This is a genomic window from Lentilactobacillus kefiri (assembly GCF_007989105.1).
In the GTDB taxonomy this organism is placed as follows: Bacteria; Bacillota; Bacilli; order Lactobacillales; family Lactobacillaceae; genus Lentilactobacillus; species Lentilactobacillus kefiri.
This window is the reverse complement of the sequence record NZ_BJVK01000016.1, coordinates 1-40,852: the sequence shown is the minus strand read 5'-3', so window position 1 is coordinate 40,852 and position 40,852 is coordinate 1. Positions and strand designations below refer to the sequence as shown.

44 protein-coding genes, 1 tRNA gene and 1 riboswitch are annotated in these 40,852 nt (G+C 41.5%); of the genes, 10 read left to right on the top strand and 35 right to left on the bottom strand.

Annotation, left to right across the window (positions count from 1 at the left end; all coding sequences use genetic code 11):
- Both LKE01_RS07095 and metK read right to left on the bottom strand, forming a co-directional pair.
- Positions 1-842: MFS transporter (locus LKE01_RS07095; RefSeq protein ID WP_146979218.1), on the bottom strand; the 842-nt coding region annotated here is incomplete at its 3' end.
- Positions 843-918: 76 nt separating this feature from the next.
- Positions 919-2,109, bottom strand: coding sequence for a methionine adenosyltransferase (gene metK / locus LKE01_RS07090; RefSeq protein ID WP_056981773.1), 1,191 nt, complete (start codon positions 2,107-2,109; stop codon positions 919-921).
- Positions 2,107-2,190, bottom strand: a riboswitch (SMK box riboswitch). (Overlaps the previous gene by 3 nt.)
- Positions 2,191-2,310: 120 nt before the next feature.
- Here metK and LKE01_RS07085 point away from each other — a divergent pair.
- Together LKE01_RS07085 and LKE01_RS07080 are read left to right on the top strand one after the other, a co-directional pair.
- Positions 2,311-3,015, top strand: coding sequence for a hypothetical protein (locus LKE01_RS07085; protein WP_056981771.1), 705 nt, complete (start codon positions 2,311-2,313; stop codon positions 3,013-3,015).
- Between the two features lie 127 nt (positions 3,016-3,142).
- Positions 3,143-3,496 carry a hypothetical protein gene (locus tag LKE01_RS07080; protein WP_054769745.1) on the top strand — a complete coding sequence of 118 codons (354 nt, stop codon included), beginning with the start codon at positions 3,143-3,145 and terminating at the stop codon, positions 3,494-3,496.
- A gap of 66 nt (positions 3,497-3,562) precedes the next feature.
- Here the strand turns inward: LKE01_RS07080 and LKE01_RS07075 are convergent, their stop codons facing one another.
- Both LKE01_RS07075 and LKE01_RS07070 read right to left on the bottom strand, forming a co-directional pair.
- A complete protein-coding gene (locus LKE01_RS07075; RefSeq protein WP_225426941.1) occupies positions 3,563-4,477 on the bottom strand; it encodes a magnesium transporter CorA family protein in 915 nt (304 codons plus the stop codon).
- Positions 4,478-4,548: 71 nt separating this feature from the next.
- The gene (locus LKE01_RS07070; protein ID WP_056981768.1) at positions 4,549-5,910 is read right to left on the bottom strand and encodes an amino acid permease; all 1,362 of its coding nucleotides are present in this window, start codon (positions 5,908-5,910) and stop codon (positions 4,549-4,551) included.
- Between the two features lie 371 nt (positions 5,911-6,281).
- Here LKE01_RS07070 and LKE01_RS07065 point away from each other — a divergent pair, with 371 nt between their 5' ends.
- The 3 genes from LKE01_RS07065 to LKE01_RS07055 all read left to right on the top strand — a co-directional run bounded on the left by LKE01_RS07065 (position 6,282) and on the right by LKE01_RS07055 (position 7,553).
- Positions 6,282-6,839, top strand: a complete 558-nt coding sequence (locus LKE01_RS07065) for a cysteine hydrolase family protein (protein ID WP_054769746.1) — start codon at positions 6,282-6,284, stop codon at positions 6,837-6,839.
- A 148-nt stretch (positions 6,840-6,987) separates the two neighbouring features.
- The gene (locus LKE01_RS07060) at positions 6,988-7,350 is read left to right on the top strand and encodes a hypothetical protein (protein ID WP_054769747.1); all 363 of its coding nucleotides are present in this window, start codon (positions 6,988-6,990) and stop codon (positions 7,348-7,350) included.
- A 17-nt stretch (positions 7,351-7,367) separates the two neighbouring features.
- Positions 7,368-7,553 carry a hypothetical protein gene (locus LKE01_RS07055; RefSeq protein WP_054769748.1) on the top strand — a complete coding sequence of 62 codons (186 nt, stop codon included), beginning with the start codon at positions 7,368-7,370 and terminating at the stop codon, positions 7,551-7,553.
- A gap of 119 nt (positions 7,554-7,672) precedes the next feature.
- Here LKE01_RS07055 and LKE01_RS07050 read toward each other — a convergent pair whose 3' ends face one another.
- From LKE01_RS07050 to LKE01_RS07020, 7 genes are all read right to left on the bottom strand, one after another.
- Complete coding sequence (locus LKE01_RS07050) at positions 7,673-8,083, bottom strand: Asp23/Gls24 family envelope stress response protein (RefSeq protein WP_054769749.1); 411 nt, start codon at positions 8,081-8,083, stop codon at positions 7,673-7,675.
- 18 nt (positions 8,084-8,101) lie between these two features.
- Positions 8,102-8,542 carry an Asp23/Gls24 family envelope stress response protein gene (locus LKE01_RS07045; protein WP_082619721.1) on the bottom strand — a complete coding sequence of 147 codons (441 nt, stop codon included), beginning with the start codon at positions 8,540-8,542 and terminating at the stop codon, positions 8,102-8,104.
- A 23-nt stretch (positions 8,543-8,565) separates the two neighbouring features.
- A complete protein-coding gene (locus LKE01_RS07040; RefSeq protein ID WP_054769750.1) occupies positions 8,566-8,748 on the bottom strand; it encodes a hypothetical protein in 183 nt (60 codons plus the stop codon).
- Positions 8,749-8,761: 13 nt separating this feature from the next.
- Positions 8,762-9,328, bottom strand: coding sequence for an alkaline shock response membrane anchor protein AmaP (gene amaP / locus LKE01_RS07035; RefSeq protein WP_056981765.1), 567 nt, complete (start codon positions 9,326-9,328; stop codon positions 8,762-8,764).
- A 30-nt stretch (positions 9,329-9,358) separates the two neighbouring features.
- Positions 9,359-9,610, bottom strand: a complete 252-nt coding sequence (locus tag LKE01_RS07030; protein WP_054769751.1) for a GlsB/YeaQ/YmgE family stress response membrane protein — start codon at positions 9,608-9,610, stop codon at positions 9,359-9,361.
- A 231-nt stretch (positions 9,611-9,841) separates the two neighbouring features.
- Complete coding sequence (locus LKE01_RS07025) at positions 9,842-10,897, bottom strand: YdcF family protein (RefSeq protein WP_054769752.1); 1,056 nt, start codon at positions 10,895-10,897, stop codon at positions 9,842-9,844.
- A gap of 99 nt (positions 10,898-10,996) precedes the next feature.
- Entirely contained in the window at positions 10,997-11,467 is a 471-nt protein-coding gene (locus tag LKE01_RS07020; protein WP_169790308.1) for a MarR family winged helix-turn-helix transcriptional regulator, read from the bottom strand.
- A 136-nt stretch (positions 11,468-11,603) separates the two neighbouring features.
- Here LKE01_RS07020 and LKE01_RS07015 point away from each other — a divergent pair, with 136 nt between their 5' ends.
- Both LKE01_RS07015 and LKE01_RS07010 read left to right on the top strand, forming a co-directional pair.
- Complete coding sequence (locus tag LKE01_RS07015) at positions 11,604-12,428, top strand: LicD family protein (protein WP_056981761.1); 825 nt, start codon at positions 11,604-11,606, stop codon at positions 12,426-12,428.
- 74 nt (positions 12,429-12,502) lie between these two features.
- Entirely contained in the window at positions 12,503-12,811 is a 309-nt protein-coding gene (locus LKE01_RS07010; RefSeq protein WP_054769753.1) for a DUF960 domain-containing protein, read from the top strand.
- 210 nt (positions 12,812-13,021) lie between these two features.
- On the opposite strand, the gene LKE01_RS07005 is transcribed toward LKE01_RS07010, so the two are convergent.
- The 10 genes from LKE01_RS07005 to cdaA form a co-directional block, all read right to left on the bottom strand.
- A complete protein-coding gene (locus LKE01_RS07005; RefSeq protein WP_225364677.1) occupies positions 13,022-14,296 on the bottom strand; it encodes a peptidoglycan recognition protein family protein in 1,275 nt (424 codons plus the stop codon).
- 164 nt (positions 14,297-14,460) lie between these two features.
- Positions 14,461-14,532, bottom strand: a tRNA-Asn gene (locus tag LKE01_RS07000).
- Between the two features lie 90 nt (positions 14,533-14,622).
- The gene (locus LKE01_RS06995; RefSeq protein WP_056981760.1) at positions 14,623-14,931 is read right to left on the bottom strand and encodes a hypothetical protein; all 309 of its coding nucleotides are present in this window, start codon (positions 14,929-14,931) and stop codon (positions 14,623-14,625) included.
- Positions 14,932-15,153: 222 nt separating this feature from the next.
- A complete protein-coding gene (locus LKE01_RS06990; protein ID WP_056981758.1) occupies positions 15,154-16,227 on the bottom strand; it encodes an ABC transporter ATP-binding protein in 1,074 nt (357 codons plus the stop codon).
- A gap of 105 nt (positions 16,228-16,332) precedes the next feature.
- Entirely contained in the window at positions 16,333-17,109 is a 777-nt protein-coding gene (locus LKE01_RS06985) for a glucosaminidase domain-containing protein (protein WP_056981779.1), read from the bottom strand.
- Positions 17,110-17,198: 89 nt separating this feature from the next.
- Positions 17,199-18,677: a glycoside hydrolase family 73 protein gene (locus LKE01_RS06980; protein ID WP_056981755.1), complete on the bottom strand. Its 1,479-nt coding sequence runs from the start codon at positions 18,675-18,677 to the stop codon at positions 17,199-17,201.
- Between the two features lie 267 nt (positions 18,678-18,944).
- Positions 18,945-20,762: a glutamine--fructose-6-phosphate transaminase (isomerizing) gene (gene glmS, locus LKE01_RS06975; protein WP_054769525.1), complete on the bottom strand. Its 1,818-nt coding sequence runs from the start codon at positions 20,760-20,762 to the stop codon at positions 18,945-18,947.
- A 252-nt stretch (positions 20,763-21,014) separates the two neighbouring features.
- Complete coding sequence (glmM, locus tag LKE01_RS06970) at positions 21,015-22,364, bottom strand: phosphoglucosamine mutase (protein ID WP_054769526.1); 1,350 nt, start codon at positions 22,362-22,364, stop codon at positions 21,015-21,017.
- Between the two features lie 50 nt (positions 22,365-22,414).
- Positions 22,415-23,380 (bottom strand): CdaR family protein, encoded by a 966-nt coding sequence (locus LKE01_RS06965; protein WP_056981753.1) that lies wholly within the window; start codon positions 23,378-23,380, stop codon positions 22,415-22,417.
- Positions 23,381-23,382: 2 nt separating this feature from the next.
- A complete protein-coding gene (cdaA, locus tag LKE01_RS06960) occupies positions 23,383-24,225 on the bottom strand; it encodes a diadenylate cyclase CdaA (RefSeq protein ID WP_056981750.1) in 843 nt (280 codons plus the stop codon).
- 177 nt (positions 24,226-24,402) lie between these two features.
- Here cdaA and LKE01_RS06955 point away from each other — a divergent pair, with 177 nt between their 5' ends.
- Positions 24,403-25,053 (top strand): DUF1361 domain-containing protein, encoded by a 651-nt coding sequence (locus tag LKE01_RS06955; protein WP_179286802.1) that lies wholly within the window; start codon positions 24,403-24,405, stop codon positions 25,051-25,053.
- A 57-nt stretch (positions 25,054-25,110) separates the two neighbouring features.
- On the opposite strand, the gene LKE01_RS06950 is transcribed toward LKE01_RS06955, so the two are convergent.
- From LKE01_RS06950 to murB, 3 genes are read right to left on the bottom strand one after another with little or no spacing between them, the layout of a single operon-like run.
- A complete protein-coding gene (locus tag LKE01_RS06950; RefSeq protein ID WP_056981748.1) occupies positions 25,111-25,863 on the bottom strand; it encodes a tyrosine-protein phosphatase in 753 nt (250 codons plus the stop codon).
- A gap of 11 nt (positions 25,864-25,874) precedes the next feature.
- A complete protein-coding gene (locus LKE01_RS06945) occupies positions 25,875-28,016 on the bottom strand; it encodes a cation:proton antiporter (RefSeq protein ID WP_056981746.1) in 2,142 nt (713 codons plus the stop codon).
- A gap of 13 nt (positions 28,017-28,029) precedes the next feature.
- The gene (murB, locus tag LKE01_RS06940; protein WP_280542790.1) at positions 28,030-28,941 is read right to left on the bottom strand and encodes a UDP-N-acetylmuramate dehydrogenase; all 912 of its coding nucleotides are present in this window, start codon (positions 28,939-28,941) and stop codon (positions 28,030-28,032) included.
- A 141-nt stretch (positions 28,942-29,082) separates the two neighbouring features.
- Here murB and LKE01_RS06935 point away from each other — a divergent pair, with 141 nt between their 5' ends.
- Positions 29,083-29,616, top strand: coding sequence for a 3'-5' exonuclease (locus LKE01_RS06935; RefSeq protein WP_056981742.1), 534 nt, complete (start codon positions 29,083-29,085; stop codon positions 29,614-29,616).
- 31 nt (positions 29,617-29,647) lie between these two features.
- Here LKE01_RS06935 and LKE01_RS06930 read toward each other — a convergent pair whose 3' ends face one another.
- From LKE01_RS06930 to LKE01_RS06915, 4 genes are all read right to left on the bottom strand, one after another.
- Positions 29,648-30,151 carry a GNAT family N-acetyltransferase gene (locus LKE01_RS06930; RefSeq protein WP_056981740.1) on the bottom strand — a complete coding sequence of 168 codons (504 nt, stop codon included), beginning with the start codon at positions 30,149-30,151 and terminating at the stop codon, positions 29,648-29,650.
- A 21-nt stretch (positions 30,152-30,172) separates the two neighbouring features.
- A complete protein-coding gene (tsaE, locus tag LKE01_RS06925) occupies positions 30,173-30,643 on the bottom strand; it encodes a tRNA (adenosine(37)-N6)-threonylcarbamoyltransferase complex ATPase subunit type 1 TsaE (protein ID WP_082619720.1) in 471 nt (156 codons plus the stop codon).
- Positions 30,644-30,725: 82 nt separating this feature from the next.
- Entirely contained in the window at positions 30,726-31,700 is a 975-nt protein-coding gene (pta, locus tag LKE01_RS06920) for a phosphate acetyltransferase (RefSeq protein ID WP_056981738.1), read from the bottom strand.
- A gap of 29 nt (positions 31,701-31,729) precedes the next feature.
- Complete coding sequence (locus tag LKE01_RS06915) at positions 31,730-32,422, bottom strand: uracil-DNA glycosylase (RefSeq protein WP_056981736.1); 693 nt, start codon at positions 32,420-32,422, stop codon at positions 31,730-31,732.
- Between the two features lie 109 nt (positions 32,423-32,531).
- Here LKE01_RS06915 and LKE01_RS06910 point away from each other — a divergent pair, with 109 nt between their 5' ends.
- Complete coding sequence (locus tag LKE01_RS06910; protein WP_054769527.1) at positions 32,532-33,092, top strand: LURP-one-related/scramblase family protein; 561 nt, start codon at positions 32,532-32,534, stop codon at positions 33,090-33,092.
- Positions 33,093-33,154: 62 nt separating this feature from the next.
- On the opposite strand, the gene smpB is transcribed toward LKE01_RS06910, so the two are convergent.
- The 7 genes from smpB to LKE01_RS06875 all read right to left on the bottom strand — a co-directional run.
- Positions 33,155-33,628 (bottom strand): SsrA-binding protein SmpB, encoded by a 474-nt coding sequence (smpB, locus tag LKE01_RS06905; protein ID WP_054769528.1) that lies wholly within the window; start codon positions 33,626-33,628, stop codon positions 33,155-33,157.
- Between the two features lie 20 nt (positions 33,629-33,648).
- The gene (gene rnr / locus LKE01_RS06900) at positions 33,649-35,991 is read right to left on the bottom strand and encodes a ribonuclease R (RefSeq protein ID WP_056981734.1); all 2,343 of its coding nucleotides are present in this window, start codon (positions 35,989-35,991) and stop codon (positions 33,649-33,651) included.
- 15 nt (positions 35,992-36,006) lie between these two features.
- The gene (locus LKE01_RS06895; protein ID WP_056981775.1) at positions 36,007-36,753 is read right to left on the bottom strand and encodes an alpha/beta hydrolase; all 747 of its coding nucleotides are present in this window, start codon (positions 36,751-36,753) and stop codon (positions 36,007-36,009) included.
- Positions 36,754-36,827: 74 nt separating this feature from the next.
- Positions 36,828-37,064 (bottom strand): preprotein translocase subunit SecG, encoded by a 237-nt coding sequence (gene secG, locus LKE01_RS06890; protein ID WP_013728113.1) that lies wholly within the window; start codon positions 37,062-37,064, stop codon positions 36,828-36,830.
- 84 nt (positions 37,065-37,148) lie between these two features.
- The gene (locus tag LKE01_RS06885) at positions 37,149-38,687 is read right to left on the bottom strand and encodes a ClC family H(+)/Cl(-) exchange transporter (RefSeq protein ID WP_056981732.1); all 1,539 of its coding nucleotides are present in this window, start codon (positions 38,685-38,687) and stop codon (positions 37,149-37,151) included.
- A gap of 34 nt (positions 38,688-38,721) precedes the next feature.
- Positions 38,722-40,134 (bottom strand): LPXTG cell wall anchor domain-containing protein, encoded by a 1,413-nt coding sequence (locus tag LKE01_RS06880; RefSeq protein WP_054769529.1) that lies wholly within the window; start codon positions 40,132-40,134, stop codon positions 38,722-38,724.
- Between the two features lie 237 nt (positions 40,135-40,371).
- On the bottom strand, positions 40,372-40,852 hold a 481-nt coding region (locus tag LKE01_RS06875), incomplete at its 5' end, for a hypothetical protein (RefSeq protein ID WP_225426940.1).

The following is a 40,852-nucleotide window of genomic DNA, read 5'->3' as shown; positions in this document are numbered from 1 at the left end:
TTTCTTAGAAAACCACTCACTAAAAAGACAACAATGTTTTGAACCACAAATGTCCGATTATCAAATAATTCCATTGGAATCAAAGGATCCTCAGCCATCCGTTCCGTCCGGATAAACATCACCGTGGCAATTAACGCGATCAGGAAACAGACCGCAACAATCTGCCATTTGATTGGATCTTGGCCAACCAACTGAAAGGCATACATAACCACCAATAACATAATTGTCAGCCATGTGGTTCCTTTAACATCCATCTTACTGGTGGAATGGTGTGTATCTTCATGCAAAAATAGCTGAACCATGAGCATGACCACCAACCCGATGGGCAAATTGATAAAGAATATCCAATGCCAACTTAAATGGTCAACAATGAAACCACCCAATAACGGGGCAATGACAGATGCAATCCCCCATGCCGACGAGTTGAGGCCCAGAACCTGAGCCCGTTTCTCCAACGGGTAAATATCAGCAATGATGGTATTGGAAATTGGCATGATTGAACCGGCACCCACACCCTGGATTGCCCGCCAAAAAATTAACACAATCATTGAATGAGATAATCCGGACATAACCGAACCGAAGATAAATATTAAAATTCCACCAATGAACATTGGTTTTCGACCGACACTATCCGCCAGCTTGCCGTATATCGGTGTGGCAATCGCGTTAGTGAGTAAAAATATCGAGAACACCCAGTTCATCAAAGAAACACCGCGAAGATCACCCACAATTGTCGGCATCGCCGTTGAGACAATTGTTCCTTCGATTGCCGCCATAAACGTTGCGACAAACAGGGCAATCGTCACCAGTGTGACATTACTTTTGGTAGTTGCTTTCGTCATGAAATGACCTCTTTTCCTCTAAAAATAAACAAAAAAATGCCCTTGAATATTCAAGGGCGTTTTGCTTGTCAGCTGTTTATAACTTGAAATAATCTTTTAACGCATCAACCTTATCAGTATGTTCCCAAGGAAGATCAATATCTGTTCTTCCGAAGTGTCCATATGCGGCAGTTTGTTCATAAATTGGCCGCTTAAGATCCAACATTTTAATAATGCCGGCAGGACGTAAATCAAATAATGCTCTGGTGGCATCAATTAGTTTCTCTTCAGATACTTTACCAGTACCAAAGGTATTGATATTAATTGAAACTGGTTTGGCAACCCCAATTGCATAGGCCAACTGAATTTCTGCTTCGGTTGCAAGACCGGCAGCAACAATATTCTTGGCAATGTAACGGGCTGCGTAACTGGCAGAACGGTCCACCTTTGTGGCGTCCTTACCTGAAAAGGCACCACCACCATGATGGGCATAACCACCATAGGTATCGACAATGATCTTTCGACCAGTCAAACCGGCATCCCCTTGAGGACCACCAATCACAAATCGACCGGTTGGATTGACCAGATAGCGGGTCTTGTCATCAAGGTACTTGGCAGGAATCACCTTTTTGATAATCTGATTAATCACATCATTGCGAACCTGATCCAAACGCACACCATCGTCATGCTGGGTACTCAAAACCACAGTATCAACTCTGACAGGCTTGCCATTGTCATCGTACTCAACGGTCACTTCAGCCTTTGCATCGGGTCCAAGATAGCCAATTTCGCCACTTTTACGCAATGCAGCCTGTTTTCTCATTAATTTGTGCGCCAATGAAATTGGCAGCGGCATTAATTCAGGGGTTTCGTTGATGGCATAGCCAAACATCAAGCCCTGATCACCGGCACCAATTTGATCCAGTGGATCACCATTGCCTTCACGCTGTTCCAATGCATCATCAACACCCATTGCAATGTCAGGTGATTGACCATCCAAAGAAACAATCACACCACAAGAGTCGCCATCAAATCCATAGCGGCCATCTCGATAGCCAATTCGCTTGATTGTGTTTCTAACAACCTTTTGGATATCAACGTAGGCTGTGGTTGAAATTTCACCAAATACGAACACTAAACCGGTCGTAACTGATGTCTCACATGCTACCCGGGCATCCGGGTCTTTTGCTAACAAGGCATCCAAAATAGCATCACTGATCTGATCAGCAATCTTATCCGGATGGCCTTCTGAAACTGATTCCGAAGTAAATAAATGTTTTTCGCGCATTTCATTTTCCCCCTATTATTTTTTAAGGTTACAAGGCTTCTTCACGTAAAACGCGAATCCTATCGGGAACTCATAACTCTACAATCTTATCATAAATGATTTTATTTTGTAACTGATTTTTTCAACCCGTTGACCAGTGCCATCAAAACCAGTAGGATTATTTTTAGAATTATTTATTCCAAACGATAAGGAGAAAGTGACTTGTTAAACTATAATCGTTCCACTTTGATCCAATCCGGTCTTCGAGTCATCGGGATGTTATTAATTTGGATGATGTTTACCAACATTTCCTTAAAAATGTTCTTTATCAATCCCCGACTATTACATTTAACTTTGATTGGCTTGGTTTTTGCCATCTTACTGAATGAAATTTCACGACCACAAAAAAATTTGATCATCGTGGCGGGTGCCGATGTCGTGTTAGGTATTTTGCTGGCATCCCTCTACCTGGATATGCCAACTGTCAATGTTTGGCTGATTCTGGTGGACTTTGTTCTGGCAAATCTGTTGCTAATATCCAACTTTATTGACGAACCCCACTGCCGCTGGATCATCTTTGGCTTTATCAGCGGTACCGGCTTGGTCTTGCTGTTCACAACGTCTTATCACCATTACTTCTCACTGGTTTCACTCATGTATATCACGTTGATGGTGTTTGCCAACATCTTTTTTTCGTACTACGCATTCATGAAGAAAAACAATCAACTTTCAATGATTATTATCAGTGTCCTGATTTTGATGCTTTGCCTGACGCTGTCGATTTCATTTTTAAAAATCATTTTAATTACCGTTATCTTGGCCTTTTACGTTTATTTTGAATCTCGGGTAAATTTTCGAAACCATGAAAAACGCGCAAACGTTTCAGCCATTTCATTTCTGCTTTTTTCATTTCTGATCTGTTTTTAAGTTTCATTTATTATATTTTTGTTAATATGGTTAATTTTCAGAAAAGAATCAGCATAAATGTTACCAGCGGTCGATCAATCGTGTAGTATGACGTTGATTGATAAACCTGACAAGGACGGTGACAAGCGTGAACATTAAAGTAGTTGGTGATATCCGAGTAGGAAAGATTCAGCCTTCATTGACCGGAAATCCCATTGTTGACGATGTCCTCATTCAACATTTTTGTGATCGACTCAAGGAAAAATTAAATTCATTAAAATTATTCATTGATATTATTCCAGATCATTTCTTTGATGCCACTAAGCCATGTACCGACATCATTTTAATGGATCGACGAATTATTGCCGACCTACCCGATGAACTGTTAATGAACTTTAAGATAATCGACATTGACCATAACGATATTTTACGAGGTAACGTAGCTGGTGCATTAGAAGCACTCAAAAGATTTGATAGTGGTAAACATGTTTCTGCAATTTAATAAAAAAAGGTGCTGACATTAAACGCAAGTTTTTTGTCAGCATCTTTTTTTGTATTCAAATAGCATTTATTTTCGGAAGCGTCGATCCCTTTTGATATAAACAATCATCAATAGGACCATCACAACTGTTATGGCAATGGTATAAAGCCAAGCTGCGCCTTTCCCGGCAAACGGGAGCTGCACATTCATGCCATAAAACCCTGACACAATTGGCGGAATGGCCAAAATAAGTGACCAAATGGTTAAAAATTGCATTGTTTGATTCAATTTATTATTCAAGATATTTCCAAAAGCTGATTCGGTTTCGCCAACGACGTCACCAACAACATCAAACATTGTCTGACACTGTTTATACTCAATGAATAAATCATCGATTTCTGCAGTGACCTCAGTCGTTAATTGGGGTGACATCTTTAAATTACCTTTCATTGTCCCCTGCAGTTCTTGGAGAGCAATCAAGTTGCCGGCAGTCGCTGATCGCAGATACACCAGACCGGTTTTCATGGCTCCCAGTTCATCCAAACTCCGGTTACTGATGGCGCGATTACGCATTCCTTCCAGCTTTTCAGCTTTGTGGCTAATTCGGTCCAACTGATCAAAGTATGGTGAAATCAATGCAAACAAAATAGCTAGGATATGCTCAGCAACCGAACCAGATTCAGTATTTGAACGTTTCTGAACGAGTTCTACCTGCTGAGAGGCGTGACAAACCGTGATCAGCAACGAATCACTAAAGCCTAAAAATATCGGCGATGTGAGCATCCGGCTTTGACTGGGATCGGCAATTGCTCTGACAACCAAGGCACTAAATCCTGATAAGCCGTCAAAAGTTGCCCGGGGCTGTTCATGCCGATCCAACATATAACCTTTAAATTTCGCAGGTGCGCGATACTTGGTCGTCATACTATCCAATTCATCTTCGGTTGGCGAAATGGCCTCAACCCAAGTATACGTATCAAATTTATGAATTTTAATCATCATTGTTCCTCGTAAATCTTTATTTTAGTGATAACTAAAGTCTAATTTTTTCGAAGCGGAATTTCAACATTCGGTTACTTTGCCTTGCCTCGATGAACAGACAATTGATAAATGACCAGCATGGAGCCAATTGAAATCAAGGAAATAATCATCGCAACCCGAGTTGACTTGTTGACCAATAGGAATCCCAAAATAAAGACGAAGAAGAGTAACGTTACATAATCAGTCAATGGATATCCGGGCATCTTGAAAATCTTGGTTCCTTTAGGATGAACCCGACGATACTTAATATGAACGATGAGCAAGACAACCCAAACGACCACGAAATTGATCGTTGAAACGCTGGATACCAAGCTAAAGACGCCAGCTGGAATGAAGTAATTCAAAACAACAATAATCAGCAAAAATGCCGTTGAAAAGTTCAGGGCAATATTTGGCACCCCATTTCGACCTAATTTGGTCAAAAATGATGAGGCGTTACCACCCATACTCAGCGCGTACATTGTTCGACTGGTACTGAACAAACAGCTGTTGGTAGCTGATACGGCCGCCGTCAAAACAACAAAGTTCAAGATGCCGGCTGCCCCGACAATTCCGATCCCAGAAAAGACCTGGACAAACGGACTGGCAGTCGTTGTAATCTGGTCCCATGGATAAACGCTCATGACGGCAATCATCGAACCAACATAGAATAATCCAATTCGAATGGGCAGACTGTTGATCGCTTTGGGCAGATTGGCTTCCGGATCATCCGTTTCACCGGCAGTCAACCCCACCATTTCAATTCCAACGAAGGCAAAGACCACCATTTGAAATGACATCAAAAATCCGTGGGCACCCTTGGGGAAAAAGCCACCGTGACTAACCAATTGAGTAAACGAAGCCGTTGAACCGTCAACGTTGACATGGAAAATTGCCAGGCCAAAACCAACGACAACCAGTAAAATAATTGCAACGACCTTAATCATTGAAAACCATGATTCCATTTCTCCGAATAAGCCAACGTTTACCATATTGGCGCCAAACAGGCACAGGAGAATAACCAGTGGCGGAATCCATTGTGGAACCGTTGGAAACCAGTACTTAATATAAATTCCAGTCGCGGTCAAATCGGCCATTGCCAAGCTGATCCAGCAAAACCAGTAAGTCCAGCCGGTTACAAACTCCCAACGATCACCCAGATACATTTTGACAAAATCTAAGAATGAATGCTTGGATGTATCTGATAACAACAGCTCACCAATGCCACGCATCAGCAAGAAACAAAAGATTCCAACAATCAGATACGAAAGAATAATCGAAGGACCTGATGTATGAATAGCCGAACCCGATCCCAAAAACAAACCGGTTCCAATGGCCCCACCAATTGCGATCATCTGAATATGCCGACTCTTTAACGAACGAGATAACGAATTTGCCTGATTCTTGGTTTCCATAATATCCTCCTTAAAAATGTGAACGAAAAAAGCCCCCAGTACCTTTTACAGTACCAGGGGCGTTCAGTAAACGCGGTTCCACCCAAGTTCCACAATACAATATGTATTGCCTCTAATTGCAGATAAGGCTGCCACCATTAAGTATTGCCATATTAGTTGCTGACTTTCAGCAAATGTCAGCTCTCTTTGAATATTTACTAGTATACGGTTCATATTTTAATTGTCAACCCCAAATCGTCAACACTTGTTCACGAATCAAATACATATTCGGCATTATTCGGCAAAATAGTTGATTTTTAACTGAATAGCGAGTATCTTTGAGCCAATAAAAGTTGATTGGACTTTTAATCATCATTTTGGGAGGTATTTCGATGGAATCACATACTGCATTGCTAATTATTGATTATACAAATGATTTTGTGGCAGATAAAGGTGCTTTAACCTGTGGCAAACCCGGTCAAAAACTGGAACCAAGTATTATCGGCTTGGCAGACAAATTTGTTTCAAATGGCGACTGGGTCATTTTACCAACCGATGTTCATAAACCCAACGATCCCTACCATCCAGAAACCAAGTTGTTCCCACCCCACAATGTTCGTGGCACCTGGGGCCGGGAATTCTACGGTGGCCTCTCCGATTGGTATAAATCCCATCAAAACGACGACAAAGTTTATATGTACGACAAGACTCGATATAGTGCATTTGCCGGTACCGACTTGGATATTCGATTACGTGAACGCCATATCGACACAGTTCATCTAGTTGGTGTCTGCACGGACATCTGTGTGCTCCATACGGCGGTTGATGCCTACAATCTCTGCTACAACATCGTTGTTCATAAAAGTGGTGTTGCCGGGCTTACTCAAGCCGGAAATGACTGGGCTCTCAGCCACTTTGAGCATGTCTTGGGCGCAACTGTGGAAGACTAACCAAATTTGATTTTGCAAAATATCCAATTTTAGTGTTTAATGTTCTTCAGTAGACAAAATATATTTTTGTGTGAAGATGGCATAAATAATAATTTTATGACCATCTTCTTGACGTTTCAAAAATATTTTGGACTCAGGAGGAACGACAATGGCTAATAAAGTATCCAGATACAATAACGACCAGTGGGAAACCGCAAAAGAATCAGTCTTACAGGAATATGAAGATTACAAGCAAACCCTGCGTGATCAAGGGGTGGACTTTACAATTAAGAATGCTCGGAAACTATTGATCTACCAAGACTTGGTTGCTGAATGGCAGCACAAGATCGGCACTGTGATTACCGACCTTGAAGATAACGTGTTTGCATTGAGTGTTTTCGACGACTTGAAGAAGCGTAAAGAAAGCTCTTTATTGGCACGTGGATACGAGCATATTTCGAGTTGGCCCGATTTCAACCCAACTGCTCTGGCACTCTGGCTGGAACTTGAGGAAGACGAAGCAATGGCTTAATTTGCGAGGTGTGGAAAATGTCACATTTTGACGCATCAATGGTCGTGACAATTGCAATTGGTCTGATCTTAATGATTTTAACCAATAATCGTCCATTTGCCATTACCCTGGCGGTCATAGCGATTTTGGCAACGATTATGTTGACCATCAAAAAGATTCTTGATCGCAATCAATCACGCAATCAGCATCATCTAAAGGACTGACAAAGGTCAGTCCTTTTATTTTGAATCAATCTACCTTTCACGAAAATGCCCACATGAAAACACCCCTGATAACCAAATATGGTTACCAAGGGTGCTTTTCGTTATGGGCTTCAAATTCACTATTTGTCTTTCTTCTTGTCCCCCTTACTGTTCTTCTTCATGAATTCTTCACGGGTTTGCAAATCCTTCACGTTGATCTTTATTTCGGTTGGTTTCAAATCAGTCATATCAGAAATTGTTTGGCTTAATTTAGAAATAATCTTTTTGAATACCAGTGGGATTGACTTGCCATATTCCAGGATTGCATCCATGGAAATTTTGACCTCTTTGTCATCGTTGTCTAAATCTACCTTCACCCCCATGGATGGGTCGGTTTCATCACTAAATTTATCAGTGACAGAATCAATCAAGCCACCTTCAAGTGATAATACCCCATCCACGTCACGAACAGTGTTGCCGACAATCTTTGTTAATACATCATCTTCATAAGTCAATACAGTTTCTACGCTGTTGTTGTTTTCTTGTGTCATCGTTTTTTCCTCCATTGGCTACTTAACTCTGTCGTCGTTGACAGTGTTTGCGATGTCATCTTTTTTACGTGCGCTCTGCTGTTCCCACTCTTTTTTTGTCAGGACATCATTAATATTTAAATTAATTTCAACGACGTCCAAACCAGTGTAATTCTTAATCGCTTTTTGCGTTCGGCTGCAGATTTCTTCAAAGATTTGGCGGGCATCCGCACCATATTCAATGGTGGCTTCCATGTCCAATGCAACCTGTTTTTCACCAACTTCGGCATCAATGCCTTTGGTTGGATCTGTCGTTTTGGAGAATCGATCCGCCAGTTCACTCATCATGCCACCGTCCAGTGATAAAACACCTTCCACGTTTCTCGATACCAGTCCGGCAATCTTTTCAATCACTGAATTTTCAAAAGTCAGGGTTTTGTTTAATTCTGGTTTGTTAACTGTTGCATCCATTGCAGTCATCTCGCTTCCTGTAATTGATTTGCTTAATCATCACTCACTAATTGGCTGATGAGACTTTTGATTCCGCCAAATTTCCAGATGACAGCGCCAATTAATGCACCAACCAAGGTTAATGTCAGCACGATCAACATGCCGCTAAGGCCACCAAAGACCCAGACCACACCACAGATCATACCGAAGATGGCACCATACATTATCGTGTTCATAGACATCCACCTCCTAGACTACTCGTGGGCGGCCGGCTTTCTGCCGATTTGACGAAGCGTCAAAAGGGGTCACTTTAACCCGAACCTTTTTAACCTCAACATCCATCAACTGTTGCACTTTTTCTGCGACAATTGTTTGGATGTCTTCACCCACTTTAACTAAATCCTGATTCATTTTATCAACCGCAGTGACATTGACACGGGCAACCCGGTTTTTTGTGTGCAGTTGCATCTTCACTTTGACATCGTTGACATTGCCCTTTTCCATAATGCTGGTTTGTAAAATCTTTTCGACAGCGGCTTTGGAAATACTCAAACGGCCATTGGGAGATTTAAACCTCAACTGGTCTGCTTTTTGGGGTGAAAAGATTGCGGTTAAAATCATAATGATACTAACCAGAATCACAATCGCCGCAATGGTAACTGCAGTTACCAAGATCCAAGGTGTTCCCGTTTGTACCGTCTTATTGACCGTTGATGATAAATGGTCAATCGGGACAACCAGGCCAACCAGCCAAATTGATTGGGCAATTCCAACCAGGCCGACAATCCATATAAGAAGTTTTGTAAACTTATTCACTTTGCGACCTCCTTTCAGCAAAGAGGTAACTTAACTCGCAAGCCCTCGAGTGACCATCGAAACGACCAGGACCAGGATAACTGCACCAACAATTGCCGGTAAGATTGCCATCCCTGCCAGTTGTGGCCCCCAGGAACCAAATATTGCCTCTCCAAGCCACGCACCTATCAGGCCACCAACTATGTTACCAATCCATCCCATGGGCATGTCACGGCTAACAATCGCTCCTGCAAGGGCACCAATCAGTCCGCCAATGATAAGAGTCCAGAGTAAACTAAACATGATAATCATCCTTTCTGTAAATAGTATTTTCGGATTAATAGCTTTTTTGCTATATTTATATTCTACAATAACCGATAACTTATTGTGTGAATAAGATGTGAAGAAAGATAGAAAAGAATATGAAGATTCGCCGGGCAATCTGAAAAACACGGAATTCAGCCATAAAACAGGCATCTGACCCCATATATAAAAAAAGAGCCGACTAATCAGTCGACTCCAGATCATCTAAAATTACATAATTCCAAGCCAAACGCCGATTCCCGACACCAGCGCAGCAATTAACATCAAACCAACCATCATCAGATGGAACTTTTTATGCATCACAACAAATGCCAGATACTCTCTAATCACGGCATTGGGTAAATAGTAAAACGGGGTTTTTGAGCCAATTCCGAAAGCGTTCATGCCAACCTTACGGGCCAGGATTCCAGCCCGTAACGTATGATAGTTGCTGGTCACGAAAATGACCCGTACCTGCGAGGAATTAGCGTCTCCTTCAATGATTTTCTTGGAAAATTGCATGTTTTGATACGTATTGATGGACTTGGTTTCCACCATCATGTCAGCCCGTCTGGCACCGTGCTCCAAGGCATAATCCCTCATTGCGACACTCTCAGGGACCTTCTCGTCGCCACCCTGACCGCCGGATAAGATGATTTTGGCATGTTTATTGGCTTTATGAATTTGGTGATTATAAAATTCAATGCCTTTATTAATTCTGCCGCCAAGTAATCGGCCAACTTTATGCCCATCAATTAATCCGGCGCCTAAAATGATAATATAATCCTTATTGTTGCGGGGAAAATAGAGCTGATACAGGAGCATCGATGATATCGTATTCCAAACCGTCAGCAAGATATACAGGATCAACATCGTCAAAAAAGTCATGATGAAAGTCTGAATGGGCGCCGGCGCGTTAATTGGATTGAAAAAGATCAAAATATCAACCAGTACCACGCCAACTCCGGCAATTAAGGTCAATGAACCACTTAGGCTGTATCCTTCCTTTCGCCAAACAACGATCGCGTTAACAAACAAAAAGACAAAGCTCAAAATTAGTCCTAAAATAACGGCCAGCCCAACGACAATTAAAGCCACTGCCAGTACCAACGCGTAATACTTTTGACCAATCAACTCAAATGACTGGGTCAATAAGACGAGCAACGCCAGTAAATCCAAATTCGTCAACCAGCCAATGACCGTCGAATTCCGATTTTTGATCAAATATGTACCTAAAAAGATTGTCAAAATTGCAAAGACAATCCCAGTCACTGACAACATCCACATTTCTGAAGCCCCCTTTATGATTGAATATAAATCGGCAAAATAAAAGCCGGCAGCAAAACGCACAGTTTTGCCCCGGTCCGAATCCTTATACCCAGTTGATTATTTTTGTTGGTAATCTTTACTGTTCATTTCTTCAGCCGCAAATTCTTTGATAAACTGAAGAATTGCTCGAACTTTGTCATCCCCATAACGACTGATCCAGCTGTCAAATCGTTTAGTAATCAGATCATCAACGTGCTTTTCCGTCTTCTCACCAGCTGGTGTGAGGTGTAAATATAATCTGCGACGATCACTTTCAGCAGGCTTTTGAAAAATATAATCGTGCTGTAATAAAACTTTGATTTGTCGTGAAATTGCGCTACGTGTAACCCGTCGTTCACTGGCAATATCCATCAATGAAACATTTTCTTTTTCGGCAATCGTATGCAAAATTAAGTATTGTTCAAAAGAAAGCCCATACTTCGTTGCCGGCTCGGAAACAAAATTATCTAAGTATTTAAGCGACGACAAATAAACATCAATTGCCTCTTTTAATAATTCCTGATTTGTTTTGCTCATATCTGTCACCATTCCCCTTTAATTATTGAAACTTATATCACCTTAATTATATATTTTAGTGAGCAGTGTCGCAACTAAATGGATTAACTTTATCGTATAGCGGGTTTATGCTTTATAATTATTACATAATAGAAAAGGATTGATACTTATGGCCGATGAAGTTGTTACGTTAATTCACCACATTGAACTCAATATTTTTAAAGAATTTGCCCACATCGCCAATCGACATCATATTAATTACTTTGCAATGGGTGGCACAATGCTCGGTGCCGTTCGTCACCAAGGCTTTATTCCATGGGATGATGACATGGATGTCGGGATGGTAAGAAGCGACTATGACCATTTCTTGAAAGTCGCCAAAAAGGAATTGGAGCCCACCCATTATTTTCTGCAGACCCCGTGGACAGATGACAATTATGCCCTGAGTTATGCGAAACTGCTGGATCGAAACACGTTTATCGAAGAAAAGAACAATGTTAACAATGCTCGAAAAGGCGTGTTCCTGGATATCTTCCCTTTGGACAAGATTCCCGACTCTACGGCCAGACAACGTCGCCAAATTCTGGATATTCGAAGACTGGATAGCCGAATATACCTGAAATTACGGTATAATATTATTGATAATCCAATTAGGAAATTTCAAAATCCCCTCTCTGAAGCTCAAGTGGAAACAGCCGATGACTATAAAAAAGATCGGGAAGAAATCATGAGGATGTACAATGATAAACCGGCTTTGATGAATGTTAAAAATCTTGCGTCACAGTATTCATATGAAAAAGAGATTTTAAATCTTGATCAATTAAACGACATGATTGACTTACCATTTGAAGATACCCATATTCCTGTACCGGCAGATTATGATACAATTTTAACAAGAATCTATGGTCACTATATGGAATTACCACCGGAAAATGCCAGAACAGAGAAGCATATTGTCCGTCTGATTACCGATAACCAAGAGTTTGAACTATAACTAATTACTTGCATTAGCCTAATTTTTTTGGTAGGTTACATACGTTAAGCAATGTAGAAATGAAGGTGCTATGAATGTTTAATCCAAATGAATCCCGATTTGCCAGTTACTCAATCGTCTCATCATTGCCAGATGAAGCCATCGACAATGTTTGGTACATCATTGACAACGATTTGCAGGGAGTCTTCCAATTATCTAATTTAATCACATTCAATTTAGTTAATAATGATGGCAAGCTTTCCTATGATTTTATTCAAGGTAACGAGCTTGTTGCCACCTTTGACTCCCCTTATCCATACGATAATGGCTATCCAAAATCATTGGTTGTCTATGACAGCGGTGATCGCCAAATAATCGCAACCCCATCAGAAATTAATCTTTAATAAACGAAAAGAGAGTGGAACAAAAGGCGTTTTGATCCCAGAATTTAAGAGCATAAATCGATTATTCCTGGGTTTGGAATGATTGATTTATGCTCTTAAATGGCCGGGATCAGCCGATTGTTGCACGTTTTAGCAAAATAATATGACATTACCAGAAAAGGGGGCTGAGGCAAAAGTATAAACTTTTGTCCCAGCCTCCTTTTTGATCCGTTATTTAATTGCTTGCGCACAAACCCATTGATTTTGACCGTTCAATGTAAACCGGTACCAAATAGTCCTGCCGTTAGTGTGATACTTAACGGCTTTTTTATTTGTTTTGACCTTTTGATTTAAGACATCTTTGGAATGACCTGTGACCAGTGATAAGGATGCGGTGTTATAGACATGGTTACGTAAAGCATACTGTGGTTGCTTGATCGTGATTGACTGATTTGAATCGGCAAAGGTCACTGGGTTAAAGTTTAATGCCCGACTGTAAACCCAGTATCTCTGAGCATTTGTCTCTTTGCTGAATCGAATTCGATACCAGGTCGTGTTTGCCGGACGTTTAACGCCACGAGCGTCCACGTATACCTTATGTCCGGGATATACCGGTACATTTGCCCAGCTGTAGCTGAATGCGCTATAACCGGCGTTTTTAATGTGATTATAAAGCAGGTACCTGGAAAAGCTTTGACTCAAAACAGCCGTTTCATTCCCCTGGCCACGATGGTATTTGACTGTCGCCGGCTTGGTAACGGTATTTTTGGTTAACTGTGGGTTGCCGGTCTCGGATGAATTACCATCGTTTGAACTGGTACTATCAGCAGCATAATAGTGCCTTACCAGGGCATAAAAATCGTTCATTGTGTAAGCCTGGCCAAAATATTTCTGCCCGCTCTTGGCATAATAGCCATCAGGATCGACATGATCAGAACCGCCAAGGTAATGGGCAACCGCTTTATGCGACCAAACCGTTCCTTTGCCATCGTTCACGGCATTGTTTAAAGGTAAATTGTATTGATGCAGCAATTCTGCAGTATAGTTGGCAGCATTATTGACTTCTTTGGCAAAGGCCGCTTTACTGTGCACCTCAACCTGCTCAAATTGAATAAACCTGCCATTTCCAGGGAAACCACATCCCCAGGCTAAATAATTGGTATTGGCAATGTTAATAACCCGAGAAGCATCCACATAAGAATGCACAAAAGCATTCTGGTAATTTTTCTTCATATAGGCAATCTCGCCGTAAATGGTTGAATTGGGATTCCCCGTTTCATGGACAACCACCCCGTTGGGGTTACCGCTTGAATATTTATTGGTTGGAAATCCGCTCCAGATGGATTTGGTAACCTTTGCCGGCTGCAAATGATTTGAATAAATATAATGATTAACAGCAGAATCAGCATGGGCATTCAACAATCCCCCGATTGTCGAAAACCCGATAAATACCGTTATCCCCAACATGCCCTGCACAAGGCTTTGAAATAATCCGTGATTTTTCACCGTCTATCTCCCCCAAGATGGAATTCGAAATAATAATTGATCAACGCTTTATTTATATTAATCCTATCATATTCCACAGCGATGTGAAAAGACCGATAAGAACCGCCACTTTTTGATAAAAATGGACAAAATAAAAAGCAGGTTCAACACCTGCTTTTTAGCGACTGCTCCGGCTGGGTTCGAACCAGCGACCTCTTGATTAACAGTCAATTATTCTACCACTGAACTACGGAGCAAAAATATTTTCTTTAAAAACGACATATATATTTATATCATATCCACGGAAAATATGCAAACCAATTTATCATTTAAATTTCATTTGTTCACTAACTAATGTGATTTTCTTTAAGAATAATGTCAACTTCTTTTTGCATCTCAGGGGTTTTCTTCCATTCTTCGAAGTGATCCATATCTTCTGTCGGCATCGTGTAATTCTCGTTGATATAATGCTCATATTTAGCAACGTGAGGTGAATGTGGAATGTTTAGCTGTAATATCCTTACCTGCTTGATGAAGCCCCTGTCAGCGGCTAATTCTGCACGACCGTTTTGAACCATGTTACTGATCTCAATATACTTGCTGCCATCATTTCTGGTAATCTCTTCAATTAACGTTAGAACTTCATGACTCTTCAAAAGAAATCCTCCTCTTGGTTTTCTTAGCTCACAAAAACAATTATACATAAAAAAACTGACGTTATAAAGACGCCAGTTTTTTAAGAGAGAAAGAGAATTGATTAGAAGGTATTTATTTAGTACCCGAACATAATATACTCAATATTGTAAGCGCTGTCAACTATAATCACAAAAAAGGCAGCCAACCTTCAAAGTTGGCTGTCTAAAAACGGAGTAATTTGATTATTCCTTACCTGGTAAATGCAATGTGTGCGATGGACGCACAATTGACGTTGGGTTATCGATCACATGCTGAAGTGAATGTCCTGAAACGTTCACTAAGCAGAAGAAGATAACCAGAATTAAGACAGCCCAGGTTAAGAGCTGATTCCAAACCGACATCTTTTCACTGATGACCGATCCGTAGAACCGTTTATGAACTTTTGCCGGAACATCCTTTTCATCTGGATGCGCTGCCTGTTCCTGCTCTGTAATCTGTTTTTGATAATTTTTAATGCTGAAGTTCTTTTGAACACTCTTTCGCTCTGTCTCAAACTTATGCTTCTCTTTTTTACTGAGCTTTTTGAACCACCGGGTAAATTCACGATATTGCTTGGTAACTTCCTTGGTCTCACCAACCATTTTCAGTTCACCATAGTTAATCCAAGCAACTTTATCACACAACATTTCAATCTGTTTCAGTGAATGACTGACAAAGATGATCGTCTTTCCTTCAGCCTTGAACTCGGTAATCTTGTCCACACACTTTTGATAGAAAGTATCATCACCAACAGACAGTGCTTCATCGATGATCAGAATGTCAGGATTAATGTGAACGGCAATTGCAAATCCCAAACGTGATCTCATACCACTGGAATAACTTTTGACAGGTTGATCAACGAAATCACCAATATCGGCAAATGAAATGATATCAGGCATCAATTCATCAATTTCCTCATTGGTTAATCCCTGCATCAAAGATTTAAGCCGAATATTTTCACGTCCGGTTAAACTGCTTCTCAATCCGGCATGGATAGCAACAATCGAAGTTTCACCCCGAACATCAACATATCCAGTCGTTTGTGGGATAATTCCTGAAATAATATTCGAAATAGTTGATTTTCCGGATCCGTTAACCCCGATCAGTCCAAGCGTTTCACCAGGCTTGATTGTAAGTGAAACCCCCATCAATGACCAAAAATGCGGCACATGTTTTTTGGTAATCGAAAAGAATGATCTCAGCTTTTCTGATTGTGTTTTGAACAATTCGTATTCCTTGGTCACATTTTCAACTTTTACTTTATAATCATTTTCCATTGTTTCGCTCCTAATTTAAGAGACTCTGAATTCACGAGTCATATTATAACAAAGTTTGTAACAGAAAAAAGGATTCCCAAATAAACTTTGCGAACCCTTAAACATCTATTTGCGAATAATTCGCTCTAACGGCAGGCTATTAAACTGAATGACCGAATCACCCTGATTAATCTTAGTTGCACCTTTGTCGTTAAAAACGAAGTTGGGAATAATTCGTTTTGGAATGCTATTGATTTTTGACTGGGAGCTTTCAGCTTCTACAGCAGAATTATCTTTTTTCCCGGCCAATTGTTTGTTTAATGAAGCATCAATTTTTGAATGAATGTCTCCTGAACTGGCAGATCCATCCAACTTGTTTAAATCATATTTGGTAATAATCGCATTGAGCTTATTGCCATAATTCATATCGGTTGCATACGTCAAAGACAGTGCCATCGCCGCGTCAGCGGAGCTGGTAGCGTTGGTCGTCCAGGTTCCTGCATAGTAATCCGGATCCGTTAACGTTCCGTGTCTCAACAAATAGGCGTTGTCTTTAATCGACGCCACAACCGTTGGATACTTTTTGAAGGCGGCTGCCGTCATGTAGTGCTTTCCTTTAGTTGTATATTCTCCAGTACTCATGGTCACGGATTGGCCATTATAAGCCCCTTTAACGCCAAAGTAGTTGTTTGCGTCCAACGATAGCTCGGACTGGCCAAAGTCGCTCTCAACGATTGCCTGGGCCATCATAACCGATGGATAGAGATGATTTGCACGACTAACCTTGACAACCGGTTCCTTGAGCTGATTAATAAAATCAGTTTCGACACTGGCACTGGATACATGTGCGGTTACAAAACAAAAGCCGGTAATCGCAGCAACTGCGATTATGGCTTTCGTCAGGCCGTTTTTAATTTGCTTAAAAATTCCAAAAACCTCCAATTACTAACATCAAATCCCTCAGATAATGATATTAGATGTTTCATATTCAATTAAGATAGAAATGTTCCTGAAACCCAGTACTTGGTCGAAGAATTTGGCTTGGTGATTCGATACCAGAGTGAGTGGTCATTAATCTTATAACCAATCTTATCAACTGTTACCTTAGTGCCGACTCGTAAATTAAGTTGATTCAACTTGTAGTGCTTTTGCAGATTGCCGGTTGCATTGGCGTGATCATACAAATAAGTTGAACCGGCATTCTTCGAGATTGACTTGGTTTCTTTGTGGTTAACAATTGCAACCGACCCAGGATATGATACTACATCTGAGCCTTTAATCCAACCTTTTGTCTTGCCGTCAGCAATTCGGCACCAAAGAACGATCCCCTTGGATGTCTTTTGCAAAGCGGTTTTGTTGACATTAAAGCCTTTATTGGCAGCTGCAAGCGTCTTAACTTTCTTTACCGGCTTTGAGAGCGTCTTGGAACCGACAATATGATTATAAATATAGCCGGATGACTTCTTGCTTGGGGTTAAAGCACCGCTGGCTGTTCCGGAATAAGTTGTCGCAAACTGCAATGCAGGTGCACTTACCCAGAACTTTTTAGCCTTGGAACTACTGTAGAACCTTAACCGATACCAAGTCGTTGAACTGTTGGATTTAACCCCACGCATGTCCAAGTATACTTGAACTCGGTTTCTAACACCAAGTTGAGACCAAGTATAACGCTTTTGTGAGGTTGTCGAACCCTTCACATGATTATATACGTAATATTTCTTGTACTTGCTTGAAAGTGGAACCAAATCTTTTCCACTTGCTTTATAATACTTAACCTTTGCTAATTTTGGCGCTGCTGTCGCAGTTGCGGTCGTTGCGCTGGATGCACTAGAAGCACTCGATGCGCTTGAAGACGAACTCTGGGCAGATGATGAACTGGACGATGAGCTGCCGGTTTCACCAAATACCTGATCCAAATTATATGTTTGAATAACCGTGATCAATGACTGACCGTAGTTAGGAGCCGTTGCGTATTTGCCGGTCAAAGCATTGGCAGCATCTTCATAAGTTGCCGCATTTTCTTTCCATGAGCCGGAGTAATACTTTGGGTTCCAACTAGTCCCGTTTCTAAGCGTTGAACCGTTATCCGCAAATGATGCATAAGCTGTCGGATACTTTTTAAAGTTGGCAGTCGTATGGATCATTTGACCATTACTATTATATTCAGTCGTTGCCATCGAAACAGAAGCACCATTGTAGGCACCCTTAATACCAAAGAAGTTATTAGCTTCGGTAGTCAACTCACTTTGACCCCAGCCACTTTCCAATCCGGCTTGAGCCATCATAACCGACCCATACAAATTGTGTTTGGTTGAAGCTTTGGAAACATCACTCTTGTACTTCGTTATAAAGCTGCTTGCTGTGGAAGCATAAGCTTGTTGGTATGTACTTTGGGCAGAAAATGTTGTGAATAAAACCCCCATCCCCGTGACAAGCAAAGCAGTTAATCCATGCTTAAATATTTTATTCAATGATTCACACCTCCGTTTAGGCCACATCACTATCATATTAGATAATTGACTAAAAATGAAGCCCTAACATCCAAATATTCGTTCAAAAACCTTTAAACTTTCTTAATATCTTTACCAACTCTTATAATATATCATTTTTTGATTGAAAACAAAAAAAGAAACTACAATCCAAAAATAGTTTCTTGAACAATCAGGTATTTCAATATAAAAGGAGATAAGCATTTCTGCTTATCTCCTTAAAGATTCAATTTCAATTAGTTTTGAACATTATTCAACAGTGACACTCTTTGCCAAGTTTCGAGGGCGATCAACATCAAGGCCCTTGTTCAAGCTGGTAAAGTAAGCAATCAACTGAGCTGGAACAACACTTAATAATGGTGTGATCAGTTCGTTAACATCTGGAATGACCAAGGTATCATCCTTTTCAGCCAAGCCCTTACGAACAATCGTGAAGGTCGCCGCACCACGAGATTCGGTTTCCTGAAGGTTGCTTCGGGTCAAGTTGGCAGTCCGCTTTTGCGTGATAATGCCAATCACCGGAGTTCCCTCTTCGATCAAAGCAATGGTTCCGTGCTTCAATTCTCCTGATGCAAATCCTTCTGCTTGAACATAAGAAATCTCTTTAAGCTTCAAGGCAGATTCCAGTGAGACAGTTTGATCAATGCCACGGCCAATATAAAATGCCCGGTTAGCTGGAACGAAGTACTTCTTGGCCAAATCATCAATCGTATCTTTTTCATCAATGATGGCTTGCATACCGGTTGCAACCAATCCCAATTGTTGACGAATATCAAATTCTTCGGCAATGGTTTGTTCCTTGGCTTCACCCAAAGCCTTGGCTAAAATGGCTTCGACACCAATTTGGGCAGTGTAGGCTTTTGTAGAAGCAACGGAAATTTCAGGACCCGCATGAAGGAGCATCGTGTAGGTTGCTTCACGGAACAATGTTGAATTCTCAACGTTTGTAATCGTTAAGCTTTCGTAATTATGAGCATTCACGTTAACCAAAACCTCACGGCTGTCTGCAGTCTCACCACTCTGTGATAAGAAAATAAAGAATGGCTTCTTGGACAGCAATGGATTTTCATAAGCAAATTCAGAAGCAATGTGAACTTCGGTTGGGACATGAGCCAACTTTTCAAACAACTTCTTCCCAACCAAGCCGGCATGGTAGCTGGTTCCGGCACCAACAATGTACAAACGGTCAGCCTGCTTCATTGCGTTGATTAATTCAGCATCAACATTTGGCTTGCCTGATTCTTCAGTGTAAAGTGAAGCCAACTTGCGCATAACATTAGGCTGCTCGTCAATTTCTTTGAGCATGTAGTAAGGATAAGGGCCCTTGTCAGTTTCTTGAGCATCCATGTCAACGTGGAAAGTATCACGTTCAACTTTGTTGCCGTCACGATCCTGGATATTAACAGAATCTGGCTTGATAGTCACAACTTCCCCATCGTGCAATTCAAGAAAATCATGGGTAACGTTCAACATTGCCAAAGCATCTGAGCAGACAACGTTGCAGCCGTCACCGACACCGATTAATAATGGGCTCTTGTTTTTGGCAACGTACAAAGTTTCAGGGTCCGTACTGTCAATTAACAGGAAGGCGTAAGATGATCCTTCAAGCAAACTCAAAGTCTTCAAGAAGGCTTCCTTGGTTGTTAATCCTTCAGTCTGAACAAACCGGTCAACCAATTGAACGACGACTTCAGTATCGGTTTGGCTGGTGAAAGTTGTGTTGCTTAAATATTTAGCTTTTAATTCTTTATAGTTTTCAATCACACCGTTATGAACAAGATAGAAACGGTGATCCTCTGAATATTGAGGATGGGCATTGTCAACACTGACAACACCGTGGGTTGCCCAGCGGGTGTGACCAATTCCGACAGAACCGTGAACTTCTGGACCAACGGCAGCTTCAAGTTCAGAAATGCGGCCCTTGCGTTTAACCAAATAATCAATGCCATTTAAATCGTTAACATAAATACCAGCTGAATCGTAGCCACGGTATTCAAGTTTTTCAAGCCCTTCCAATAGAATTGAAACAGCATTATCGTTTCCAGTCACTCCAACTATTCCACACATTTTAGTATTCTCCTCAAGTTTTTAAAATTGGTATATACAAAAAATCAACTTTATATAACACGTATAATCTACCTAACTTCGGCATAAATGTCAACAAAAGATATTAAATGGTATAGCAAACTTTAAAAATTAATATATTAAATTATTTACCGCCATTTGTGGTAAATAAAAAAAGTTGCCGTAAAACTTTCGTTTTGCTTACAACTCTTTTAAAAAACAATCTTCTATTTTAATCCGTCATTCAATCAAAGTTTAGTCAATCCCAAGCTGCTCTTGAACCACGTCGGCAATCCGTTTAGTGTATTCGTCGACCAAATCTTGAGTTGGTGCTTCAGTCATAACCCGCAGTAAAGGTTCAGTTCCACTAGGGCGAACCAATACTCGACCATCACCGTGCATTTCTTCTTCAACCTGGTGAATGGCGTCTTGAACTTTGTCATTTTCCAAAGCGTGCTTTTTATCGGCAACTTTGACGTTGATAAGCCGTTGTGGGTACTTGGTAATTTCGCCAGCCAATTCAGACAGCTTCTTACCAGTGGATTTCATAACTGATAACAGCTGCAAACTCGTCAGCATCCCATCACCGGTAGTATTGAAATCAAGGAAAATAATGTGACCGGACTGCTCACCACCAAGGTTGTAACCATCCTGGTTCATCTTTTCAACAACGTAACGATCACCAACCTGGGTTTTAACACTGGTCATACCGGCACTTTCCATGGCTTTGTACATCCCCATGTTACTCATAACAGTCGTCACAATGGTGTTTTTCTTTAAACGGCCACGTTCAGCCATGTATTTCCCACAGATGTACATGATGGCATCACCATCAACTAATTTACCGTTTTCGTCAACTGCGATACAACGGTCACCATCACCATCAAACGCAATTCCGGCCTGAACGCCCTTATCCAACACAAATTTTTGAAGTTGTTCAGGATGGGTTGATCCAACATGGTCGTTGATATTAAGGCCATCCGGATTGGTTGCCAAGGTTTCAAATTCAATTCCCAAATCAGCGTACAAACTTGTGACTAATTTGCTGGTTGAGCCATTAGCGGCATCAACGCAAACCTTCATTCCGGAAAGATCTTCGGAAATGGTTTGTTCAAGGAAGTGAATGTACTTTTGGCTACCTTCAAGATAGTCGCCGGCAACACCCAATCCTTCAGCTGCAGGACGAGGAAGAATATCTTCGGATCTTTCAAGAATTCCTTCAATTTCTTCTTCCAACTCGTCGGATAATTTATAACCGTCAGCACCAAAGAATTTGATACCATTATATTCAACTGGGTTGTGAGAAGCAGTAATCATAACTCCGGCGTCGGCATCCTGGTTTCGGACCAAGTAGGCAACTCCTGGAGTCGTCACAACACCCAAGTTCAAAACTTCAATTCCAACTGACAATAATCCGGCGATCAAAGCTTCTTCAAGCATTTGACCAGAAATTCGGGTATCTCGAGCAACTAAGACCTGCGGCTGCTTTCTCTCAGAGTGATGAGTCAGAACGTATCCGCCTGCTCGACCACACTTAAATGCTAATTCAGGGGTAAGCTCCTTATTCGCAATTCCACGGACGCCATCAGTACCAAAATACTTCATTTTAAAAATTCCTCATTTCAGTTTCCATATTATTTTTTACTAGCCATTTACTAATTATTTCTGGTGATTTTAACCACAATTTTTTCTGGATCAAAACCTTTAACACTATTCAACTTGGAATCGAGCATGACGCTCTTAGTCTTGGTTTTAGTGACATCACTGGTGTCAACTTCAACCTTAACCGAACTCAGCTTATCCAATTCCGATTTGGTTCCAAATACTCTAACCCGCTTGGTATCCGATGTTAAAGTGAAGCTTTCGTTATCATCGGTAATTCCCTTAGGTTCCAGCTTAATAGGCAACTCTTTGCTGTTTCCCGGCGTGATTGGGAGCGTCACATCAGCGGTGGCTGGTGTGATTACAACATTAACCGTATTCTGCTTGGCATCAAGAGCCTCAATGATTGCCTGACTTGAAATTGACGATTTGGCATTTTGAGGAACATTTAACTGGGCAACGACAGACTTAATTCGATTAATCTGATCCGAAGCACCGGTAATCTTGACGTTCTTCACGTCCGCATTCGCATCGCCTGCCTGGTATCCCGAGGCAATGTTTCTTTGTGAGTATTTGACTTTCAATGGATAGGTCACGGTTTCTCGTGGCTGAATATCAACTTTTATTGTAGCCGGTTCGAAGCGATATCTCAAATCATTATTTAACCCTTCTTGTTGAATCCGAACGGTATGCCGTCCGACTCCCAACTTGGAAAGGTCCGCATAAGCTTTAAAATTCTGGGTATTGGCAGTCGTGGTAACCAAAGCTGACGGGCCAGCCAAATGAACTTTGACTTTTTGCGGGTACCCGGTAACAAAGTATTTATTGCTGTTGACCGTTAAGGAAAGCGGAACAGAAAATGTTTGCGAGCGATTGGATGTTAATGAAGTCGAATTATTGCTTCCGGACTGACTGTTAGTAGTGCTGGTTCGCGTACTGCCGACATACATAAACAGTAAAATAGCGAAGAATAATGACAGCAGCCGGTACGCCCAATTTTTAAAGAGCCATTGTTTCATAATTACCGGCCTCCTTTAAAATGCTTGTCAATAAAGCTGGAGACTGTATTAAGAAGCGTTTTGTGAGTTTGTTCATCCTCAGGCGTAATCAACTGATTCTTGAAATACTTCAAGTAGTCATCACGGGTCATCCCACGGAGCAACTCATTATTTTGAGTAATTGAAACTTCCCCGGTTTCTTCTGAAATGACAACGGTCATGGCATCGGTCAATTCGGAAATTCCGACGGCGGCCCGGTGTCGGGTCCCAAGTTCCTTTGGAATCAGGTTACTCTGTGACAGCGGTAAATAGGCAGCCGCTGCGGCGATCCGATTATTTTTAATAATGACGGCACCATCATGCAGTGGTGTGTTTGGAATAAAAATGTTGATGAGCAGTTCCCCACTGACATCAGCGTCCAAATCAATACCGGTTTCAATATATTCTTCCAAACCGGTATTCATCTGCATGGTAATCAACGCCCCAATTCGCCGCTTGGACATGTACTGAATGGCTCTGTCCAACGCGGTAATCATTTTTTGGGCGTTTTCGTTTTCCTTTCGGCCCTTCACAAAAAGGGATCCGCGGCCAAGGTGTTCCAAGCCTCGACGAATTTCAGGCTGAAAAATAACAATCAGACCGATAACTCCCCAATTGATCACCTGGTCCATTATCCACGACAAGGTCGAGAGCCCAGTGTATGCACTGATAATTTTAACAATTAAAATCAGAACAATTCCGCGCAAAAGCTGGACGGCTTTGGTATCACGAACAATTAAAAGCAAATTATATATTAGGAACCAGACTGCAAAAATATCAATCAGGCTCGTAAAATTATGTAACGTAAAAATATTAGACCAATTCATTGCGCTCTCCCTTAATTAGTTTTCAAAAATATTATATCATTCTACCGTATGAAACTGATAATCGATTGAAAATTCCGGTGATGTTTAAATAAATCATTAAAAATGTCTTGAACTCTAAATTATTAATGGTATTTACCGTCAAAAAATAGTTTAATTAAAGTGTGAGGGGGTTTTGAGGTGAATACGAAAAATAAATGGCTTGTCCGGGGATTATTTCTTATCTGGATGGCAGGATTGTATTTATATTTAAAAACGCCCCCGTTTAACTTTTTAGTGCTCAATACATTTTTGGCGTATATCCCAATTGAGCTCAGCTTCCACATTGATGTGGGCAAGCCGAAAAACGGCCTGCTTTTCTGGGTGATAATCATCATCTGGCTGTTGTTTTATCCAAACACACCCTATTTGTTAACGGATTTGTTCCACTTATCGTTGTTAAATCCTTATGGCATCAATGGATTGCTTAGATTAGATGATGTCATGTGGTTCAAATTCGCGTTACTGTTAATTTCAACACTGTTTTCGACGCTACTGGGATTATGGGGATTGGATACAGTTGCCAACGCAATCACCGCGAGAATTCATGCCAAACACATTTTGATCAAGCACACCGTCGTCGTTGGCCTGACAATCTTGACGTCAATTGGAATCTTTATTGGCCGCTTTTTACGAATTCACACCGTTTACCTATTCCTAACGCCGGAGTTGTTTATTCGGCCGTTAATGAATATGTGGAGTCGTCCGGCAGTTGTGTTCATTGTGCTGTTAACAATCGTCCAGTTAGTATTTTACTACACACTTAAATTAATTCAGAATCCAAGAAAGTAATAAAAGGGATGTGAACCGTCACTACTGACAGGTTGCATCCCTTTTCGTTTGCCAAATTTATGATTTGACCACAAATTTATTTCTAAATTGCGCAATATAGTCGCTTGGCAGATCCAGGCCATTCTGCAGATAATGATCAAACGTCCCAAAGTGATCCAGTAAAACATCTTGAGCGTGCTTCAAATAATCGCTATCCACCATTAAAGCAGTGTGCAGATTATCAAGCTGTTGCTGATTCATTTCACTCTTGAATCGATTCAGGATGTCCTTATTGGCCTGAACACGCAGCTTATTAGTGAGCATATAATCATCCATAATTTGCTGATCATCGGCACCGGCACCTCTGAGAATGACCGCAGCCGCAAACCCGGTGCGATCTTTACCCGCAAAACAATGAAATAAAATTGGGGCATTATCACTTAGTAACCCCATCATAAAGTCATGGTAACCTTTTCGGGCAGATTCACTCAAAACAATCGATTCATAGGTTTTAAGCATATTCTGGCGAACCTGACTGCCATCGGTGATCATTGCGCCCAAACTGGCACCATTGGATGTTTTATCAGACAAGATATCGATATGATAATATTTGGCATGTACAAGATCAGTATCCGGCGCCTGTTCGACTTCGTCGGTACTTCGAAAGTCGTAAACGTCCCTTATCCGACAGTCATTTTGCAAAAATTCCGATTGCTCTGGCGTAATGCCGGAAATCTGGCCGCTTCGATAAAAGTAGTCCGGACGCAACACCCCGGTTGGAACCTTCAGTCCACCAATATCTCTAAAATTGATAAGTCCTTTGTCATTCATCAATATTCCCCCTACTGGTTTTGGTAATCCATAATCAAAACTGTTTCAGAATAGTTAATATATTGTCGGAGATGGGCTGCCATTGACCAATCAATGTTACCCTGCTCCAGTAAAACCTGCACGCCTTCACGTTCAGCCGCCAAAGCTTTGATTCTCAAGCTTTGATAGTTCATCGCCTGATTTTTAGTTTGCTTTTTGGAATGAACCTTAGCTAACTCGATCTGGTTACGGTAATGGACAATCAAATGGTAGACAGACTGGCTGTCAAATCGCTGATTGTCAATATCATCCCGGGCAAAGTAATCCGACAACGCTGAGATTGCAGCTTTGGCCTGCTCACGTTGAATCAACGCCAGTTCATCCGATATATCTTCATCAGTGTTATGACGAATGAGCCACAATGAAATTCGATTTCGCAGCTTTACAAAATTGCGGGCAGTCCCATGGCCAAGCTTAATTTTATGACCGATTGAATGAATCATCCGATTCTCCAAACGCTGCAGCTTGGCTGTGGCAATCAAATATGCCTGTTTGGAAATCTTCTGATCGTCGTATAATTTTTGAACGGCAGCCCGTTCACCACGTAAAGCCACTCTTCGAAGCGCCAGCTCATCAGAGATAATTGAATCCATTTCTTTTTTGTCCTGAAGCTTAAGTTCAAGCCGACGGATTAAAAATTGATAATCCAAAATCAGATCAAAAGCTTCTTTTTGATTATTTGGCCGACGTTCCTCTTCAATTCGCTGAACGGCCAGCTTCATAATGTACACTCGGGCTTCATCCTCTGAAATATATTTTGTCTCTTCATCGTCTTCTTCATCCTCATCGTCAAGGCCGTCGGCATCCAGTTCATCAGGTCCATCCGTCGAATTGGCACGGGTTAACAAAGGTGCTTTATCTTCAGAAATCAACGGCAGCATCACCGTGGCAACCACCAGGGAAATAATGATAACCCCCGCGGCCACGAACAATGCCAGTGATCTGGACGGAAATGGCAGACCATTTTCAACGGCCATTGGAATTGAAAGCACTCCGGCCATGGTTACCGCCCCTCGAACACCAGAGAGACCAGCGAGAAGTGCCGCCTTAAAGGTCGGCATTTCTTTGGTTTTGAGTGACTCGATTTTCTGGGACCGAATACTCGTAAAAGCTTGGTACCCATAAATCCAAATGACACGGATCGCCAGCAGAATAAACCAGGCCACAAATGAAATCCCAAGGGCACTGAAAGTATTAATCCGGTTATTTTGAATGACATTGGTGGTGGCCAACGGAAGTTCGATTCCAAGAATCAGAAACACAATTCCGTTAAGGGTATAAATAATGATATCCCAAGTTTTCTCACTGACCAGTTTTAACTCGGGTTGACTGCGATCTGGCGCAGTTCCGTAAAAGTGAAAAATAATTCCGGCTGTCACAACGGCAATAACGCCGGAAGCATGTAGAAATTCCTCGGTCACAAGGTAAACAACAAATGGGGTTGTCACCTGCAATACCGTACTAAAGATCACATCGTTAATCCCCTGACGGTACAGCCAATTTTCCATCAGTAAAATGAGCCCCATGACAATTAAACCGGAAATGAATCCCATAATACTGATATAAACGAAATCAATTGCCGCCGTCTTGATTGAAAAAACACCGGTGACAGTAGCCGCAATTGCATATTTAAAGGCAATCAGGCCACTGGCATCGTTAATTAAGCTTTCACCACTGACAATGTGCAAAATTCCTTCGGGAAGCTTGGCTCTTTTAGAAATTGATTGAACGGCAACCGGATCGGTTGGCGACAGGATGGCTGCCAACGCAAAGCTGACAGAAAACGGCATTGTTGGAATCAATAAGTGAAAAAGCAGTCCACCAAGGATCGTCGTCAAAAAGACCAATACAATTGCATTGGCCAAAATGGGACCCCGAAGCTTCCAAAGCTCCTTTTTCGGGAACCTGCGCCCATCGTTAAAAAGCAATGGCGCGATAAATAACAGTAAGAACCAGTCGGTTTCCAAGGGGATGGTAACGTTCATAATCAAAGCAGCTCCAAGCCCCAAGACGACTTGAATCAAACTGACTGGAACAGATGGAACAAAGTGATCGACAACATTGGAAAAAACAACCAATGTCATCAGTAAAATGACAGCTTCAAGGATGTGCACGCATTACCAACTCCTAATTTGATTTGGGGTCTTCACCAATGATTCTGACTTCGGTCTCCAAATGAACGCCAAATTTATTGAAAACAGTCTGTTGGACGTGAGCAATGACTTTTAAATAATCAGTTGCCGTTGCACCATCAACATTGACGATAAACCCGGCATGTTTTAACGATACTTGAGCACCGCCAATCTGAAATCCCTGTAATCCGGAATCATGAATCAACTTTCCGGCAAAATAGCCTTTTGGACGCTTAAAGACGCTTCCGCAAGATGGCAGATCAAGTGGCTGTTTCGATGCCCGTAACGCATTTAAATGATCCATTTGTTTTTGAATTTTTTCAGCAATTCCGGTTTCCAGTGAAAAAGTAGCCGAAATCACAATTTGATGATTTTCCTGAACACTGCAGTGACGATAGCCAAAGTCCAACTGCTCATGATCCAAATGAATAATGTGATTGTCCGGTGTTAAAACTTCGGCGCCGACAACAACATTTTCAATTTCACCACCATAAGCACCGGCGTTCATATAAACGGCTCCCCCAACACTTCCAGGAATTCCGGCAGCAAATTCGACTCCGGTCAGTGAATTTGCCTGGGCAGCTTTGGTGACATCAATCAAAGCGGCACCGGCATCGGCAACGACCAGGTTCTCATGGGACGTAATCTTGTTCATCTTGGTTAAGATCATGGTTAAGCCGCGAATACCGCCATCTTTGACGATTAAATTACTGGCGTTCCCAACAACCGTGACAGGTAATGAATGGTCGTTTGCGTAATCCAACAAGTCCTGACATTCTTTAATTGACTTGGGAAACGCCAATATGTCGGCTGGTCCGCCAGTTAAAGTATGGGTGTATTTGGACAATGGTTCATCCAATAAAATATCGATTTCAGGGTACAAATTTACAATGGTTTTTGATTGCATCATTTTCAATTCCTCTATTTCAAAACATATATTATAAGTTTAACACGAAAATCCCCATGAATGTATGATGAGAACCGAATGCAGTCTGGTTGCGTTTTTTGAAGGTTCTTTGTACAATGTGATTAACTTGAGGTGAAAATTATGAATTTTGTTGCGATGGATTTTGAAACCGCAAATGCAAAGAGAGCCAGTGCCTGTTCAATTGCGTTGGCCATTGTTCGAGATAATCAAATTACACATGAATTTTATTCATTAATCAATCCGGAAATGCCGTTCAGCTGGCGAAATATCAACGTCCATGGGATACATGAACGTGACGTCGCAGATTCCCCAACATTTCCAGAGGTTTGGCAGCATATTGCCCCTCTTTTTACTGCCAATAAACTGGTGATTGCCCACAATGCTTCTTTTGATAACAGTGTTTTAAAACGCACTTTGGAACGTTATCAAGTCACGCCACCACATTATTTAACGTTGGATACATTAAGAACTTCGAAGCAATTTTATCCCAATTTGGAAAATCATAAATTGAATACCCTTTGTGATAAATTAAATATTGTTTTGGAACATCACCATAACGCATTAGATGATAGTGTTGCCTGTGCCAATATATTATTAACCGAACAACAACAGTTTGGCAGTGACATGCTGACAAGTTTTGTAAAAGCCATTTAAAAAAGATTGAAAACTGGGAATTCCCCAATTTTCAATCTTTTTTCGATTTATTTGAGATTAACTTTTCCATCGTGATCACTTCACGGCCATCCTGCAGCAATTTACCCGTATCATGAAAACCCACTTTGTGATAGATATGAATTGCCGGCTTGTTTTCGGTAAAAACGGTCAATACCAGCTTATCCAAGGAACTAAAATCGGTTCCCCAATCAATTGCCAGTTCCATCAAGGTGGTTCCAATTGAATAACCTTGATAGCCGGCAAGAACGGCGACCCCAACTTCGCCAACGTCTGCCTTGAGATTGTCGACCGTCACAATGCCGATCAACTCTGTCTTATATTCCGCAACGGCGATTAAATTCGTCAGCGAGTGATTAATGAAATTAATTTGCTGGGCTTCGTCTTTTCCAGTGATCTCATCAAGATCAGAATCCACGAGGAATGTATCAGACTCGTTTTGCAGCACTTTAAGAAGGTCGAGAATTGCCTGGCCATCTTTGGGCTCAGCTAATCGAAAGTTGATTTCTTCTGCCAAATCGGGACTCGCTTCCTATCTTTATTTACCAAGAATGTCAGTGATCATTTTTTCGAATCGATCGCCCTTTGCTTCAAAGGTCAGGGTTCTGACGTTATCTCCCTGGGAATCGTCCCGTCGAAAAATGATTCTCAAATATTTATCGGGCAGCTCATCGGCGACAAACTTTGACCATTCAACGACATTGACGCCGTCACCATTGAAATATTCTTCAAGGCCCAAGTCATCTCCGCCGCCTTCTTCCAAACGGTAAACATCCATGTGATACAACGGGATTCGACCGTCTTGGTATTCACGAATAATTGTAAAGGTTGGGCTCTTGATAGGCTTGGTAATGCCCAATCCCTTTGCTAATCCTTTAGTAAACGTGGTTTTACCGGCACCCAGATCACCGTCGAGTAAGATCAAATCTTGTGGCTGTAAATATGGCGCCAACTTCTCACCGATTGCCATGGTTTGTTCTGCTGATTCAACCTTTATTGTATTTGACACGCTTAAATCACCTCATTCAAAAAGGAAGGATTGTGACCAGAAAGAGTCTCCGTCACAATCCTATCCTGTTTATTTATCACTATTATAATGCTTGAGCAGCTGTGATGATAGCCACTTTATAAACGTCTTCATCGTTACTGCCTCGTGACAGATCTGAAACTGGTTTGTTTAACCCTTGTAAAATAGGTCCAATGGCTTCAAAGCCACCGAATCTTTGGGCAATCTTATAGCCAATGTTTCCTGATTGTAATTCTGGGAATACGAAGACAGTTGCTTTACCGGCAACTTTTGAACCTGGTGCCTTTTTCTCAGCAACGGTTGGCACAAAGGCTGCATCAAACTGCATCTCACCATCAATTGCCATGTCTGGGGCTTGTTCTTGAGCTAACTTGGTTGCTTCTTGAACTTTGGTGACCATGTCACCCTTTGCAGAGCCTTTGGTTGAGAAGCTTAGTAAAGCAACTTTAGGATCGATATCAAAGGTCTTGGCAACCTTACCACTTTCAACAGCAATTTCGGCAAGGGCATTTGCATCTGGGTCAAGGTTAATTGCACAGTCTGCAAATAAGTAACGCTCATCACCCTTTTGCATAATGAATGCACCACTGATTAATTTAACACCGGGCTTTGTTTTAATAATTTGTAAAGCAGGTCGAACCGTATCGCCGGTTGGATGATTGGCTCCGGAAACCATTCCGTTGATTTTATTCATGTATACCAGCGTGGTTCCAAAGTAGTTAGGATCCTTTAACCACTGACGGGCCTTGGCTTCGTCGGTTTTACCCTTACGGCGTTCAACAATTGCAGACACCATTTCATCAATTTGATCGGCTGGTTGGTTGAGATAATCAATAATTTCAAGATTACTCAAATCAATGTCAGCATCTTTAGCAACTTTTTCAACAGTTTCCTTGGCACCCAAAATAATTGGGTTAACCAGGCCATCCTTGGCCAAACGACTTGCTGCGCCAAGGATTCGGACGTCATCACCTTCTGGGAAAACGATACTGATATTCTTACCCTTGATCTTTTGCTTCAGACTTTCAAATAATTCCATGATAAATCCTCCAATTCTACAAAATCATCCTAAGATGTTTGCGATACCTTTTCTGGTAACTGCCAATTAATCGGTTCTTCACCCATTGCTGCCAACGCTTCGTTAGTCTTGGAAAATGGCTTTGAGCCAAAGAATCCACGATGCGCAGACAATGGGCTTGGATGTGCGGACTGAATCACCACATTGGTTTTGGTATCGATTAATGAAATCTTATTTCTGGCAGCTCTTCCCCACAGAATAAAGACGACCGGTTTTTCACGAGCAGAAAGTTTTTGAATTGCGGCATCCGTTAACTGTTCCCAGCCTTTTCCCTTGTGGGAGAAAGCCTGACCATTTCTAACGGTCAGCACTGAATTCAAAAGCAGGACGCCCTGCTTTGCCCAGCTTTCCAAGTCACCGTGAGCAACCGGCTTAATACCGAGGTCAGACTGAAGCTCCTTATAAATGTTCTGTAGTGACGGTGGAATCTGAACGCCCGGCATCACTGAAAAGCTTAACCCCTGAGCTTGGTGAGGTTCGTGATATGGATCCTGACCCAAAATCACAACTTTCACCTTGCTGAAAGGCGTCAGCTGAAACGCTTCAAAAATATGATTCATATCAGGATGAATGTATTGAGTTTTATATTCTGATATTAAAAATTGACGCAGCTGCTGATAGTAAGTTTTTTCAAATTCGGGTTTTAAAACATCCCACCAGTCATTTTTTATAAACGGTTTCATTCCTAACACCTCACGTTTTATTCTACCATATCATTTTTAAAATAACACCAGAGTAAATAATTTGGGAACGTGTTAAAATGTAATCAATACAAGTAAAGGAAATGCGTTTATGAGTCGAAAATTACAGTTGAACTTATCCGAATTGGATCATACCCGTTCGAGTAAAGTAACCGATCAATATCGAGACACAAAGTATTTAATTGTTGGGAAATGGGGCCTAATTTCCGACACTTTTTCAATTTACGCCATTTCCGGGGAAGTCGTGGCCACTGTTCGGCAACAGTCGCTTGGAATGACCCCCAAATTTGACCTTTACTATTTGGATCAATTTGTGGGAAGTTCGGTTGTCCACTTCACGTTACATTACACCACCATCTTCATAAATGGCATTAATTGGCTGGTAACCGGAAATCAGGAAAAACAGACCTACCGGATTATGCACGGCCGAAACCGGATTGCAACGATCAAATCTTACAGCCAATCCGATCAGGTCATTCGGATCATGGATGTTGACAGTACCAACCACGAACCTTTGGTCTTGGCGATTGCCGCCATCTTGAACCACCCTTCATTAGCCCACGCATCCCGACTAAAACTCGGTGTTTTGGAAAAAGCGCCAGTTAAGGCCAAACTTGAAGGAGAAAATATTCAAACTGTCCACAATAAATGAAAATAAGCGATGAAACGAATTGGCATCATGCCAATCGCTTCATCGCTTTTAGTTTACTTGCTTTAATAATGTTTCATAACTCGTTCGATTTGACGCTTCTGGTCACGCCGCTTGATGGTTTCTCGCTTATCGTACTCATGTTTACCAGTTGCTACCCCAATCAAAACTTTGGCAAAGCCATTTTTGAGATAAACTTTCAAAGGAACAATTGTGACTCCTTTATCCTGAGTAATTTGAGCCAACTTACGAATCTGCTTTTTATGAAGCAGCAATTTCCGATTACGCAGCGGATCATGATTAAACTGATTTCCCTGCGCATATTCACTGATATGCACATTCATCATATAAGCTTCATCATTTCGTATCTGGACAAATCCATCTTTTAGGTTGATTCGACGGGCACGAATTGATTTAATCTCAGTTCCGGTCAAAACAATGCCGGCTTCGTAAGTATCAGAAATCGAATAATCATGACGGGCTTTTTTATTTTGCGCCATCAAATTATCATTATTATGCCGATTTTTCCTTTTGGCCATCAAATCACCTCACTTACATTTTAATGCTTATTATGGTTGCGATGTCCATTATTACCATTACCGTGGGAATTATTGTTCCGATTACGGTTATTGGAATGATTCGAGTGATTGGAATGAGAATTACCGTTGGAATTACCATGTCGATCATTATTGCCATGATAATTATTGTGGTAAGTCCGTTTTGGAAGCATGTTGCTGACAGGTGTCTTTTCAGGATCAACAATGTCAAAGTCAACAGCACTCTGCTTAACGTCAACGTTGACAACCTTAACTCTGATTGCCTGTCCCATTTTATACGTCCGTCGAGTGTTCCGCCCAACCAAGGCCATAAATTGTTCAACATACTGATAGTAGTCGTCGTTCATTCGACTAATGTGAACCAAGCCCTCAACCGTATTAGGTAATTCGATAAACAAGCCAAACTTCATAACAGAACTGACAACCCCATCGAATTCTTCACCCAAGTGGTCGTTCATGTATTCGGCTTTCTTCATTGAATCAGTATCCCGTTCAGCATCGACAGCCCGTCGTTCATATTGTGAAGTTGTGGTTGCAATTTCATCAAGGACATTTGCATAACGTTTCTTGGTTTCGTCATTGATGCCATTATCTTTATAGTAATGAATCAAACGGTGAACCATCGTATCCGGATAACGACGAATTGGTGATGTGAAGTGGGTGTAGTATGGTGCAGCCAAACCAAAGTGACCTAATTCCTGGTCAGCATAGCGGGCCTGCTTCAAACTACGCAGCAACATCACAGAAACCATCATTTCTTCTGGTTTACCAACAACCTTCTTTAAAACATTTTGTAAAGTCTTAGGCGTAATGTGCTCAGGATCACCTTTGACATTAATGCCAAATGCCGTCAACGTTTCGAAGAATGTTCGAATCCGGTCGGCATCAGGAGTTTCATGGACACGGTAAATAAATGGCACGTGTTTTTCATAATAATGCTTGGCAACCGTTTCATTGGCAGCCAACATGAATGATTCAATCATTCGTTCAGCAGTTCCACGGACACGAAGCTTAATGTCAATTGGGTGGCCCTTTTCATCAACGATAATTTCTGCTTCATTATCATCAAAGTCAATGGCACCACGTGCTTTACGATGTTTGTACAAAATTTTATGAAGTTCACCCATCGTTTCAAACATTGGAACGAGTTTTTTGTATCGTTCCATTGTCTTTTCATCATGGGACTCCAAAATATTATTAACAGCTGTATAAGTCATCCGAGCAGTTGATCTCATCAAACTTGGATGGATTCGATGCTTGATAATATTACCAGACTGGTCAATTTCCATTTCACAGCTCATGCAAAGACGGAGTTGGCCTTCGTTTAATGAACAGATTCCGTTGGAAAGTCTCCTTGGCAGCATTGGAATAACCCGGTCAGTCAAATAAACTGAAGTTCCACGGCGGAATGCTTCTTTATCAATGGCACTTCCCGGTTGAACGTAATGGCTGACATCGGCAATATGAACCCCTAAATGATAGTTGCCATTAGGCAGTTTCCATGCAGTAACAGCATCGTCCAAATCCTTTGATGATTCACCATCAATCGTAACCAAGTCTTGATCCGTGATATCTTCACGACCAACTTTTTCGGCTTCGGTTACATGGTCGGGAATGGCATCGGCAGCTTGAATAACATCCTCAGGAAATTCGGCTGGAATATCATGAGCATACACAATCTGCAAAATATCAATGCCGGGATCATCAACTGATCCAATGACCTCATCGGCAATTCCAACCATATAATCAGGATGCTTGGAATCTGGATACTCAGTAATTTGAGCAGTGATGACTTCTCCAGGAGTTGGTTTTAAACCAACATCATTAATATAAAACTTGTATTTGGCAATTTTTTTATCGTTTAAAGTCAATTGGCCAATGTAGCCCTTATCGTCATCGCTCTTTTCAAATGGGCCAACAACCCGAGTATACTTGTGCTCGGCAATGGCGGTTACTTTACCTTCTGGACCACGATCAGAACCTGGTTGAGCGGGTCGAACAATTTCCATTTCAACCGTATCACCGTTCAAGGCATTCATCGTATTGTCCGGAGCAATGTACGCATCAGGGGCAGTTTCATCGTATGCAACGAATCCAAAGCCCTTATCATTGGCGTGGAAAATGCCTGAGAGCTTTTGCTTGTCAGGATTCAACTGAAACTTACCATCCTGCGTAACAACAGCGACTTTATCGCGTTCCAAAGAAGCTAATTCTTGAACAATCAGCTTAAAAGCGGCAGAACCGTGTGAGCGTAAAACGTCAGCAATTTTTTCGACAGTAAATACGTTGTCCGGATATGTTCGGAGAACGTTTTCTATTTGATTTTTCAAATCATTATCTTGCAATCTATATTCCTCTTATTATTCATAAAGTTGTGTTAGAAATTGGTTTAAGTCAGCCTCTAATTGCTTATGAGCAGTGTTAACAGTAATCATATGACTGGCATTTGGGTATTCATGGTAACTGACTTGGCTGTTAACCAGGCCGTCACGTAATGACTTGGCACTTTCCGGATTAACAATTTCGTCATTTAATCCCTGGCCAATAAAATATGGCTGGTAAATCTTTGGCAGATCTTGCGCAACTCCAACAGTGAAGTCGGCAATTTTGCCCAGAAGCGTATCAATGTTTTCATCAAGCCATTTGAGTTTTGAATTCATAATGGCTTCATTTGTTTGATACTGGACGAAATTGGCTTTGGCCATCTGCATGAAGGTGTTGTGAACACTAAATTGCCTTTTTCGGACAATTGGTGATCCGAATGATCCGCCACCAACCAGCGAAGGATCATTCTCCAACGTTTTGGCAGCGAAAATTCCACCAAGTGAAATCCCAAAGATACTTGTTTGAGTATAGCCCTTGTCCTTCAGAAATTGAACCGCCCTTTGAGCATCATTCCACCAACGTTCGGGTGTCCCCTGGATTAAAATGTCGCTGAAATCCGAAGTTCCATGCCCCATAAACATCGGTGCATAAACTGTGTAGTTCTGACGTTCCAAATATCTTGCCAACATTCGGACGTCAACGGGACCACTGGCAAAAGCGTGCAATAATATGACTGCCTTTGGCCCGTGTTCGAAATAAAAAGATTTGACTGGTGTTTGCATAGCACCCATCCTTTCGCATCCACATGTTCAATTATAATAAAAATCCTCCTGCATTTAAACAGGAGGATTGAATACTAATGAGATGATATCCAAACTAATGCAAGTGCTAAGAGAAAGAAAATAATCCCTAAAACAAGTGTAGTTTTTTGCATGAATGCTTCAAAGCCACGTGGCTTCTGCTTTGCAAACAAGTCATCGGCCCCACCAGTTAAGGCAGACATGGCGTCATTAGTCTTTGATGGTTGCATTAATACTGCAATTGTGATTAATACACAGTCGATCAGTAATAATGTTAACAAAAAGTTGTACACGTTGATAGCCTCCTACCGTTGAATCGGCTTAATACTACTCTTACTAAACTAACACATTATACCAAAATACGCTACCTTTTGGAATTAAGTTTCTGTTGTTAAGGAAATAATTTGTTGGGTAATTTGACGCTGGTTTTTAGTTGAGACGTTAATAAAAAGCGTGTCTCCCCAGCGAATCAAAGTATTCCCGGCTGGAACAATTTCAACGCCGTTCCGCTGAATTTTTGTCAGCAGCGCACGGTTTGGCCAATGAATTTGGCTAACTTTTTTGCCGTCCATATCGGATCCGGCATAAACCGTCTCCATAATTTCGGCGGTTCGACCCATATTCATCTTGGTTTGGACCTTTAACAACTGCTGAAGCATGGAGTAGTACACCGGCTTGCCGTTTAACATGTCTAAGACGCCGTATGCGATTAATGAGACAACTGCCAGACCAAGGAGATGCGAGAGTGTTCCAACCATCTCTGTGATAAGCAGAATCGCCGTAAAGGGTGCCTTACTAATTGCGGCAAAATAACCGGCCATCCCCATAATGATAAAGCTTGAGAAATAAAATGGACTCATCAAGCCGAGATTAACGGCAATGCTACCGACAATTGCGCCAATCAGACCGCCTAAACAAAGAATTGGCAGGAAAATCCCACCGGGCAACCCGCTACCGTATGAAATCATTGAAAAAACAAATCGAATAATAAAGTACAAACAGAGAATCAGGGTTGGATAATTTGCGGAACTCAACTGAAGAATGATTTTACTGCCCCCACCCAACAGCTGTGGGAAAAATGCCCCAAGAGGAATCACAAGCAGTAATGGAATAATCCCGTTAAAGTACCATGGAATCTTGGTGTGGGAATACCATTTACCCATGCGCAGGATGACCATTTGATAAAGTCGACCCAAGACACCCAAGGCAATTCCAAGTACAATTACCCAAATGAAATACTTAAGTGGTAACGGCTCGCTTCTCATATAGAGAACCGGCTTTAAACCAAATACATATGCTGCAACCATATCCGAAGTGACGGCTGAAGTTAATGAAACGATCCAGATGTTTGTTGAAAAATTGTGATAAATTTCTTCAAGTACAAACAGTGTACTGGCGATTGGCGCGTTAAATGCAGCGCTCAAGCCGGCAGCCGCACCACTGGAAATCAATACCTGACGGTCAAATCCAACCTGCTTGGTAAAATGGGCAACTCCCTGACCCAAGGTAGATCCCAATTGAATAGAGGGCCCTTCCCGGCCAAGATAAAGGCCACTACCGATTGCCAGAATGCCACCGATAAACTTTCGCCAAAGAACCGGCCACCAGCCATAGTTCACCTCATCCAACAGTTGACCTTCAACTTGTGGAATACCGGATCCTTTAATATCCGGCTGCTGTTTTAAAAACCAGCCGACGATCAAGCCAATAATAACGTTGATCACAATTGCCATAAATAAAAAATGTAAATGGTGAATAGAATTAACGTAAAGATACTGCATAATATTCGTCATGTGGCCAATTGACCAACGAAACATTGATACCGCAGAACCTGCAAGAACACCAATGATAATACCATTTACAATTGTTTTAATTTGAGACAGCCTGTAACTTCCTCGTACCTGCAATTCGATCATCCTCTAATTATTTCTGATATCCATCATATCATAATCAAATGTCTCGTTTAAAAAGTTTTTTACCGATTAGACCAAATAGAAGAGCCAAACCGCTTAAGGAACCAAGAAATGAATGAGATTCGCCGGTTTGGGGTAGCTTTTCATTCGACTCGTCAGAATCACTGGAATGCTCATCAGAGACATCCCCTTTCTCGGCCAGCGTATGTTGATGATCATCTTCAGACGCTTTGCTACGAGCTTTATCACGAGTCTTGGCATGCGTTTCATTTGTTTGCCGCTTATCTGATAATTTGGAATATATGAAGGTAACGTCATCCGGTAACAGATTGTCAGCTTTCAAGACTTTTGAGGAATCGTTTACCTGGTAACCTGAAATAATTTTCGGTGTGTAGGATTTCTGATCGCCAAATTCCATCTGGAGAGTTTCTTTAGACAATGTTTTCCCCTCTTCGTCAGTATTGATAATATGGAACGTCACTTTTTTAGCTTGATAATGCAATATGAACGTTTTGGCTTCTTTATTATATTCAGAATCGACTAAATCATAGCCATAGAATTCCACGTTCTTAGCTGGAAAATCGGCTGCATCTTCCTTAGTCAAATCCACCGTTTTGTTAAAAAGTTCCTTGCTATGTGCATCAATGCCACGAAGACGGTATTGTTCAGTTGAAGAAATCTCTTTTCGAATTGATCGTTTCTTGGATTTATCAACGGCCACCTTTTCCTCGCTGACTGACCCTTTATCTGAAATTGATTTAAGAAATGGATCCTCATCAACAGCCTTTTTGTCCACTTGAGGAATTTTCACAAGGCCCGCTTTAGTCGGCTGTTTGGCTTCATTCGTTGTCATTTGTGCATCGTCTTGAGCAGCTGCAGGTAAATCTTTCTCAGCTGGAGCGACACCTTCATTGTTTGGGACCTCTTTTGGGGTCTCAGTTTTCTCTGCAGGCGCTGTCTGATCAGTGTCTTCTTTAGTTGTGGTTGGCTTGTCTCCGCCATCTTTGGTTTCACTTGAAAGACCTTTGGGATCTGCTTTTGCTTCGACACTGGATTCTTTTGCAGCTTCAGTGTGCTTGGCTTCATTTGCAGTCGTCTTTGATTCGGTCTTTCCGTCTGTCTTTGGAGAAACGGCTGGAACTGATTTAGGAGCCTGTTTTGCCTGTTCAGTGGACGATTTGCCGTCATCAACGGACTTAGTCGCTGAGCTGGATGCGTTTTGCATGTTTTGGGTGTCTTGCGTCCTTTGTTTCTTTGAAACATCCTGATTCTGATTTTCAGTCTTCACTGGTTTAACCGACTGGGGTTGATCCTTCTTTTCAGTCTCAACAGCTTCCACAGGTGGTACTGGTAACAGCTTCACATCATTGTGCGGTTCTAACGTCGAGTTGTTCTTCAGTGGACTGGCTTTTGGCAACTCAACTTGAGTTTGACTTTCAGGAGTTGACACTGCCTGCGTTGCAGGAGATTCTTCGGTGTGTTCAACCTTTTTCTCTGGTGCTGGATTATTTGTAACCGCCGATTCAACGGTAACGATGTTTTTTAGTTCGTGGGATTCTTGAGGTGTATCACTCCTTGTGTAAACTAGCTTAATCGTCTGCTCCGTGGAAGATATTTTCCCTTCTGTGGTGTGAGGATTTAAAAGCTTGTAACCATCAATATTTGTAATTTCAGATTTTAAAATATACTACCCGTGCAAGGTACATTTGTCATAATTTTTTGGATCTCGAATTATTTTGCCAGTAACATCTACAAACTTTACTTGTACTTTTGCTGGCGTCGCGTAATAGTCAACAACTACTTCTCTTGTTGACATGGGGTCAACCTTAATAGATTTATGGGAAGGACTATAATCCGGTTCGTCGTCTAAGTATATTTCATTAGACTTTCTTGGATCGAGAGTGACGGACTGATCAAAACCTTGATTGTCTTGGTGTGTCCCAAAAATGCCCCTTGAATGATATACCTTATGGATTGTTACATTCACGGTTCCTGGGGCTTGGTTCACAGTGTCTGCATTTGCCCGCACATCCTGCTGAACCACCACCGGACTTGCAGCGCCCAATACACCCAACGAAACTGATAATAAAATTGCTTTTTTCAAAATAAAATCCTCCATTTTTTGCATGATATAAACTAGATACGCAAAATGGCGGATTTTTATGTAC

Coding starts and splice junctions, on each gene's coding strand:
- metK (WP_056981773.1), bottom strand. CDS start 2,109: ATGCGCGAAAAACATTTATTTACTTCGGAATCAGTTTCAGAAGGCCAT.
- LKE01_RS07075 (WP_225426941.1), bottom strand. CDS start 4,477: ATGATGATTAAAATTCATAAATTTGATACGTATACTTGGGTTGAGGCC.
- LKE01_RS07070 (WP_056981768.1), bottom strand. CDS start 5,910: ATGGAAACCAAGAATCAGGCAAATTCGTTATCTCGTTCGTTAAAGAGT.
- LKE01_RS07065 (WP_054769746.1), top strand. CDS start 6,282: ATGGAATCACATACTGCATTGCTAATTATTGATTATACAAATGATTTT.
- LKE01_RS07060 (WP_054769747.1), top strand. CDS start 6,988: ATGGCTAATAAAGTATCCAGATACAATAACGACCAGTGGGAAACCGCA.
- LKE01_RS07055 (WP_054769748.1), top strand. CDS start 7,368: ATGTCACATTTTGACGCATCAATGGTCGTGACAATTGCAATTGGTCTG.
- LKE01_RS07050 (WP_054769749.1), bottom strand. CDS start 8,083: ATGACACAAGAAAACAACAACAGCGTAGAAACTGTATTGACTTATGAA.
- LKE01_RS07045 (WP_082619721.1), bottom strand. CDS start 8,542: ATGACTGCAATGGATGCAACAGTTAACAAACCAGAATTAAACAAAACC.
- LKE01_RS07040 (WP_054769750.1), bottom strand. CDS start 8,748: ATGAACACGATAATGTATGGTGCCATCTTCGGTATGATCTGTGGTGTG.
- LKE01_RS07030 (WP_054769751.1), bottom strand. CDS start 9,610: ATGTTTAGTTTACTCTGGACTCTTATCATTGGCGGACTGATTGGTGCC.
- LKE01_RS07025 (WP_054769752.1), bottom strand. CDS start 10,897: ATGTGGATGTTGTCAGTGACTGGGATTGTCTTTGCAATTTTGACAATC.
- LKE01_RS07020 (WP_169790308.1), bottom strand. CDS start 11,467: ATGGTGACAGATATGAGCAAAACAAATCAGGAATTATTAAAAGAGGCA.
- LKE01_RS07015 (WP_056981761.1), top strand. CDS start 11,604: ATGGCCGATGAAGTTGTTACGTTAATTCACCACATTGAACTCAATATT.
- LKE01_RS07010 (WP_054769753.1), top strand. CDS start 12,503: ATGTTTAATCCAAATGAATCCCGATTTGCCAGTTACTCAATCGTCTCA.
- LKE01_RS06990 (WP_056981758.1), bottom strand. CDS start 16,227: ATGGAAAATGATTATAAAGTAAAAGTTGAAAATGTGACCAAGGAATAC.
- glmS (WP_054769525.1), bottom strand. CDS start 20,762: ATGTGTGGAATAGTTGGAGTGACTGGAAACGATAATGCTGTTTCAATT.
- glmM (WP_054769526.1), bottom strand. CDS start 22,364: ATGAAGTATTTTGGTACTGATGGCGTCCGTGGAATTGCGAATAAGGAG.
- LKE01_RS06965 (WP_056981753.1), bottom strand. CDS start 23,380: ATGAAACAATGGCTCTTTAAAAATTGGGCGTACCGGCTGCTGTCATTA.
- cdaA (WP_056981750.1), bottom strand. CDS start 24,225: ATGAATTGGTCTAATATTTTTACGTTACATAATTTTACGAGCCTGATT.
- LKE01_RS06950 (WP_056981748.1), bottom strand. CDS start 25,863: ATGAATGACAAAGGACTTATCAATTTTAGAGATATTGGTGGACTGAAG.
- murB (WP_280542790.1), bottom strand. CDS start 28,941: ATGCAATCAAAAACCATTGTAAATTTGTACCCTGAAATCGATATTTTA.
- LKE01_RS06935 (WP_056981742.1), top strand. CDS start 29,083: ATGAATTTTGTTGCGATGGATTTTGAAACCGCAAATGCAAAGAGAGCC.
- pta (WP_056981738.1), bottom strand. CDS start 31,700: ATGGAATTATTTGAAAGTCTGAAGCAAAAGATCAAGGGTAAGAATATC.
- LKE01_RS06915 (WP_056981736.1), bottom strand. CDS start 32,422: ATGAAACCGTTTATAAAAAATGACTGGTGGGATGTTTTAAAACCCGAA.
- LKE01_RS06910 (WP_054769527.1), top strand. CDS start 32,532: ATGAGTCGAAAATTACAGTTGAACTTATCCGAATTGGATCATACCCGT.
- smpB (WP_054769528.1), bottom strand. CDS start 33,628: ATGGCCAAAAGGAAAAATCGGCATAATAATGATAATTTGATGGCGCAA.
- LKE01_RS06895 (WP_056981775.1), bottom strand. CDS start 36,753: ATGCAAACACCAGTCAAATCTTTTTATTTCGAACACGGGCCAAAGGCA.
- LKE01_RS06885 (WP_056981732.1), bottom strand. CDS start 38,687: ATGATCGAATTGCAGGTACGAGGAAGTTACAGGCTGTCTCAAATTAAA.